General features: G+C 36.1%; 44 protein-coding genes (2 of these 44 cut by a window edge). 14 read left to right on the top strand and 30 right to left on the bottom strand.

Annotated features, from left to right (window positions below):
* The 3 genes from GVN22_RS06140 to GVN22_RS06130 form a co-directional block, all read left to right on the top strand.
* A protein-coding gene (locus GVN22_RS06140) for a S1 RNA-binding domain-containing protein (RefSeq protein WP_166550165.1) crosses the window boundary here: on the top strand, nt 1-663 show its 3' portion. Its footprint begins 183 nt before the window's first position; the window shows 663 of its 846 coding nt (coding positions 184-846); its start codon lies off the left edge, out of view; the stop codon is at nt 661-663.
* 103 nt (nt 664-766) lie between these two features.
* Complete coding sequence (locus GVN22_RS06135) at nt 767-1,252, top strand: helix-turn-helix domain-containing protein (protein ID WP_166550164.1); 486 nt, start codon at nt 767-769, stop codon at nt 1,250-1,252.
* 2,103 nt (nt 1,253-3,355) lie between these two features.
* A complete protein-coding gene (locus GVN22_RS06130) occupies nt 3,356-3,826 on the top strand; it encodes a nucleoside triphosphate pyrophosphohydrolase family protein (protein ID WP_166550163.1) in 471 nt (156 codons plus the stop codon).
* A 422-nt stretch (nt 3,827-4,248) separates the two neighbouring features.
* Here the strand turns inward: GVN22_RS06130 and GVN22_RS06125 are convergent, their stop codons facing one another.
* Together GVN22_RS06125 and gyrA are read right to left on the bottom strand one after the other, a co-directional pair.
* The gene (locus tag GVN22_RS06125) at nt 4,249-5,733 is read right to left on the bottom strand and encodes a hypothetical protein (protein ID WP_166550162.1); all 1,485 of its coding nucleotides are present in this window, start codon (nt 5,731-5,733) and stop codon (nt 4,249-4,251) included.
* Nucleotides 5,734-5,875: 142 nt separating this feature from the next.
* Nucleotides 5,876-8,404 (bottom strand): DNA gyrase subunit A, encoded by a 2,529-nt coding sequence (gyrA, locus tag GVN22_RS06120; protein WP_166550161.1) that lies wholly within the window; start codon nt 8,402-8,404, stop codon nt 5,876-5,878.
* A gap of 1,048 nt (nt 8,405-9,452) precedes the next feature.
* Here gyrA and GVN22_RS06115 point away from each other — a divergent pair.
* A complete protein-coding gene (locus GVN22_RS06115) occupies nt 9,453-9,956 on the top strand; it encodes a ribonuclease domain-containing protein (protein WP_205690802.1) in 504 nt (167 codons plus the stop codon).
* Nucleotides 9,943-10,359, top strand: a complete 417-nt coding sequence (locus GVN22_RS06110) for a barstar family protein (protein ID WP_166550160.1) — start codon at nt 9,943-9,945, stop codon at nt 10,357-10,359. Before GVN22_RS06115 ends, GVN22_RS06110 begins: the two co-directional genes overlap by 14 nt.
* A 297-nt stretch (nt 10,360-10,656) precedes the next feature.
* On the opposite strand, the gene GVN22_RS06105 is transcribed toward GVN22_RS06110, so the two are convergent.
* The 4 genes from GVN22_RS06105 to GVN22_RS06090 all read right to left on the bottom strand — a co-directional run bounded on the left by GVN22_RS06105 (nt 10,657) and on the right by GVN22_RS06090 (nt 14,311).
* Nucleotides 10,657-11,676 carry a LacI family DNA-binding transcriptional regulator gene (locus tag GVN22_RS06105; RefSeq protein WP_166550159.1) on the bottom strand — a complete coding sequence of 340 codons (1,020 nt, stop codon included), beginning with the start codon at nt 11,674-11,676 and terminating at the stop codon, nt 10,657-10,659.
* 57 nt (nt 11,677-11,733) lie between these two features.
* Nucleotides 11,734-12,084, bottom strand: coding sequence for a dihydroneopterin aldolase (folB, locus tag GVN22_RS06100; protein ID WP_166550158.1), 351 nt, complete (start codon nt 12,082-12,084; stop codon nt 11,734-11,736).
* 86 nt (nt 12,085-12,170) lie between these two features.
* Nucleotides 12,171-13,331, bottom strand: coding sequence for a DivIVA domain-containing protein (locus GVN22_RS06095; protein WP_166550157.1), 1,161 nt, complete (start codon nt 13,329-13,331; stop codon nt 12,171-12,173).
* A gap of 80 nt (nt 13,332-13,411) precedes the next feature.
* Nucleotides 13,412-14,311: a WD40 repeat domain-containing protein gene (locus GVN22_RS06090; protein ID WP_166550156.1), complete on the bottom strand. Its 900-nt coding sequence runs from the start codon at nt 14,309-14,311 to the stop codon at nt 13,412-13,414.
* A gap of 150 nt (nt 14,312-14,461) precedes the next feature.
* Between GVN22_RS06090 and GVN22_RS06085 the strand changes: the two genes are divergently transcribed.
* Nucleotides 14,462-15,094: a 4'-phosphopantetheinyl transferase superfamily protein gene (locus tag GVN22_RS06085; RefSeq protein ID WP_166550155.1), complete on the top strand. Its 633-nt coding sequence runs from the start codon at nt 14,462-14,464 to the stop codon at nt 15,092-15,094.
* 173 nt (nt 15,095-15,267) lie between these two features.
* Here GVN22_RS06085 and GVN22_RS06080 read toward each other — a convergent pair whose 3' ends face one another.
* Nucleotides 15,268-16,110, bottom strand: coding sequence for a transglutaminase-like domain-containing protein (locus tag GVN22_RS06080; RefSeq protein WP_205690801.1), 843 nt, complete (start codon nt 16,108-16,110; stop codon nt 15,268-15,270).
* Between the two features lie 570 nt (nt 16,111-16,680).
* Here GVN22_RS06080 and galE point away from each other — a divergent pair.
* Genes galE through rfbA form a run of 3 tightly spaced genes read left to right on the top strand, consistent with a single transcriptional unit; the run spans nt 16,681 to nt 19,656 of the window.
* A complete protein-coding gene (gene galE / locus GVN22_RS06075; protein ID WP_166550240.1) occupies nt 16,681-17,703 on the top strand; it encodes a UDP-glucose 4-epimerase GalE in 1,023 nt (340 codons plus the stop codon).
* Between the two features lie 21 nt (nt 17,704-17,724).
* Nucleotides 17,725-18,780: a dTDP-glucose 4,6-dehydratase gene (gene rfbB, locus GVN22_RS06070; RefSeq protein ID WP_095165376.1), complete on the top strand. Its 1,056-nt coding sequence runs from the start codon at nt 17,725-17,727 to the stop codon at nt 18,778-18,780.
* Between the two features lie 15 nt (nt 18,781-18,795).
* Nucleotides 18,796-19,656, top strand: a complete 861-nt coding sequence (rfbA, locus tag GVN22_RS06065; protein ID WP_166550154.1) for a glucose-1-phosphate thymidylyltransferase RfbA — start codon at nt 18,796-18,798, stop codon at nt 19,654-19,656.
* A gap of 89 nt (nt 19,657-19,745) precedes the next feature.
* Here rfbA and chrA read toward each other — a convergent pair whose 3' ends face one another.
* The 5 genes from chrA to GVN22_RS06040 all read right to left on the bottom strand — a co-directional run bounded on the left by chrA (nt 19,746) and on the right by GVN22_RS06040 (nt 23,907).
* Complete coding sequence (gene chrA, locus GVN22_RS06060; protein ID WP_166550153.1) at nt 19,746-20,918, bottom strand: chromate efflux transporter; 1,173 nt, start codon at nt 20,916-20,918, stop codon at nt 19,746-19,748.
* Nucleotides 20,919-21,087: 169 nt separating this feature from the next.
* Nucleotides 21,088-22,065 carry an isopenicillin N synthase family oxygenase gene (locus tag GVN22_RS06055; protein WP_166550152.1) on the bottom strand — a complete coding sequence of 326 codons (978 nt, stop codon included), beginning with the start codon at nt 22,063-22,065 and terminating at the stop codon, nt 21,088-21,090.
* Nucleotides 22,066-22,157: 92 nt separating this feature from the next.
* Nucleotides 22,158-22,907: a superoxide dismutase gene (locus tag GVN22_RS06050; protein WP_166550151.1), complete on the bottom strand. Its 750-nt coding sequence runs from the start codon at nt 22,905-22,907 to the stop codon at nt 22,158-22,160.
* Nucleotides 22,908-22,969: 62 nt separating this feature from the next.
* The gene (gene recR, locus GVN22_RS06045; RefSeq protein WP_166550150.1) at nt 22,970-23,587 is read right to left on the bottom strand and encodes a recombination mediator RecR; all 618 of its coding nucleotides are present in this window, start codon (nt 23,585-23,587) and stop codon (nt 22,970-22,972) included.
* A 38-nt stretch (nt 23,588-23,625) separates the two neighbouring features.
* Nucleotides 23,626-23,907 carry an ATP-dependent Clp protease adaptor ClpS gene (locus GVN22_RS06040; RefSeq protein WP_166550149.1) on the bottom strand — a complete coding sequence of 94 codons (282 nt, stop codon included), beginning with the start codon at nt 23,905-23,907 and terminating at the stop codon, nt 23,626-23,628.
* A 198-nt stretch (nt 23,908-24,105) separates the two neighbouring features.
* Here GVN22_RS06040 and GVN22_RS06035 point away from each other — a divergent pair, with 198 nt between their 5' ends.
* The gene (locus tag GVN22_RS06035) at nt 24,106-25,551 is read left to right on the top strand and encodes a sodium:solute symporter (RefSeq protein ID WP_166550148.1); all 1,446 of its coding nucleotides are present in this window, start codon (nt 24,106-24,108) and stop codon (nt 25,549-25,551) included.
* A 66-nt stretch (nt 25,552-25,617) separates the two neighbouring features.
* Here the strand turns inward: GVN22_RS06035 and GVN22_RS06030 are convergent, their stop codons facing one another.
* Complete coding sequence (locus tag GVN22_RS06030) at nt 25,618-26,250, bottom strand: outer membrane lipoprotein carrier protein LolA (protein WP_166550147.1); 633 nt, start codon at nt 26,248-26,250, stop codon at nt 25,618-25,620.
* Nucleotides 26,251-26,527: 277 nt separating this feature from the next.
* On the opposite strand from GVN22_RS06030, the gene GVN22_RS06025 reads away from it, so the two are divergent.
* From GVN22_RS06025 to GVN22_RS06015, 3 genes are all read left to right on the top strand, one after another.
* On the top strand, nt 26,528-28,972 hold the full coding sequence (locus GVN22_RS06025) for a hypothetical protein (protein ID WP_166550146.1): 2,445 nt from the start codon (nt 26,528-26,530) through the stop codon (nt 28,970-28,972).
* Nucleotides 28,973-29,233: 261 nt separating this feature from the next.
* Nucleotides 29,234-29,950: a DUF1080 domain-containing protein gene (locus tag GVN22_RS06020; RefSeq protein ID WP_166550145.1), complete on the top strand. Its 717-nt coding sequence runs from the start codon at nt 29,234-29,236 to the stop codon at nt 29,948-29,950.
* A 293-nt stretch (nt 29,951-30,243) separates the two neighbouring features.
* Complete coding sequence (locus GVN22_RS06015; protein ID WP_166550144.1) at nt 30,244-31,119, top strand: YicC/YloC family endoribonuclease; 876 nt, start codon at nt 30,244-30,246, stop codon at nt 31,117-31,119.
* Nucleotides 31,120-31,278: 159 nt separating this feature from the next.
* On the opposite strand, the gene GVN22_RS06010 is transcribed toward GVN22_RS06015, so the two are convergent.
* Nucleotides 31,279-31,908 carry a response regulator transcription factor gene (locus GVN22_RS06010; protein WP_166550143.1) on the bottom strand — a complete coding sequence of 210 codons (630 nt, stop codon included), beginning with the start codon at nt 31,906-31,908 and terminating at the stop codon, nt 31,279-31,281.
* Nucleotides 31,901-34,888 (bottom strand): two-component regulator propeller domain-containing protein, encoded by a 2,988-nt coding sequence (locus tag GVN22_RS06005; RefSeq protein ID WP_166550142.1) that lies wholly within the window; start codon nt 34,886-34,888, stop codon nt 31,901-31,903. Before GVN22_RS06005 ends, GVN22_RS06010 begins: the two co-directional genes overlap by 8 nt.
* A 306-nt stretch (nt 34,889-35,194) precedes the next feature.
* Between GVN22_RS06005 and GVN22_RS06000 the strand changes: the two genes are divergently transcribed.
* Nucleotides 35,195-35,767: a DNA-3-methyladenine glycosylase gene (locus tag GVN22_RS06000; RefSeq protein ID WP_166550141.1), complete on the top strand. Its 573-nt coding sequence runs from the start codon at nt 35,195-35,197 to the stop codon at nt 35,765-35,767.
* A 153-nt stretch (nt 35,768-35,920) separates the two neighbouring features.
* Here the strand turns inward: GVN22_RS06000 and GVN22_RS05995 are convergent, their stop codons facing one another.
* The 15 genes from GVN22_RS05995 to GVN22_RS05925 all read right to left on the bottom strand — a co-directional run.
* Nucleotides 35,921-36,808, bottom strand: a complete 888-nt coding sequence (locus tag GVN22_RS05995; RefSeq protein WP_166550140.1) for an EamA family transporter — start codon at nt 36,806-36,808, stop codon at nt 35,921-35,923.
* 432 nt (nt 36,809-37,240) lie between these two features.
* Complete coding sequence (hemH, locus tag GVN22_RS05990) at nt 37,241-38,314, bottom strand: ferrochelatase (protein ID WP_166550139.1); 1,074 nt, start codon at nt 38,312-38,314, stop codon at nt 37,241-37,243.
* A gap of 142 nt (nt 38,315-38,456) precedes the next feature.
* Nucleotides 38,457-39,611, bottom strand: coding sequence for a DUF4249 domain-containing protein (locus GVN22_RS05985; protein WP_166550138.1), 1,155 nt, complete (start codon nt 39,609-39,611; stop codon nt 38,457-38,459).
* 20 nt (nt 39,612-39,631) lie between these two features.
* The gene (locus GVN22_RS05980) at nt 39,632-42,064 is read right to left on the bottom strand and encodes a TonB-dependent receptor (protein WP_166550137.1); all 2,433 of its coding nucleotides are present in this window, start codon (nt 42,062-42,064) and stop codon (nt 39,632-39,634) included.
* 303 nt (nt 42,065-42,367) lie between these two features.
* Entirely contained in the window at nt 42,368-43,054 is a 687-nt protein-coding gene (locus tag GVN22_RS05975; protein ID WP_166550136.1) for an HAD family hydrolase, read from the bottom strand.
* A 57-nt stretch (nt 43,055-43,111) separates the two neighbouring features.
* The gene (locus GVN22_RS05970; RefSeq protein ID WP_166550135.1) at nt 43,112-44,710 is read right to left on the bottom strand and encodes a serine hydrolase; all 1,599 of its coding nucleotides are present in this window, start codon (nt 44,708-44,710) and stop codon (nt 43,112-43,114) included.
* Nucleotides 44,711-44,863: 153 nt separating this feature from the next.
* Entirely contained in the window at nt 44,864-46,339 is a 1,476-nt protein-coding gene (locus GVN22_RS05965; RefSeq protein ID WP_166550134.1) for a serine hydrolase, read from the bottom strand.
* A gap of 177 nt (nt 46,340-46,516) precedes the next feature.
* Complete coding sequence (locus GVN22_RS05960; RefSeq protein ID WP_166550133.1) at nt 46,517-47,212, bottom strand: LytTR family DNA-binding domain-containing protein; 696 nt, start codon at nt 47,210-47,212, stop codon at nt 46,517-46,519.
* 2 nt (nt 47,213-47,214) lie between these two features.
* Nucleotides 47,215-48,792, bottom strand: coding sequence for a sensor histidine kinase (locus tag GVN22_RS05955; RefSeq protein ID WP_205690800.1), 1,578 nt, complete (start codon nt 48,790-48,792; stop codon nt 47,215-47,217).
* Between the two features lie 633 nt (nt 48,793-49,425).
* Nucleotides 49,426-50,940 carry a PQQ-dependent sugar dehydrogenase gene (locus GVN22_RS05950; RefSeq protein WP_205690799.1) on the bottom strand — a complete coding sequence of 505 codons (1,515 nt, stop codon included), beginning with the start codon at nt 50,938-50,940 and terminating at the stop codon, nt 49,426-49,428.
* Between the two features lie 13 nt (nt 50,941-50,953).
* Nucleotides 50,954-52,069 carry a plastocyanin/azurin family copper-binding protein gene (locus GVN22_RS05945; RefSeq protein WP_166550132.1) on the bottom strand — a complete coding sequence of 372 codons (1,116 nt, stop codon included), beginning with the start codon at nt 52,067-52,069 and terminating at the stop codon, nt 50,954-50,956.
* 153 nt (nt 52,070-52,222) lie between these two features.
* The gene (locus GVN22_RS05940; RefSeq protein ID WP_166550131.1) at nt 52,223-53,332 is read right to left on the bottom strand and encodes a DUF2891 domain-containing protein; all 1,110 of its coding nucleotides are present in this window, start codon (nt 53,330-53,332) and stop codon (nt 52,223-52,225) included.
* A 203-nt stretch (nt 53,333-53,535) separates the two neighbouring features.
* Nucleotides 53,536-54,723 (bottom strand): AraC family transcriptional regulator, encoded by a 1,188-nt coding sequence (locus GVN22_RS05935; protein WP_166550130.1) that lies wholly within the window; start codon nt 54,721-54,723, stop codon nt 53,536-53,538.
* A 534-nt stretch (nt 54,724-55,257) separates the two neighbouring features.
* Nucleotides 55,258-56,898 (bottom strand): sodium/sugar symporter, encoded by a 1,641-nt coding sequence (locus GVN22_RS05930; RefSeq protein ID WP_166550129.1) that lies wholly within the window; start codon nt 56,896-56,898, stop codon nt 55,258-55,260.
* A 199-nt stretch (nt 56,899-57,097) separates the two neighbouring features.
* Nucleotides 57,098-57,671, bottom strand: the 3' portion of a protein-coding gene (locus GVN22_RS05925) for an amidohydrolase family protein (RefSeq protein WP_166550128.1). 707 nt of this gene lie beyond the right edge of the window; 574 of the gene's 1,281 nt are visible here — the last part of the coding sequence; its start codon lies off the right edge, out of view; its stop codon occupies nt 57,098-57,100.

Below are 57,671 nucleotides of genomic sequence, written 5' to 3'. Positions count from 1 at the left end.
GATAGACTTATCGCCACTACTATGAAGCCATTTGCTCAGGTAGGAGAATTTGCTTATTTGACCGTAAAAGACATAAATCAATTGGGTGTATTTCTTGACTGGGGATTAGTAAAAGATTTACTTGTACCTTTTGGCGAACAATCTCATAAGATGGCCGTAGGAAGAAAATATTTGGTCTATATATATGTAGATACCCAAACGGAGAGAATCGTGGCTTCAGCGAAGATTGATCGCTTCTTACCTAGTGATAAAATCTCATTCTCAGAAGGACAGAAGGTTTCAATTCTTCCTTACGAATATACAGACCTCGGAATAAAATGTTTGATTGAAAACAATTCTCAAGGTGTACTTTACAAAAATGAATTGTTTAAAAATGTAAATATGGGCAGTTTACAAAATGCATTCATTAAGAAGGTAAGAGAAGATGGTAAAATCGATTTAACATTGGAAATTATCGGATTCGACAGAATTGAAGAATGTAAAATTACATTATTAAATGAACTTTCAGCTAATAACAACTTCCTAGAATTAAACGATAAGACTGCACCAGAGGTTATTTATGCAAGTTTACAAATGTCAAAAAAGGATTTCAAGAAAGCTGTAGGTGGTTTACTAAAAGAAGGGAAGATTCAGTTCTATAATAATGGTATTTCACTTTTGTAACTATTTAACATTGTAAATACATTTGTAAATCAATATTATCTATCTATATTTGTAACAAATAATGTAAATTTACATTAATCAATATATGATTTACACTAGTAACATGGACTTAAATAAAAAAATAGAGCAAATAATAGTAGACAAAGGAATGTCGCCGAGTTTCTTTGCAGATGCGATTGGAGTGCAAAGAAGTAGCATTTCTCATATACTTTCTGGTAGAAATAAGCCTAGTTTGGACATTATTCAGAAGATTTTAAGGGTTTTTCCTGATATTAACCGAGATTGGCTACTTTTTGACACTGAAACTCCTTATGATAACCACTCCACAAACAGCATTCAACCAGCTGTTTTTCAGCAAGTTACACCTCAATTAAGAGATAGCTCAAACGCACGAGAATCGAGTAAATTTGTAGTGCCTGAGGAAAGGATTATACAACAAAATCTCAGACGTAAGGTAGAGCGCCCAGAAGTGCCATCAAATCCTATTACTCCACCCATTTCGGTGGCTCCAGAACCAACAGGTAAAAAAATTGAACGCATTGTCATTTTCTATACCGACGGAACTTTCATGGAAAGCAAGCCAATGTAAAGACGGGTTTATCCCGTCTTTTTTTTTGTATTTTTACAAGTAGACAAAACTGTTGTTCTGTTAATTTTAACTAGGAAGGTTTGCCTATATGTCTTTATTATAATATTGAAGTTGGCTTCCTACTTACTTTTACCTCTATTCGAATAGTACAATTTAGTAGCTTCTAATTCTCCTACTTTATTGAAAGATTTTACAGCTATTCCGATGTCTATATCCAATGGATTTAACACCATCTTTAGGTCTATTTAGTTGTGCATTATAATGAATATATATTCATTATAATGCTTATATTGAAGCACTGCAAGATAGTCTAATACCTGTTTTACCATGAAACTATCTTAATCTATTTGGCTAGTTCCTTCGAAAAAAGAGGAAAGAAATACATATATTTTATGATTTTGAAGGCTAATTTGTTAGGTATTTCTTTCTATTTTTCAACGAAAAACCTTTCTTTGAAGGTCAAAATCTCCTTCTGAAAATGAATTGTAATGCAACTTTAATAAACATAATGAATGGCATTATGCCTATTTTTTCATCTAATTCACTATGATTTAGTAACCTTTTATACATCCACTATAGGGTAAAAATGGCCTTTTTTTCATGGTTATAGGTTTATAAAACCTGCGCATGTTCTATTAAAATGATGAAATATCCCAGCCTGGAAGGGCAAAAATATGCTTGAATACAATGCTTAAATTTGACAAATTAAAGAAAGGCATACTTGTCACCAATATGGTTTGAATTAGCCCAAAAAGCGGTCTATTCATCAGAATAAGATCTCTCTTTTTGTAAAGAATAATAAAGAATTTGTAGACGATGATGTAATAATTGTCAGCCCAGAAGTCCTTTTCTCATGTATTTTTATCTTATAAAACATCCTAAATAAAGACCTACTGACTTATTCCATTCAACCGGGGGAATCTATAGAAGGCGTCTTTCTCACTAGGAATAAAGCTAGCCCTTCCTTTTACAAATACTTTACTACTTAATTGGTATCCTAATCCAAAACTTATTCCTATAACTTAGGCAAATTATTGTGAATGTACTCATTATAAGTAGGGCTTAGTGCTAAAGTGTACATCAACATCAGAACCCCTCAAAATGATTAGAATTCTATTCTAAATATTCCTATCTCTAGAATTGCCTGCTGGCACAAGAAGTTATGCTCGAAAATGTAGCTTTTAGAAAGGCTATATTTCCCAAAAATATCTGCTTACTACACAATACAACATAGGACTAGCTTCGGCCAATACACTTCTAGCCCTAAGAGTTATGACATGGCTAAAGCCGTTTTCTTCTTTGACTCCAAAATGCTGTAGTGATGTTTCAGAATGAGGTGTATAGAAACTTAATAAAAGAATTGGTAGCAAAAGGTATAGGGAGATTACCTATTTTATTAAAAAGTAAATGACTAAAATTCATACATAAAGGCTATAAAAATCTAAATAATTCATATTTTTATAGCTATAAATCACTCAAAATAGGGCATTACACACGTTTTTTAGGCAGTAGGGGAGGCTATTTTTAGTTATTCAATGCTAGCATTGAGCGATGAAAATAGGGGCTTAAATTCAAAATTTTGAAAAGAGTAGGAGTGATTTCCAAAATTTTTATATAAATATTAGGAGGGAAGGGGTTTATTTTTTTGCTCCGACCCGACTCTCAATTTTATATCTCTCCATCCATAACCCTGTCTTATTGCCACTTCTACTATAGAATCTTTCCCACTCTATACTCTTTGCCTATCCCATTTATTTAGGGTCCTTTTCTACTCTACTTTGATAATTCATTGATATACAATTTATTATCCTCTACTCAAATAGACAATATTTAGTATTATTCCGTGAAACTACCCTGCTTTTTATAAATGTTTCACGTGAATATATAAGTGACTGATACACAATTTATTATACTAAAAGGGGAATATCTTATTTTTCCGAAGAAATCATAAAATTTATAAAGTATCCATATATAAGGTTTAGACTAATACAGATATAATATTTTGAAGAAATAGAATAATTAAGGACTTTTGGTAATGATTGCTTAAATTGCAGTACTAAAGACCCATTTGGGAGACCATATAATTAAAAAAGATAAGTATAAATGGAAAAGTTAGATTCGTTGAACCAGGTTGCAGCATTTCATAAAACTTTCAAAGCGCCGATTTTGGACACACCACAGGTACCATCAGAGGACAGAAGCAAGCTTCGTGTAAGTTTAATCGCTGAGGAGTTAAAAGAATTGGAAGATGGTATTAGAAATAATGATATTGTAGAAATCGCAGATGCTCTTTGCGATATTCAATATGTATTGTCTGGTGCGGTTCTTGAGTTTGGACTTGGAAATAAATTTGTTGAACTGTTCAATGAAGTACAGCGCTCAAATATGAGTAAGGCTTGCCAAACGATTGAAGAAGCTGAAGCAACTGTAAAATTCTATTTTGAAAAAGATGGTACAGAAGCGTTTATTGAACCAGACGGTGAGCAATACTTGGTATATAGAAAATCTGACAATAAGATTCTTAAATCAATCAATTATTCTCCAGCGAACCTCGAAGCCATTCTGAGTAAATAAATCGCACAGAAGCCAAATAAATGCAGTATTTGAAGCCCCTGAGAATCGTTTATATGAAAACATTCTTTAGTTGGGTTCCGAATACTGCATTTTTGTTTAAAGCTAAAAGCCTTCAAATTCGCGTTAAAACGTGTTGTTTAACTCATAAAATAGAGATTTTGTCGGTGTTAAGTATGAGAGGGCTGAAGAGAACAGAGAACATCAAATGACAATACAGTAAAACAGCCTGTACCCCGATAAATTACTGAAATTGATGGATTTACACAAAAAATAAATGTTTCATAATTTATATTATGTTAAATAGAACTTTAAACTAAATAAATCTATTAACTGTACGTCCTACTTTACATTGTGATATAGCATAACAAAAAAGCCTGACGAAAACTCGTCAGGCTTTTTTGTTATGCTAATAAATGATTGAATTACTCACCTAATTCTTTCAATTTATCTTCCATTTTCAATACGCGGTACAATTGTTTCAGGTTTTCTTTAACATCTTCCTCTTTCTTCAAAGAATATGCTTTTTCGAAGTACTTCAATGCTTCTTTGAACTTGTCATCTCTAGTAGCTTCAGCAGCTTTTCCATCTTTCTTGTACTCATCCATACCCATGTCACCTACTTTCTTATTTAAGATAACTGCCTCATTGAAAGCAATTACACCTAAGTTATAGTTCACATCGTAGTTGTTTGGATCTACTTTTAATGCTTTATCGTAATTTGCCAATGCACTTGCTTTAGCAGCTTTTTGTTTTTCTTGTAAAGCAGCAATCTTAGCATTCAACTCAGCAGCATTTCCAGCATTCGCAGACTTTTTAGCTAATTCAGCATTCAAGTTATCAAGCTCCACCTTCTCAGCATCTCTTTGCTTCGTAATCTCAGCAATTTGTTTCTTTGTGTTAACTGCTGATTTTGGATCTTTTTTAATTTTGTCTGTCAAACGCTTAATTTCTGATTCAAATGCATCTACTTTATCTTTTTGAGCAGCTACTTTCTTCTTCACTCCTTCTACATCGAATTCAGCTAATTTTTCTTTAATGTCACGAATTTCACCATTGTATTGTTCAGCCTTGTTATCGAACAAAATAGCCAAGTTTAATACAGTTTGAACATTACTTGGGTCTTTTTCAACTACTGCAGACAATTCAGAGATCGCAGAATCAATTTTCTTGAATGCCAAGTACATATTGATTTTCTCGTTCTTCAAATCTTTATTAGCTGGGTGAAGTGAAATACCCTTCTCCAAAGTCGCTAATGCTTTATCTTCATTTTTCTCATCTTTGTAGATTTGAGCCAAGCTGTAGTAAATACCTGGATCTTTACCTCCTAACGAAATGAATTTTTCAAAGCCAACTTTTGCAGCGTCATTTTCTTTAGCCATTTGACCAATGATACCTGTGTACATTGCCGCAGTAGTATCTTTTGAGCCAATTTCTGATGCCATTTGAAGATCTTTCAACGCACCTGAGTAATCTTTAGCTTGGTATTTAGCGATACCTGCGTTCATAAACGCACCGTATAATTTCATACCTTCGCCCTCTGCTTTACCTTCCTTATTATAAGCAACTGATAAATATTTCTTTGCAGCAGCAGCAGTCGATCCTTCTTTACCGTTTACAACATCCAATGAAATTGCTTTCTTTAAAGATTCAACAGCGATAACGCCAGCATTAGGAACTTGATTCGTTAACTCGGTATCTTGAGAGTTTGCCAAGTCAAGATAAGCTTCAGCTCTTGTCAACCAAGTTTTAGCTTTTAATGAATCTTTTTTAGTAATCGCTTCGTCTACTTTCTTTTTTGCATCTAAGATTGTTTTGCGGTTTGCCTCCAGAAGCAATTTATCTGTTTGGGCATACGATGCTCCTCCAGTTGCGGCAACAGCGAAAAGAGCAAATGTGAGTTTTCTCATTGTTTAGTAAATGGTTTGATTAAAAAATGAAATAGCAGTTAATACTAATGCTATTTTGGCAAAAAGCCAAAGTTGTACTAAGAAAATAAATAGCTAGCGTAAAATCGAATTGCTTCTCTCCTACTCTAGCTATCTAAAATTATTACTCTGCCGAAGCAGTATCGTCTGATTCATTATTTATAACTGCATCAGAATCAACCTCTTGAATCTCTTCTGGATCTTTGACAATTTTAGTAACTGAAGAAATTTCATCAGATTCGTTTTTCAAACGAATTAACTTCACTCCTTGTGTATTTCTTCCCATTACTCTTAAATCTGCCACTGCGATACGAATCAAGATACCTGCTTTTGTGATAATCATTAAATCATCATTGTCAGTAACATCCTTAATCGCTACAAGATTTCCAGTTTTATCTGTAATATTCAAAGCTTTCACACCTTTACCACCACGGTTTGTCAAGCGGTATTCCTCTACATCAGAACGTTTACCAAAGCCTTTTTCAGAAACAACTAATAATTGTTGTGACTCTGGGCTTTCTACGCAAACCATACCGATAACTTTTTCACCTGGATTCTCTTCATCAAGCCATATACCTTTCACACCAGCTGCTGAGCGACCCATAGGGCGTACACGATTTTCTTCAAAGTGCACCGCACGACCAGAGTTTGTCGCAATGATAATATGATTATTACCATTTGTCAACGCTACATCCAACAATCTATCTCCTTCACGAATGGTTACCGCAATGATACCATTTTGACGAGGACGGGAGTACGCTTCAAGAGATGTTTTCTTGATTGTACCATCCTCTGTACACATTACGATAAAGTTGTTATTGATATAGTCGGCATCAGTAATAGACTTCACGTTAATAACCGAGCGAATAGAATCTCCACTCTCGATATTCATCAAGTTTTGCACTGGACGGCCTTTGGCATTTTTCGAACCTTCAGGAACTGCATAAACACGTAACCAGAAACATTTACCTTTTTCAGTAAAGAATAAAAGCCAGTTGTGCATGGTCGCCGTAAACAAATGCTCAGTATAATCGTCATCTTTTGTAGCTACAGCACGAGAGCCTACACCACCACGACTTTGAGCTTTGTACTCAATCAAAGGAGTACGCTTGATATAACCCTGTGCTGAAACTGTGATTAACATTTCATCATCAGCAATCATATCTTCAACAGAGAACTCATCGTCAGTCATGTTGATTTGCGTACGACGCTCATCTCCATAACGTTCTTTTACTTCTGTCAACTCAATTTTGATAATTTCTAACTGTCTTTCTGGACGAGCTAAAATATCTTCTAAGTCTTTGATTTGCTTTTGAATTTCTTCATATTCAGCCATAATCTTATCACGTTCCATACCTGTAAGGCGTTGGAGACGCATCTCAAGAATTGCTTTTGCCTGAATTTCAGAAAGGTTAAATGATTGGATCAATCCAGCCTGTGCTGTATTCGGGTCGCGAGACTCACGAATCAACTTGATAACAGCATCAAGATTGTCTAGTGCAATAATAAAACCTTGTAAAATGTGTGCACGCTTTTGAGCTTCTTTCAAATCGTACTGAGTACGACGAACGATTACTTCGTTGCGGTGTTCTACAAAATAATGAATCAAATCTTTCAAGTTCAATGTCATTGGGCGACCTTTTACCAAGGCAACGTTGTTGACACTAAATGAAGATTGAAGAGCAGTATGTTTGTATAAATTATTCAATACAACGTTTGGAACTGCGTCGCGTTTTAGATCAAAAACTACACGCATCCCTTGACGGTCTGATTCGTCACGAATCTCAGAGATACCTTCAATTCTCTTATCGTTTACCAAATCTGCACACTGTTTAATCAAGGCAGCTTTGTTTACCATATAAGGAATTTCCGAAACGATAATTTGCTCTTTCCCTGTTTTAGAAGTTTCGAAGGTAGCGTTTCCACGAACAACCACACGACCACGACCCGTTTCAAAAGCATTCTTGATACCCTGCACACCATAGATCGTACCACCTGTAGGAAAATCTGGAGCCTTAATATACTCCATCAATTCTGGGATGGTGATATCTCTGTTATCGATGTAAGCAGTAATACCATCCACAACCTCACTCAAATTATGAGGAGCCATGTTGGTAGCCATACCTACGGCGATACCAGAAGTACCATTCAATAAAAGGTTGGGGATTTTTGCTGGAAGTACTGTCGGCTCTTCAAGCGAGTCATCAAAGTTTGGTTGAAAATCAACAGTTTCCTTATTGATATCTCCCAACAACTCTTCAGCAATACGCTTCAAGCGAGCTTCAGTATAACGCATTGCAGCAGGTGAGTCGCCATCAATCGAACCAAAGTTACCTTGTCCGTCTACCAATGGATAGCGCAATGACCACTCCTGAGCCATACGAACCATGGTATCATATACTGATGAGTCGCCATGTGGGTGATACTTACCAAGCACCTCTCCAACAATACGAGCAGATTTCTTATAAGCTTTATTATAATTGACGCCTAGCTCATCCATTCCAAATAGCACACGGCGGTGTACTGGTTTCAAGCCGTCACGGACGTCAGGTAATGCACGGGATACAATTACGGACATTGAATAGTCAATGTACGCTCCCCGCATTTCGTCTTCAATGTTGATGGGGATAATGTTACTAATTTGATCTGACATATTCTTTGATTATGTATTTCGGGAATGAAATTCAATAATTATTTCTGTTTTCACCTCTCATTCCTTATTAATCATGGATAATATTGGAAAGTTTAGTAGATGTTGAGATAAACTAAATGCCAAAAATTAGCCTATATATACAAATTTCGTGAATTTTTCGGGGGTTTGCAAATATCAGACCAGTTAGTATATAACTGGTACATTGATTTTAATTGGTTTCTAATTTTTCTAAAACTGAGCTTAAAATTAGCTTAAGATACCAGAAAGATAATTTATTCAGAGAACAGACCGTCGTAACCAAAAATTAACCATCTAGCATCGTAAAACAAGGTGATTGTGAAACAGATTCTTTCATACATCCATTTTACTCGAATATATTCCTGGTAATTTCAATTAAATACATGCAGGATAAGATTAAAGTTATATGTTTAGGCACAAGGCACAGAGTGTTAAAATTTTTTTATTACCCACAGCCATGCTTTTTTCCAAAACCCACCGCAGAAAGCCGTTACCTGAAAGCCTCGAGCATAATCTTAAATTTTATTTTGCCCACTAACCTTGGTATTAATGCAAAATAAAATTGAATTAAAATGCTTTAGGCTGTAAGCCGTAGGCATTAAGCAAAAATGTATTCATGATTTGTTAGAAATACTTTTTGCTTGTGGCATATAGCTTAAATTATTTCATGAAACAGACTCTCTAATTCTTAGCCTACTGCATAAGTCCTAGAACTTAAAGCGGGTAAAAGTATTTCAATTTTGCCTAAGTAGGCATTTTACAGGCATCAAGAATCATTAAGTTCTAGGACTTATAAAATAGCTTAAAAGTTAAAAACGTTTCTCATGGAATAATGAAAACCTTCCTGTGGCGAACAAGATAATTCTCGTTTATTCAAACTTGCTTTGACGATTGCTTTGGTAATTTTACTTTAGATAAATTTGGTTTTATGTACCACCAATAAATGACTAATTTTTGTAGATTTACATCTATAAAATAGAGATGAAAGAGGATATCCATCATTTCTAAAACAATTAACCAATAAAGCTTTATGTTAAAAACCTCAATTCAACGTTTGCTATTAGTTCTTGCCTTATTAGTAGGATTTAATTGGCAAAGCATAGCAATGTCTTTTTCTGAAGGTATTCACCATGTTGAGAAACAGAATGATTTCAGAAAGAAAAAACACAAAAAGAAAAAAGACGAAAATAGTCAAAATAATACTGACAAGATTAAGTCTAACGGTGAGATTCCAAGTAAAGTTTATGAGGTTTTATCCCATATTAAATCAAATGGCAAACCAATAGATGGTTATGTTGGAGGACGGAAATTTGGGAATTATGAAAAACTACTACCTCAAGAGGATGAAGAAGGTCGAAAGATACAATATCAAGAATGGGACGTAAACCCCAAAGTAGAAGGTAAGAATCGTGGTACCGAAAGAATTGTGACAGGCTCTGATGGAAAAGCTTATTACACCAATGACCATTACAGAAGTTTTCAAGTAATTCAAAATTCTAAACAAACAAGTAAATCAAATCATGGCAAATTTTAAAATATTGAGCGAGCTTTGTGTGATAGTGCCAAATGAGAATCAAGTTGTAGTATATGTAGATGGTGAGGAGAATTTAAGCATTGAGCAATTTTATCATACGATTGCAAAACAGTTACAGTTCCCTTCAGATTTTGGCACCAACCTTGATGCCTTTGACGAAATGCTGAATGATTTATCGTGGCTAGCTCAAAATGAAATTTTTATTGTATTCAGAAATTATGATGATTTCTTGGCGGATGAAAATGACGAGCTAAGAGAAATTCTTTTGACTATAATGGATGACGCTGCAGAGGAATGGAAAAGTGATGCAGGAACAAAATCCCTAAAAATTCTTATCGAGCCTTCTGAGTTGGGAGTTGATGATTTAGAGACTATCGGAATTTCTTATGAAGATGAGGCATAGAATAACCTCTCTCCTACTGAAAATCCTATTGCTCGACAATCGCGTGAGACTTAAATGAACCATCATAAGGTCAATTTTAGGTGTTTTATGCGATTCTCAGGCGCTTCATAGAGCTAAAAAAGGCTATTTTTACCTAAATTTCAGGGTAAAAATAGCCTTTTTTAGTGGTATCAAAAATACCAATTTTACGTAACTATCTAATAATCAATAAATTATAAAATATCTGTTTTTTTGCTCAGAATTGAAGATTTTAGTCAAAAAACAAAAAAACGTACTTTATTCAAGTACGTTTTTTACTTATTTTCTTCCTGAGGATTCTCGAATCACAAGATGTGTTTTTAAAACTCGAACTTGTGGCTTATAAAATTCTTGTCCATCTTCTATTTGGTTAATCAATAACGAAGTTGCAATTCGACCAATTTCTGTAGTTGGTTGTGCAACACTAGAAAGTGTTGGTGTTAAAAAACTACAAATAGGTTCGTCATTAAAACTTACCACAGATACCTCGTCTGGTACAGAAATTCCTTTTGAGCGTAAAGCCATCATGGAGCCGACCGCTAGTCTGTCGCTTACTACAACCAAACCATCTGGTCTATCCGTGAGGTTCATCAATCCATGCGTCAGTGCGATGGCTTTGTCTAAGTTATATTCTCCATGTACGATCAACTCGTCCTTAAAGGGAATGTTCAAATCTTGTAGTGCTTTCCTGTATCCTTCGATTCTTTGATTGCTTACTGTAACACTTTTGGGTCCTGCCAAAAAAGCTATTTCTCTACATCCATTTTGATAAAGATGAATAACTGCTTCATAGGCCGCCCCCACGTTGTCGACCATCACTTTAGAAACATCTATTCCTACAGCATCTCTATCAAAAAACACAATTGGAATACCTTTTCTTATAAGCCGATTAATATGGTCATAATTGGAGGTTTCTTGCGAAAGCGAAATAATAAATCCTTCTACCTGTCCTCTGGATAAAGTTTGTAAGTTTACCAACTCTCTTTCGTAGCTTTCACCCGTTTGAGTCAATAGTAAAGTGTAGCCACGATATAAGGCTTCTGCCTCTATACCTTTTATAACAGATGAGAAAAAATGATAACCTAAATCAGGCACTATAACACCTAATGTCTTAGTTCTACTTTTTACTAAGCTTGTAGCTAAAACATTGGGTTGGTAGTCCCATTCTTTTGCCAGATCAAGTACAGCCTGACGAGTTTCAGGCTTGATATCAGGCATATCTCTCAGCGCACGAGAAACGGTTGCAACTGAAATATTCAAATGCTTGGCGATATCCTTGATTGTTACTTGATGAGCCATAAAAATGAATTACTTTAGAAAAATAAATAAACAAATATAAGCAAGTTTTTACGCAAATCAGCCGATTACGGTAACTTTTGCACGAGTACAAACACCGCCAATTGGTGGGTTAAATTTAGATACTCCCACCTGAACTTCATTTACATTAGGATATATTTTACGGATTTCATCAATAATCAACTGCCCTACATGCTCGAGCAATTTAGATTTTGTTTGCATAACTCCTGCGATAATCCGATATAAATCCTCATAATTAACGGTATCTTTTAATTTATCATTCTGTGCGGCAGAAGAAAAATCAACAGATATCTTCACATCTATCTGATAACGGTTTCCTATTTTACGCTCTTCCTCATAATATCCATGATAGGCAAAAAACTCTAGTCCCTCTAATTCAATTGTTCCCATTTTAATTGATAAATTTAATTTGACCGAAAATATAAAGAGTCAGGCAGTTGTGCTACCTGACTCCATGAAATTTGTTATTTTATTATCTAGAAAGCATCAAAAAAAGAACCTCCCCCATTGGCAATTCCACCAGGATTATCTTTTTTCAATTCCTCCATTACAGACGAAACTGTTGGAAGCCCTTTGCTGTCACCAGACTTTTTTATTTTTTTGATAAACTTGTATGGGTCTTTAGCCTGCGCATTTTCTTCAGTATTTTCATCACTTGAAGCAACAACCTCTGATGTTTCTTCCTGTGGCTCTTCTACAACTTCATTTTCTTCAGCTATGGCTTCAATAGTTGGAACGTTTTCAGGAGTTTCTATTGGTTCTGGTTGTTGTATAAGACTTTCTAACAAAGGATTATCAATAACATCAGCTTCACTTTCTAGGATTGATGATAATGAAGGAAGTTTTTCATCAATTGAAAACTCTGAAGCTTCCTGCTCATCCTGTAAGACTGAAGATACTGTTGGAAGCTCTCCTTCTTCTTCATCAAAAACATCAGGATCAATTTCTTGAGTGATATTCTCAACGACAGCTGGTAATTCCTCTGTTGCGATACTAGCCTCTAGTGATTCTTCCACCTCTGCAATTGGCTCTTCTATAACAGGAGTAATTCCTTCTGCTGGAGTAATTTCTGGATCATTAGAAATAGTGGTACGTTCTTCAAACTTCGAAATTTTATCTAGTGTATCGGTTGCAAACTTTTTCAACTCCAATACCAACAAATCTTTATACTTTTCAAGCGACTTGGTATCTCTCTCAAAAGTTTTCAATTTGGAATCAGCTTCTTCCACTAAAAACGAAGCACGAGCTTCGGCATCTGCTATCGCAATATTTGATTGTCTTTTGGCATCTTCCTCAATCTGTGCAGCTTGGGCTTTTGCTTCTTCTACAATTTTTTCAGCTGAAAGCTTAGCGTCATCAATAATCTTTGAAGCTTCTTGATGTGCTTTTTCATTGATTTCTTTTTGAGCTTCTTCTGCTACCTTAATAGTTTTGAATAAGCTTGATTCTATCTCCTTCACACGAGTAACCTCCTGCTCGGCTCTATCAAGTAATTGTTTAGTCACTCTTACTTCTTCAGCAACTCTTTCCCATTCTTGAGAAAGCGAAAGTAAAAAAGCATCAACTGACTCGGTATCATATCCACGAAAGCTTTTGTCGAAGGTATGTTGTCTGATTTCTAAAGGAGTAATTCTCATATATCTTTTATTTTGTTTGTAGCACGAGCAGTTTGATTTTTCATACTACAGTACTACAAAGGAATAGCTAAATATCTAGTCTAAGTAATTTTCCAAACAGAGACATTTCTATCATCGGAGCCAGAAATCAAAAGCGAAGATTCTTGTAACCAAAGAAGTTTATTAACAGATGTACCATGACTAGCGTGGCGAGCTTTGTCAATTACTTTTTTAAGTTTAAAGTTTTCGCTGTCCCAAACTTTTATTGATTTGTCCATACTACAAGTGGCAAACAAAGGCAAGTTGGGATGAAAACAAATGTCATTTATGGCAAACAAATGAGCGACAATATCCTGTTGAAGTTGATAATTTTCGGAAACATTCCACACTTTTAGATGTGCATCTCGTCCTCCTGTTAAGAGAAATTTATAATCAGGAGAATATTTCACAGTAAATACAGAGTTGGTATGCGCTTCAACTACTAATTTCAAAGAAAAATCGGTTAAATCAAATATTTTAACCGTAAAATCACTGTAGCCAACTGCAATTTCTTGGGTTACTGGGTTAAAATCAATAGTTCTAACGCTTTTATCTGAAGCTTTTATATGCTTTCGAATAGACAATAACTCCATGTCTATTACTACGATAGTCCCGTCTGATAGGCCTACAAAAGCCTGATTATCAAATAATTTTATTACAAAAATAGACGCATTTGAAATCTTCAATGACCCCACTTCCTTTTTATTTAATATATCCAGAACTTGTATTCCGTCAAAGTTTTGACCTATCCACAAATGATTACGTTTTTCATCAAACGCTAGAGCATATACAGACGTCGGAATTTTAGCAAATAATTCTCCAGTATCTGGTTTTTCTACATTCCAACGCACGACCAAGCCATCACCTCCTGATGAAAAAAACTGGCTAAGACTATTTCCCTTCTCGAGAGCATACACACAATCACGATGACCTGAAAAAGTATCAAATTTTTCTACTAACATATACGCAAATTTTCCTCATTTGGTTTAACCAATAAGGTTTTATATTACAAAAGTACTTGTTTTATTACCAACCTCAAAACTCCTATAAAAGGTTTTGAAGAGTTTAAAAAGTTTCTGAAATTTGAACTTCATTTCAATCAAAAGCTATTTATGCCCATTTTTTTTAATCAAAAACTAAGCGAAAGTCAAATTCTTTGTGTCTGGAAAATTGAGGAAGATGTATCTTTTTATACAGCCTATTTAGGTATTTCCGAAAATCAAATAGAAGATTTATCTAACAGTACGCATCCTCAAAAGCAACTAGAATGGCTTGCAAGCAGAACTTGTTTGAAATTTGCATGTCAAGAAATGGACATTGAATTTTTAGGTGTTTTAAAAGATGAGTTTTCAAATCCTTGCCTCGTAAATCATCACGCTAATATTTCAATTACACATGCAGAAAAATTTGCAGCTATTAGCATCGACCTTGAAAAACCTGTGGGCTTAGATACCGAAAAAATTTCTAGCAAACTAGAACGAGTGGCAAAACGCTTTTTGTCTGAAAATGAGATAAGTGTCCTCGATGGTACACCCGAACAAATTGGCGTGTATTGGTGTGCCAAAGAGAGTTTATATAAATGGTACGGTAAAAAGAAAATGAGTTTGAGAGATAACATCTATATCAAACCATTTGTCAATCAGACTGATAAGATTGTTGGAGTTGTAGACTTTGAGGATATTACTGAAGAACTTTTATTAAAGGTTTTTTACTGGGAAGACTATATTTTGACAGTGACTGTATAAATGGAATGAGTGGTAATTGAGTAAATGAATTATGATTTTCACCCTGCCTCTGATATTTAATCATCCCAACCTTTCAGTATCAAAAAAGCGGTCGAAATATGTTTTTCGATCGCTTTTTTGATGCCTTGTTTAAGAACAAACTTAATTATAAAATTGATAGAGACTCGTGTATGCTAGGTAATTAGTTGCATTAAAATTGCATCTAGTTCTTTTACTTTTTCGGTATCGCCAATTTTCTCAAACGCAATTATTAAGTTTCTCAACACTCTTCTAATAATATCAATATTCTCACAAGGTTGATAAAAAATTTCCTCTTGTCCAATATTCAACTGTTGCAAATAGTTATCAATATCCGTTTTACTAAAGACCAACCCCCTATTAAATACATTGATATAAAATTGCACCTTGTCAGTTTTATAGGTTAGTATAAACAAGTTGGGAAGATTTACTCCATAAATTGGCAACTTAAGTTTCTGGGCTACAAGCATATAGATAACACATAACGAGATAGGATTTCCTCTGTGAGAATCTAAGACCACATTAATCATTGAGTTCGAAGCCGAATGAAAATGTTTGGTATTTGCACCAAATTTATGCTTCGAGAAAAATACATGATTTAAGGTTTTTATCTGATCCATTGGGTGCATATCATCTCTTAACTCTGTCCATGCATCCACATATATAGCATTTATCTCAGCTTCTAATTTTTCAAGTGAAAGCTCTGGGTATTGGTAAGTTGCAACGGCCCACATTCCTTTCAAAATATCCTGAGCTCCTGTATTATACCATTCCACAACTCTTTTTTCGAATGAACCAAATTGCAAATCATGAATCAAATCCTCCAATTTTCTTTGAATCACAGGACTCAGAGAGGACTCTTCCCATCTGTCTTCTAAATAAGGTATAATATTCCCTCCCAAAGATTTAATCTTTGACTCTACCATCGTAACCACCTCTGTATCCTCGTCATCCAATAAGGATACTAAGGCCTTCAGTTCTGAATCTCTCAATTCCATAAAATACACATTATAAACCATGAATAAGCTTTTGCTTGCGATACGGTATTTTATCTATACCTAACGATTAAGTTTGGTTGATATTTCTAAAATCGCTCGTCAAAAACTCATAATATTTGATTAACACAATTTAAGCGAATGAGTTCATATCTCCATCTATTTTTATAGAAATATTATTTCCTCTCAAAAACCTTTTCCATGATTAGTACAACCGTTTGTACATCAATCATAAACCTCTTAGTTAGCAATAGAACTTATTTTGCAAATCATTGATTACCATATAGTTATTTGAATTTTAAAAGTAAATCAACTTTAAAGTGACCTTTCTTTCCTTATCTATTTTAGGAGCTTTCAGTAAGTTCTACAAGTGTATATAACGTTTCAAAATCGTACATTTGTAATGAGTAATTTTGATTGAAATAACAGTTTTATCGGCATATTTTACCAAAAAGAAGTCTGTAAAACTTGATAAATATTACCAAATACTCACAATTCAAAAATATAATTTTTTTTAGATTTCGATATTATTAACTTTGTTATCGAAAGCAAATCTTTCTTAATCTTACCATGATGAAAATACTTGTAACTGGAGGAGCTGGATTCATTGGCTCACACACTGTTGTTGAGCTACATCACGCTGGCTATGAATCTATTATCTTCGACAACTTTTCAAATTCTGAAAAAGCGGTACTTGCTGGGCTCGAAACTATTATTGGGAAACCAGTAACATGTTATGAAGCAGACATCAATGACCCTGCTGCTTGGGATAAAGTTTTTACAGAAAATAAAATCGATGGTATTATTCACTTCGCAGCATTCAAGGCAGTAGGCGAATCTGTAAGCGAACCATTAAAGTACTACAGAAACAATGTGGCAGCCACCGTTTTGATGTTAGAAAAAATGGCTGAACACCAAGTTTCAAATTTGGTATTCTCTTCTTCATGTACTGTATACGGTCAGCCAGAAGCATTACCTGTAACTGAGCTATCAAAAGTGCAGCCTGCTAATTCTCCTTATGGCAACACAAAACAGATTTGTGAAGAAATTATCAAAGATACAGTTGCAACCAATAAAGGATTGAAAGCCATATCTCTTAGATATTTCAATCCAATCGGAGCACATGAAAGTACACTAATTGGCGAATTGCCTTTGGGAGTTCCTGCCAATTTGGTACCGTTCATTACTCAAACTGTAGCTGGTTTACGTGGTCAATTATCTGTATTTGGTGATGATTATCCTACTTCAGATGGTACCGCAATTCGTGACTACATCCATGTGGTAGACTTGGCTAAAGCCCATGTTGCTGCTTTGGCACTTCTTTTGAAACAACAAGAAAAGACAACATATTATGATTATTTCAATATCGGTACAGGAACTGGTAGTTCGGTATTGGAAGTAATCACGGCGTTTGAAACAGCCACTGGATTGAAAGTTGATTACGCTATCAAACCAAGAAGAGAAGGTGACGTAACAGCAGTGTATGCTGACTGTAGCAAATCTAACGAAATCTTAGGTTGGAAAGCTGAAAAAACTTTGACAGAGGCACTAGGCGATGCTTGGAAATGGCAACTTGCTGTGGTAAATCGTAAGTAATTTTATTAGAAAAATAATACAATGAAAAAAATTCTCATTACAGGTGGTGCTGGTTTTATCGGCTCTCATGTGGTAAGGTTGTTTGTGACCAAGTACCCAGAATACCAAATCTTCAATCTTGATAAATTGACTTACGCAGGTAATTTGGCAAACTTGACAGATATCGAAAATCAACCAAACTATACTTTTGTAAAAGGCGATTTGGTAGATGCCCCATTTGTTGACGCACTTTTTGCTGAACATAACTTCGATGGTGTTATCCACCTCGCAGCCGAGTCACATGTTGACCGTTCAATTACTGATCCAATGGCTTTTGTTTTGACAAACGTAGTTGGTACCGTAAATCTATTGAACGCTGCCAAAAATACTTGGAAAGGCAATTATGACGGCAAAAGATTTTACCATGTTTCAACAGATGAAGTTTATGGTGAGTTACATAACCCTGAAGATTTCTTTACTGAAACTACAGCTTATGACCCACGTTCGCCATATTCTGCTTCAAAAGCATCTTCAGACCATTTTGTGAGAGCGTACGGAAATACTTACAAAATGCCTGTAGTGATCACTAACTGTTCAAACAATTACGGACCAAATCACTTCCCTGAGAAGTTGATTCCTTTGATGATTCATAATATCCTTAACAACAAACCTCTACCTGTATATGGTAAAGGCGAAAATGTTCGTGACTGGTTGTTTGTAATTGACCACGCTCGTGCCATTGATACGGTATATCACAAAGGCGTACTTGGTGAGACTTACAATATTGGTGGTTTTAACGAATGGAAAAATATTGACCTAGTAAAACTTCTTTGCTCGGTTATGGATAAAAAATTGGGACGTGCAGAAGGTACTTCTGAACAACTCATCACTTATGTAACTGACCGTGCTGGTCATGATTTACGTTATGCCATTGATGCAAACAAAATCATGAAGGAGCTAGGTTGGGAGCCATCACTTCAATTTGAAGAAGGTTTGGAAAAAACCGTAGATTGGTTCTTAGCTAACACAGAATGGTTAGATAACGTAACTTCTGGGAATTACCAAAAGTATTACGAGACCATGTACGAGAATCGTTAATAAACCGATATTGATATGAAAGGTATTATTTTAGCTGGTGGCTCAGGCACCCGACTTCATCCTTTGACTTTGGCAGTTAGTAAGCAGTTAATGCCTGTTTATGACAAGCCTATGATTTATTACCCACTTTCTATTTTGATGTTAGCGGGTATTAAAGAAATTTTGATTATCTCAACGCCACACGATTTACCTAATTTTGAAAAATTATTAGGTGATGGCTCACAAATTGGATGTAAATTCAGCTATGCTGTACAACCTGAACCAAATGGTTTGGCTCAAGCATTTGTGATTGGTGAAGAATTTATTGGAGATGATAAGGTTGCCTTAGTATTAGGTGACAATATCTTCTATGGTTCGGGGTTGAGTAAATTATTGCAAGCCAACAACGACCCAGATGGAGGAGTTGTATATGCCTACCAAGTACATGACCCAGAACGTTATGGTGTAGTAGAATTTGATGGAGACTTTAATGTTCTTTCTATTGAAGAAAAACCAACAGAACCAAAATCAAATTATGCTGTTCCAGGTTTGTATTTCTATGACAATGAGGTAGTTGAGATTGCTAAAAACATAGCACCATCTCCTCGTGGAGAATATGAAATTACAGACGTGAACAAAGTTTATTTGGAAAGGGGTAAATTGAAAGTTGGCGTTTTAAATAGAGGAACAGCTTGGTTAGATACAGGAACCTTTGCTTCGTTGATGCAAGCAGGTCAATTTGTTCAAGTAATTGAAGAACGTCAAGGACTTAAAATTGGTTGTATCGAAGAAGTGGCCTACAGAATGGGCTTTATCGACGCAGAACAATTACGTACTGTAGCTACGCCATTAGTAAAAAGCGGTTACGGAAAATACTTATTAAACTTATTGAAGTAAGGTAGAATTGCCTTGCATTTAATAATATATCATCTGATATTCAAAAAGCGGTCGAAAGTATTTTCGACCGCTTTTTGGTTTAAGAGAGACTAAAGATAAACTATCAAACCAATAGCCAAACCTCCAAGGAAAATATAGAAGCTTGGGATTTTTGTAAATCTTATAATCAAAAGTGTTACTAGAATTGTTCCTATGCCAAGCCAATCTTTCTGCACTAAGATAGGTTCTAAGAAAGAAACAGCTGCACCTAACGTAAGTCCTACAGAAGCTGAATTAATGCCATCTAAAGACGCACGGATAGCTCTAAACTGTTTTAATTGTCCCCAAATTCTGTAAACAAAGAATATTAAAAAAGTCCCTGGAAGAAAAATACCCGCTGCTCCTACTGCACTTCCAAGTAATTGCTGCCCGATGCCATGTCCTTTCATAGCAAGTGTTCCTAAATAAGAAGTAAAGGCAAACACGGGTCCCGGTAAGGCCTGCGAAAGCGCCATACCCGTAAGAAAATCATCGCTACGAATTACTTCTTTAAACTCTACAAATTCGGTGAAAAGCATTGGGGCAAGCACTTGTCCTCCGCCAAACACAAGACTTCCATTTCTATAGAAGTTTTCGAATAATAAAAGAGGCATTGAATCTGTAAAGTGTCCAAGCAAGGCTAAAAACACCAGAAATCCCCAAAACAGATTGAAATTCGCCCAAGGAATTATCATGCGATGCTTATTCTGACGAGGATGATCTTTGTAGTTAAAAGAAGTAATGGTACCGCTTACAATGAGCGCAATAGGACAAACCCATGGAGATTGAAAATAAAAGGCAAACGCCGCCACCAGTATCATTAGCACGTAATTGGACGTATTTTTCAGTACCAATTTTCCTAATAGAATTCCTGAATGGATAATAAATGCAATACCGATAGGTTGGATAAATCGAACAATTTCGCGGTTTTCAAGATAGGTCATTCCGAAGGCTGCCATCGTCATGATGGTAACTGCTGGAGCTATCCATAAAAATAAAGTCAGGTAGGCTAAGTTGGGACCTCCTAATTTATACCCTACTGCAATAAGCGTCTGTGTAGAGCTTGGTCCGGGTAAGAATGAACACAAGGCCTGAATTTCTAGCAGTTCCTCCTCGGTAAGGTACTTCTTTTTATGTACCAGTCGATTAATGAACATAGCGAGATGCACCTGTGGACCACCAAAAGTTGTAAAGGCTAAGACTAGAACGTCTTTTAAGAAATCATAATGCTTAGAAAGTTTCATCAGATGCAAGTAAGAATGCCCCAAAAGTACATTCTTTCCAACGGCGTTTAATAATGTAAAGCGTTTGAGAAAAAGAACCTCCTCATTCTCAAACGCTTTGCTAAATTCTTAAATTTGTTTTGATTAAACAAATCAAAGGCAAATCTAAGTAGGTATAAAGTACTAAAATTTATTTTTTTAATCCCAATTCAATCAGACGCTCATTCAAAAATTCGCCTGCTGTCATATCAACATATAATTTAGGATTCTCAGCATTTACGCAAGATTCTAAACATGTCAGGTTCATTTCTGAACGTGGGTGCATAAAGAACGGTATAGAAAAACGAGAGGTACCTAATTTTTCCTTTGGAGGATTTACCACACGGTGAATCGTAGATTTAAGTTTATGATTCGTCAAACGATCTAGCATATCTCCTACATTCACGATAACATATTCTGGCAATGAGGTAATAGGAATCCAAACACCATCACGACGTAATACCTCAAGCCCTTCTGCAGAAGCACCCATTAATAAGGTAATCAAGTTAATATCACCATGAGCAGCGGCACGAACAGCCCCTTCTGGCACCTCATCAGGATTTGAAATAGGGAAATAATGAATAGCTCTTAGGATAGAGTTACCATGTTTTACCTTATCTTCAAAATAATCTTCTGGTAATTCTAAATAAATTGCGATCGCACGAAGCAAGTTTTTTCCAGCTACTTGAAGCGTGTTATAAGCTTCAACGGTATATTCCTCAAATTCTGGTTGTTCTGTAGGAAATACATTATCAGGATATTCAGCCCAAATTGGGTCTCCGTCATCAATCTTTGGTTGACCAATATGATAAAACTCTTTCAGGTCAGCTACCTTAAAACCTTTTGCTGTTTCTTTCCCTTTCGCTACGTATCCTCTTTGACCAGCAATACCTGGAACTACATATTTAAACTTTAATTCGTCGTCAGAATAAAAGAACTTTTGAACTACTTCATAAAGTTTAGTTGTAAGTTCATCTGTCAAACCATGGTTTTTTATAGCAACAAAACCAATATTATTAAATGCCGAGCCTAAATCCTGAACAAATTTAGCTCTACGCTCCGCATCTCCCGAAAGGAAGTCTGCAAGGTCAAGCGATGGAATTGTGTCGAGAAGTGTTTCTGAATTCATAACTTACATAAGTTTTATGATGAAAAATCCCCATCCTTGATAAAACAAAAATGGGGATACAAAGGTCTCACTAAGTTGGAATTTAACAAAACCTATTTCAAAGCATTTTCAAAATTTTTAGAGACTTCGTCCCAATTTACGACATTCCAGAATGCAGTTACGTAATCAGCACGTTTATTTTGATACTTCAAATAGTACGCATGCTCCCAAACATCAAGTCCTAAGATAGGCTGTCCTTTTTTCTCAGCAACATCCATTAAAGGATTATCTTGATTTGGTGTTGACGAAATTACTAATTTTTTATCTTGAACAATCAACCAAGCCCAGCCTGAACCAAAACGGGTAGTAGCAGCTTTGCCAAATTCTTCTTTGAATTTCTCAAAAGAACCAAATGTTGTTTCAATCGCCTTAGCTAAATCACCTTTAGGAGCGCCTCCGCCCTTCGGAGAAAGTACATTCCAGAAAAATGTGTGATTCCAGTGACCTCCGCCATTGTTACGAATAGCGACAGGTTGTTTGCCAGCATCTTTAATAAGTTCTAACAACGTTAATTTCTCAGCTGGAGTACCTGCTACCGCTTTATTCAAATTATCAACATAAGCTTTGTGATGACGACCGTGGTGAATCTCCATAGTAAGCTTATCGATGTTCGGTTCTAAGCTCTCAGGAGCGTAAGGAAGCGCTGCTAATGAGTACGGAGCTGTTTCAAGAGAAACTTGTTCAAGCGTCAAAGAAGGTAAAAACTGGTTATAGTTAGATTTTCTACCAAAACCCCATGATTTTATTCCTGACAAAGCAAAAGCTGAAGCCAATGCTGATTTTAAAAAGTTCTTACGGTTCATAAGTATATATAAGTTTAAGTATTCTTGTACTCAGTAAAACGGGCAATATGCCACAATCATTGCTATTCGTAAACAATCCGACTGACAATACTACGTCCAAGTGTAATCTCATCGGCATACTCTAAATCTCCTCCAATAGGGATACCTCTTGCGATGGTTGTTATTTTGACACCAAATGGCTTAATTCGTTTAGTCAAATAAAAAGCCGTTGTATCTCCTTCCATTGTAGGACTGAGTCCGAGGATAATTTCTGTAATGGGATTTTCAGTATTTTGAGACGTTGTTATTCTGTTAATCAAAGACTCGATTTTCAAATCTGCAGGACCCACACCTTCGAGTGGAGAGATAATACCTCCCAGCACATGATATAAGCCTCTGTATTGCGACGTATTTTCGATGGCTAATACGTCACGAGCGTCTTCAACTACACAAACTAGTGAAGCTTCACGTTTTTTACTGGCACAAATCCCACATATTTCAGTATCCGAAATATTGTGACATTGTTCGCAATAACGAATCTGAGTACGCATAGCAACAATAGCCTCCGCTAGTTTTAACGTATGCTTTTCATCTCGCTTAAGCAAATGCAAAGCCATACGCAGAGCAGATTTTTTACCTATGCCCGGCAACTTGGCTATTTCGTCGATAGCCTGTTCAATTAATTTGGATGGATAATTCAACGTGGTAAGCAATTAATAAGGACAAGCAACAGTCAATATTACATGACCTCAGCAGAAAGACCTCTGCGACAAATATCATTGCGCATTGGGGCTAATTCATCAAAAGAACCTTTTTTAACAGAACATTTACCTTTGAAGTGAATCAAAATAGTACATTGCTCAGCTTGTTCTGGGGTGTGTCCACAAACGTCAATTAACGTTTCGATAACATAATCAAACGTATTGACATCATCATTGAAGACTACTAAGTCATATTGGTCGGTATCTTTGACATCCTCCAGTACATCTACTTCTTCTTCAAATTGTTCAAATGGGCGCATCTGTGAAATATTTATTATTTTTAACTTATTGGATTATAACGCATTAATAATGAGCTTGGAAATATATTCTAGGCTCTATTAGCAAATTTAACAAAAAATATCAATTTTGCCTTTCATTTTTGATACAAAGGGAGTATTATTTTCTTATTATCAAACACCCAATTAAAGCATTTACTTATCAACTCAACCTTAAAAATTATGAGCACAGGTTTAGCCTTTGGCATATTGGCAGTTTATTTCTTACTTCTAATCGTTGTTGCACACTTTACGTCAAAAGGAGCAGATACTAATACCTTTTTTACGGCAAATAAACAGTCTCCTTGGTGGTTGGTTGCCTTTGGTATGATTGGAACATCTATTTCTGGGGTAACGTTCATTTCTGTACCCGGAGATGTCGGAAAAGTTTCACTTTCTTATTACCAAATCATTTTAGGAAACCTTGTTGGTTACTTTGTTATCGCAACGGTATTGCTTCCTCTCTATTATAAGTTGAATCTTATTTCTATTTACACTTATCTAGAAAAACGTTTTGGTTTTTGGTCTTATAAGACTGGCTCTGCTTTTTTCCTTCTAGCACGAACTTTAGGCTCAGCGGCCCGTTTGTTTTTAGCAGTACAAGTTTTACAATTAGCCATTTTTGACAATTGGCATGTTCCCTTTGCCGTGTCTGCCTTAGTCACAATTGCCTTGATATGGGTATATACCTACAAAGGAGGTGTTAAAACGATTATTGTAACTGATACCTTACAAACGTTCTTTCTTTTGACAGCCTTAGCTCTGACCATTATTTTGATAAATAATCAGCTAGGTTTGAGTTTTTCAGAAATGGTAACGACTATTCAAGAAAGTAAGTATTCAAAAATGTTTTTCTTCGATGATTTCTCTTACAAACATCATTTTGTAAAAGACTTTATCTCTGGTGCCTTCATTGCCATAGTAATGACGGGGCTCGACCAAGATCTTATGCAGAAGAATCTTACATGCAAGAACATTGGCGAGGCACAAAAGAACATGTTTTGGTTTTGCTGTACGTTTGCTGTAGTAACGTTAATGTTTATCGCTCTAGGTGCTTTGTTATATATCTATGCAGATAAGATTGGCTTCGCTATTCCAGCTAAAACGGATCAGTTATATCCAATGTTGGCATTAGGAGGACATTTTGGAACCGTTGCTGCAATCACATTTTTATTAGGAATTACCGCAGCAACTTATGCAAGCTCCGATTCGGCGCTTACTGCTTTGACAACTGCCTTTTGTATCGACTTTATGCATATCGAAAAATATGAAGAGTCACAACGTACCAAAATCAAGCATTATGTACATATTGGGTTTTCGGCATTGTTCTTTGTTGTAATCATGATTTTTTATGCCTATAGTGAGCAGTCTATTATTTCGGCAGTATTTAATATAGCAGGATACACTTACGGCCCATTACTAGGGTTATTCTCATTTGGTCTATTTACGAAGACTCCGATAAAAGACAAGCTAGTTCCTTATCTGTGTATTGCCTCTCCTATTTTGACGTACATCATAGATAGTAACTCACAAGCATGGTTGAATGGCTATCAATTCGGCTTTGAGAAGTTATTAGTTAACGGAGCAATTACCTTTATAGGGTTATGGTTATTAAGAAAGTCTGAATAAGATTTTCTGTCTTTCATAAAAAAAGGCTAACTCAGAATTGAGTTAGCCTTTTTTTATGTCTATTATCTAGCGAAGGTCGTTAATCTCTACACCTGGATATTTAGATTTATCGAATGAAAAGAATTTGTCATCAACATTTGTATTAGGATTAAACTTAATCACACTAAATGTTTGACGCTTCCCGCTCTTATCAATGATTGTCCAACCTCCAACAGATTTATCAGCCTTATTTACTTTGATTTTTACTTTCGAAACTTGACCGCCTTTTTTCTCTGGAGAAAGCTCAACTACTTCGTACGTATTGGCTCCTTCTTTGGACTCTCCCACAAAAGTATATTTATAACCCTTCTTATCGAAAGAATAAACTTTTGCTGGATTCAAGTCATTTTCACTTGGTTCGTATTCGGAGATATTTACTTCGTTAGTCTCCTTAATATAAGTAGCAACGTCTTTGCCGTTATTAAATAGTTCCTGACCCGCAAGTTTCAAACGATACTTTTGGCCTTTTACCGTAATGTCACCTTTTAGCGCTTGCTTACTACCGTCAGCTCCATAAGTAAATGTAGCGCTAAACGACTTCATCGACTTATATTTTTTTTGCATAGCATCAATGATTGCGCCAGCTTTTGAGTCTTGTGCATGAGCACCAGATAGGTTTACAGCTACCGCAAACGTGATAATCGAAATCAACTTTTTCATTATATCTAGTTATGAGTATTATTATACGTATTGACAAAGTTAAGAATAAATGGTTTGAATTTTTGAGGAAAAAAATCAAAAAACGATAAAAATCGACGATTTTTCTTTTAAAAATCCAATAATCATTGCCCCTATAACGTAATTTGTCCAAGAAACTGATATAAAAACTCTCGAAAGTACCAACAAGTTCATTTATCAATGAAGGATTCCTTTTATCTTTGTTTCATAGCAGATAAGATATGTATTCATTAAACCAAGAAAATCTTAATCACAAAACATGCAATTTTCATTCAAAAAATTCCTTCCGCACATTGTAGCGATTGTATTTTTTGCGGTATTGGCAGGGATTTACGCATCACCAGCCCTTAAAGGCAAAGTCATTCAGCAACATGATATTCAAATGGCTCAAGCAGCCGCTCACGAGTCTGTCGAGTTCAGAAAAACGACTGGTGAAACTACATGGTGGACCAACTCAATGTTTGGTGGTATGCCTACTTACATGATTTCGGCACAATACCCTAACAGTATTACAACCAAAATTGGTCAGTATGCCAACAACGCACTCCCTAGCCCTATCAACATGATATTCTTGGAAATGCTTGGGATGTATATTTTCTTGATTATTCTAGGGCTCAACAATTGGCTATCAGTCTTGGGAGCTATTGGATATGCCTTAGGAACTTTTAATATGGTTATTATCCCCGCTGGACATAACTCTAAGGTATTGGCATTGGCTTTTGCTCCTTTGGTATTAGCAGGAACCGTTCTGGTCATGCGTGGTAAATATTGGATTGGTGCGGCACTGACGGCCTTGTTTATGGGATTAGAGCTATATGCCAACCACGTACAGATTACCTATTACCTATTCTTATCGTGGGGAATTCTAATTGTGGCAGAAGCTATCGAAAAAATCAAAGCTGGACAGGTAAAACAACTAGCTATTTCATTAGCGATTCTAGCAGGTTCATTGAGTATTGGTGCTGCAAACCATGCTATGCGTTTGTGGAGTAACCTTGAGTATTCTAAAGAAACAATCAGAGGTAAATCAGAATTGAAATCAAATACACAGTCGAATGGAGGCTTGGATAAAGACTATGCCTTTGACTGGAGTTACGGTATTGGCGAAACAGGGACATTACTTATTCCAAATTTTAGAGGAGGGGCTTCAGGAGGTTCGCTTGGTGGTAACAAATCAGAAACATACAAGGTACTTATTGATAACGGACAACCAGAAGACGTAGCTCTTGGATTTTCAGAAAGAAGTGTAGCTTACTGGGGCGATCAAAGTTTTGTTGGTGGACCTGCATACGCTGGTGCAGTAATCTGCTTCTTGTTCTTACTTGGATGCTTTGTAGTGAGAGGTTCATTAAAATATTGGCTAATCGGCACTACAGTTTTATATATTGTATTGTCATGGGGTAAAAACTTCTTCTTTAATGACTTAATGTTTGACTATTTCCCTATGTTCAATAAGTTTAGAGCGGTGACGATGATTCTTTGTCTTGTACAACTTTCATTAGTTACGATGGCTGTATTAGCAGTTAAACGTATTGTTGAAGAAAAGTTGACATTTGAGCAAATCAAACAAGATTTACTAATCAGCTTTGGTTTGACGGCAGGTTTCTCATTAATCCTCGGATTGCTACCTGATTTGTTTTTCAATTTCCGTTCTCCAAACGACGCTACCTTCCAGTTATCAGGCAATCAGTCTTTCGACACACAAATACTAAACGCTATTGTTAAAGATAGAGCTTCGTTATTGCGTGCTGATGCTTTCCGTACATTTATCTACATTACGATTACTGCTGCGGCAATTTGGGCTTTTGCCAAAGGGAAAATCAAAGAATCGGTTTTATATCCAGTGTTGATTTTATTGGTAACACTTGACTTGTTTACCGTAGATAAACGCTATTTCAACAACGATTCATTTATCGATAAAGCAGCAGTTGAAGAAAATACGGCACCTTCGCCAATTGATGCAGAAATTATGAAAGACAAAGGCATTTACAAAGTAATAGACCTTTCGACAAACTTTGTAGGCGATGCCAAAATGTCGTATTATCACCAATCATTGGGTGGTTATCACGGAGCTAAATTGCGCAGATACCAAGAATTAGTAGAGCATCATCTTTCTAAAAACCCGTTGAATCTTCAGGTTTTGAATATGCTCAATGCGAAGTATGTGGTAGTGCCTGGCGCACAAGGTACTCCAGCGGTACAATTAAATCCAGAGGCTTGTGGAAATGCTTGGTTTGTACAAGAAATCAAAATGGTACCTACTGCTGATGAAGAAATAAATGCACTGACAAATTTTAATCCTAAAAAAACAGCCGTTGTTGATGAAAGATTCAAGCCAGAGTTAGGAAACTTATCGGTTATCAAAGCTGATTCTGTCAATAACAAAATTACCCTTACCAACTATAAGCCAAATCATTTGACTTACAGCTCAAATGCTAGTTCTGAACAATTAGCAGTTTTCTCAGAAATCTTCTATCGCGGTAACCAAGATTGGAAAGCTTACATAGACGGACAATACAAACCACATTTACGTGCAGACTACGTATTGAGAGCATTAGTTGTTCCAGCAGGAAAACACACTATTGAGTTTAAGTTTGAGCCAGAGGTTGTCGCAAAAGGCTCAAAAATAGACTTTATCGCTTCTTTCCTTTTAGTAGGTTTGTTGGGATTGGCTATTTTCTTCGAAGTAAAAAAGAAAAAATAATTTGGTTGTAGGATAAAATTTATCTTACACGAATCCTCAACACTTTTGGGCTTGCAACACTATGTTGCAAGCCCATTTTTTATATAAAATAAAATGGATATATTATTCAGTATTTCCGAAATCAGAAATCCCAAATCCGTAATAGAATCAAAGTTTCCCTCCTCAGCAGGGCATAATATTCGGAATAGAGTATTACATTTGTTTTTGTATATGATTGTACAATTTCCCCAATCAGCCCATTTTCTAAATTCCCTTTATTACATGAAAAAAACTAGTTTAATTACTTGCTTAATGCTTTCAGCATCGGTTTTTAGCCTACAAGCTAAAGAAACTCCAAATACTCTCTCTAAAAAAGAAATCAAATCAGGATGGCGTTTATTGTTTGACGGTAAGTCTACTACAGGTTGGCATACTTGGAAAAGCAAGGAAGTAAAAGCCAACTGGATTGTGTCGGATGGTGCGTTGAAATATGATACTTCAAAAGGAAAAGAAGGTTCTGGCGACTTGGTAAGCAATGAGGAGTTCGAAAACTTTGAATTGAGTGTCGAGTGGAAAATTTCACCAAACGGAAACAGTGGTATTTATATCAATAGCCAAGAAGATGCAAAATATGCTTACGGTTGGTTTACAGGTCCTGAAATCCAAGTAATCGACAACGATGGTCACCCAGATGGTAAAATCAAAAAACACCGTGCAAGCGACCTTTATGATTTGATTCAGTCATCATCAGAACCAGTGAAGGCCGTTGGTGAATGGAATACTGTTAAAATCATCAGTAACAAAGGAAGCCTTCAGGTATTCATGAATGGCGTAAAGGTAGTTGAAACTCGCATGGATGATCAAAACTGGAAAGATTTAATCGCAAACAGTAAATTCAAAAATATGCCAGACTTTGGTAAATTCTTGAAAGGACATATCGTATTACAAGATCACGGCAATGATGTTTGGTACCGTAGTATCAAAATCAAATCTCTTTAGTATTTCGCTTCACAATTGAGTGAATGCTGATTGAGTGATTGAGTGAATTTTTTAGCAGTAAATTTGTATCAGAAGCGGTCGAAAAGTATTTTCGACCGCTTTTTTTCAACCAGTATTATAATAGCCATAATTTCAGCAATCCCAAATCCAGCATTGTTCGGAAACTTTAGCTCTAGACAAACTCACCATTCTCGACTCCGCACTCATCCTTAATTACAAACACCTCCTCTATTTTATTTGGACAAGTCAATTTTTACCTGCAAATTGCATAGAACGTAAAATATTGAATAACTATGTTGAAATCAATGACAGGCTTCGGAAAGGCAGTAGTAGAAGCAAATCATCTTACTGTAACTGCCGAAGTCAAAAGCCTGAACTCTAAATTCACTGATATATATTGCCGTATTCCGAAAACATTTTCTTCAAGAGAAATCGAGATTCGTAATATTCTCACTCAGCAATTAGAAAGAGGTAAAATAGAATTTAATTTACAGGTACAATATACAGATACAACCGCTGGCACTTCTGTCAACAGAGCTTTGGTGCAAGCTTACGTAAAAGACTTGGCTGAAACCGCAGCAATCTTCGGAAGCATCGAAACTACTGAGCTATTGAAAATTGCCTTGACTATGCCCAATGCTTTTAATACTGACGCCGTTTCGGAAGAACAAAGTGAAGCTGAATGGAAAGTTATTGTACAGGCTGTAAATAAGGCTGTGGAAGAATGTAATAAATTTAGATTAAGAGAAGGCGCTATCGTACAAGCCAAATTTATCGAATATGCACAAAGTATTGGTAGTCTCTTAACAGAAGTTGAGGAATTGGACAAAACACGTATTCCTGGGGTAAGAGAACGCCTCCGCAAATCGGTGAGTGATTTATTACAGGATGAGAATTTTGACAAAAATCGCTTCGAACAAGAATTGGTGTATTATGTTGAGAAATACGATATTTCGGAAGAAAAAGTACGTCTACGCACGCACCTTGACTATTTTCAAACAATTGTAAAAGAAGGAAATGGTAAAAAGTTGAATTTTCTATCACAAGAAATTGGTCGTGAAATCAATACGATTGGTTCTAAGGCAAACGATGTAGGTATTCAACGTTTGGTCGTGAATATGAAAGACGAATTAGAGAAAATTAAGGAGCAGACTTCTAATGTTCTTTAAAACAGACTTACGATAAAACTACTATTAAAAAGCGGTCGGAAAATAATTTCCGACCGCTTTTTTGATGAATAGGCTAATAAATCATGATTAAACGCAAAGCTATTTGTCTCCAATACTGAAAAGAGTAATCACTCAATCACAACTCACTCAATATCTCATTTATAACCCATTCGCATTGGCAAATTCTATAAGTTCGGATACCTTTGACACTCCAAGCTTGAAATGAATATTTTTGCGATGTGAGCGCACTGTTTCTTCACTCAAATGTAAAGCCTCCGCAATTTGCCCAGAACTAGCTCCTTTCTTAATCAGTCGAATTATTTCAACTTCACGTGGCGTAAGCAAAAATTTCTTAACAAAATAATCTGTCTGATGGAGGTTTGTTTTCTCCAAATTCAATTTTGGGTCGAAGTATTTTTCCCCAGACAAAACTTTATCAATAGCCACAATGAGTTCTTCCTTCGTGGAATGTTTAAGCATATAACCGTCCACTTTGAGTTTTTGGGCTTGTTCCACAAATTTTCCTTCGTTGTACATCGTAAGAAAAATAACACTGACTTCTGAAAAATTGGACTTAATCAATTTTGCTAACTCTAGCCCGTCAATGCTAGGCAAATTTATATCGAGTAAAACTAGGGCTGGATTTCTTTCTAAAATTGCATTCATCACATGTTTTCCATCGGTAACAAGTGCCAAGAAATGATATGTATCTCTTAGCATAGAGATAATTCCCTCACCAAATAAAACATGGTCGTCGGCTATTAACAAAGAGGCATTAGTATCATTCATAGGGTATTTCTAATATAAAGGTGGTGCCAAGATTACTTGTATCTATATGCCAATGGGCATGAAGGTTATCAACACGAGTTTGAATATTTTTGAAACCAATTCCCCAAGAAGAATCCTCTTTGTTGATACCAATTCCGTTATCCTCTATGGACAGATAAATCATTTGTTCATGAAAAAGAAGTTGCATCGTAGCCTCATTAGCTTTTGAATGTTTTAAGATGTTGTTAAAAACTTCAAGAACAATTCGATAAATATGAATTCTTGATTCTTCTGGCAAATATTTTTCTTTTCCAAAATGAATAAATGTAAATTTTATATCCGTCGATTTCTGAATTCGTTCCACCGCATTTTCCAAGGCAGGGATTAAACCATCCTTCATCAAATCGGGTGGTAACAAATTCCATGAAATTAGTCTTAAATCCTGAATGGCTTGATTAACAAGCTGAATCATTTCGTGACTTACTCCTTCGTTTGAAAGTCTACCTCTTAAAATCGACAAGCTTCCTCCCAAATCATCGTGTAAATCTTGGGCTAAGCGCTTCCGTTCGGATTCTTGTGTTTTAAGAATAGTATCAAGCTCTCGTTTTTGCACCAATAACTTACGATTTAGCCAATAAGAAGCTCCTAAGTATCCACCCAAAATCAAAAGTATCACAATGGCAAGATAAAATGGGATTGTTCGCCAAAAAGGTGAATTGATTACAATCACTAATTCTTTGATAGGAAATCGCTCATTGTCTATGTTTTTTACTTTTATCTTCAATTTGTATTCACCATAAGGTAAATGGGTATATCTTATCGACTGCTGGGAACCAACATTCAACCAATTTTTATCAAATCCTTCCAGTTGAATAAAATACGTATTACTAATTTGATTTTGATAATCGATACCTACGTAGGATAATGTTATGGTATTTTCATCATAATTGAGCACAATTTTATCCTGTTCACCAATATGTCCTTTTTCAACGGCTAAAGGTTTATCGTTGACAGCCATATCAGTCAAATAGATATTAATCAAGGAATGTGTAGAAGGTAAAATGGCAGGATTAAAATAGGTAAGTCCATGGGTAGAGCCAAAATAGAAAGTTCCATTTGAGGTCATAAGACTCGCATTACGATTATATTCTCGAAACTCCTCTTGCGTAATAGCCTTAAATTTCTCTTTAGATAGGTCAAATTGCGCAACACCTTTATTGGTACTCAACCAGAGATAGTTCTTAAAAGGCATAGTGGCATATACAACATTATTGATTAATCCATTTCGGTTGGTAAATGCATGAAGTATCTGAAGTTTTTTTGCATCAAATTTGACCAGACCTTTATTCGATGAAACCCAAAGGACATCAGTTTTAGGCTGTTTATAAAACTCCATTACATTCAGACCTGGCAAAAATAACTTGGGCAAAAGCACAGGCTTTTCGGCTTTGGTCGAATACACCGCCATGCCTTTTTCACGCCAACCCACATAAAGCCTTTGTGCCATTGAGTCGTAATAGAGACTTCCAGAACCTGGTTCTCTATCCCTCGAAAAAGCGGTTATTTGTTTGTTCTTCAACAGAAATAAACCGCTCATGGTACTTAACAGGATTTGATTATCCTTATAATTGCACAATTCAAGAACATAATTTGCATTGACATAATTATTGGAATCAGCATGATTAGAGATAGGAATAAATTTCTTTCGTTGTTTATCGAAATATGCCATTCCTAAAAAAGTAGCTACCCAAACGATTCCATTAGCATCTATTAAAATATCATTAACATCATTGTCTGGTAAACCGTCCTTTGTCGTAAATTTCTGAAGTGAAAGTGGCTCTTCAAGCCCTCTGTTTCTTTTGGGATTCATTTTGATATACCAAAGTCCTTCATCAATAGATCCGACCCAAAGGTTATGTTCCTCGTCTTCAGCAATCCCTCGAATAGATGCACCATTAAATTCTCCAAAATCACAGGGATTACTGTCAAAAGTATTAATTTGAAAATGTTCTGGTAAAATAACATCTATCCCAACTGGAGCTGGATTTGCCCAAAGTATCTGCTGGTTATCCAATATGGCCGTAGAAATTTCCCAGTTGGATAAACTACGAGTATTATTCATTTGATGAATGTAGTACCGACTGACACGCTCTTTCAGTTTATCAAAAATCACCAATCCATAATTTCCGCTAATTACAAGCTTTTTTGTATCAGAACTTTCTTTAATATCATACGTAGTCGGTTTAATACCTCGAAGGTTGGGCAGTTGAAAGGATTTTACTTGCTTTGAAAGCATTGAGTATTTCCAAAGTTGTGATGCTGAAACACCCCAGATATTACCTTCTCTATCTACCTCAAAGCTCGTTATATTACTAGGGTTAGGAAGTATTTTTGGAGAGAGAATAGTTTCTTCTCTAGTCTGATAATTATATCCAACGACTCCTTTGGGCAACAAAATCCAAACAATAGGCAGAACAGGGTCCTTTTTCACTTTTCCTGAAAGGTAATCTGCTTTGTAAATAAAGTCTCTCCAAATTTTCCTTTTCTGAAAGCTTTTATAATTCAAAGCTACAACTCCCTCTTCTTCATTGATATACCATATTTCTTGTTTATTAGCATAAAAAACAGTCGTAATAGTCGAACGCTTTGAGCTATTACTATAAAATCGCGTGAAATTATTTAACTTTCTATTATAGCGATTCAAGCAATCGCCAGAACCAATCCATAAGTCGCCATTGGCATCTTCAACAATCCCACGCAAGTTGCCTCCACCTATGGTAGTGCTATCCTCATCTATAAATTGATAAACTTTTATATTAGTACCATCGTAACGATTTAGTCCTTCCTGACTAGCCAACCAAACAAATCCCCGAGAATCTTTAAAAATGGTATTTATAGAGCCTTGAGAAAGCCCATTTTTAATGGTAAGATGTCGATACCCCTCTTGTCCTATACAAGGAAGACTTAATAATAACCAAACTAAGAAGACTGAACCTTTCATAGATATTTTAGTTAATCGAATAGGCTAGTTACTAATAAAAGATAAGCATTAAAATACTTAATTATGGGTAGATGGAGAAATATATGAGCATTTTATGTCTGCTCGCCCTTTCAAAGCTTCCACAAGAGGCTTTATTAGTATTAATGGTACGCTTTAGACTGTAAGCCATAGGCAAAAAGCTTAAATTCTTTTATAAAAAACATTTAACTTTTAGCTTAGGGCGTATGGCGTATGGCTTACAGCCTATTGCTGGTAAAATTAATTAAATTTTGCCCACTAACTTATTTGTCCATAAACCATTAAAATATGAATGTAGAAAACTTGTTAACCTTAGATACCCTTCAACTTTCCAAATCGCTATTGGGATGGAGCTTGAGACTTGATTCAGAAGATGGACGCTATGAAGGAATAATTGTTGAAACTGAAGCCTATTTACAAGGCGACCCTGCCTGTCACGCCTATAGAACAAAGACTAATCGAAACGCTGCTATGTTTGGAAAGCCAGGCACTATATACGTTTATCAGATTTATGGTATGCACTATTGTTTCAATATATCAGGAAATGATGAAGGTATAGGCGAAGCAGTATTAATTCGTGCTCTCGAACCTACTCAAGGTATAGAATTAATGAAAATTAGGCGAAATACAGCATCTATTAAAAACCTCTGCTCAGGTCCAGCCAAGTTAGTTCAGGCTTTTGGCATTCGAATGGACATGAATTTTTGGAATGTCCAAACAGATGCACTCAGCTTGATTCCTCCTCAAAGTCCAATAGCCGACGATAAGATTTTCACCACCACTCGCATTGGCATAACACAAGGTGCAGATTTACCTTATAGATTTTATATAAAAGGAAGTACATTTATCAGTAAGAAATAAATAATTGAGAGAGTGATTTTTAAAAGCTACATTTTACCCGTAGAGACGCAATACTTTGCGTCTAAAGAGGTGTCATTTTGAAATAAAGTATCAAAAAAGGCGGTCGAAATTAATTACTCGACCGCCTTTTTAAAATTCAGAAAAACGCTTATTTCAGAAAAATCCTTGATGATTGATGAGAAAGATGGCGACTAGCGCCAGCAACAAACCCAGATAATTAAGTTTGCTAAGTTTTTCTTTAAAGAAAACAATTCCCACCAAAGATGATACCATGATGACACTGATATTATACAAAGGCAGCACATAAGCTCCATTGTTATCGTAATCACTAAGTGCTTTTAGTAAAAAGTAAAAAGACAAAAAATTAGGGATACCTAATGGAAATGCAGCCAATACACTTTTAAAGTTAATATTCTCATTCAATTGGATTTTACGATAAATCAATACTAAAGCACCAAAAACCATTGAGCCAATCAAAATCGTAAGGGTATATGGAATGCGCTGTTCGTCTGTCTTGATAAACTCTGCCGACAGAAAGTTAAAAGTTGTATTTGTGATACCATACATGACAAATACCGCCAGAGGTAATAACCAATTACGGCTAGTGTCTGTACCTTTTGCCTCCTCTTTTTTAAAAGTACTTAAACCTACCGCACCAATTGCCAATGCCAAGCCTGCATAATTGAGCGCATCAAAACTGCCAGATTTTGTAATAAACAACAAGCTAAAAATAACAGGAATAACCAAAGAGATATTATTCGCCAAAGAAGTAGCTGTCATACCCATTTTTTGCGTTGAGATGCCAGACAGAATAAATGTCACGACAAATCCTATTCCTAATAACAAAGCATATTGTGAGCCTGTATTGAAAAAATTGAATTCGAAATGCTGTTGGGCTGGCATCATCAATAGTCCAGTAAGAAAACAAACGGGATAATTTAAAATAATTGCCTGAAATGTATTTACCTTAAAATTGGGATGAAGTCTAAAATTGACCAGTAACAATACGGAAAAAAGTACGCTAAGTATTAGAGATAGCATGGTTAGTTTGTTAAGTTGATTTTGTGTTTAAGATATGCGTCTTGAGCTTTTTTAAGTCCTTGTCCATGAGTAGGAGGATTCAAAATAGCTACTATAAAAGTCTTTATATCTTTTTTAGTTTTAAGTATATTATCATTTTTCATAACATTTTATGAGTTTTTTCTCTTAAAGAGTAAACAAATATAACCTCACAACATTTTCACAAGAGAGGCTCCTCGATTTTAAACATTTGTATATGACTTAAACCCTTAATTTTATACTCAATCATATAAGTTTATTTACGACTATTTCTCACGAAATGCCCAACCTGAAAAACAAATTTACAGGAATTCCTGAACACATTTAACAAGGTGTAAAAAATTACCCGTCTTGTCTGCATCAATATGAGTAAGACAAGACGGGTAAAGTAATATAACCAAATATGTATTAAACCTAAGAATTTTTGGTAACTAAATCCTTCAATAACTCTACCCAAATTGGAGAATTATTTAGGCTTTCTACGAGTTGCCAATGCTCTCCGCCTAACTCTTCAAAAACTTCTTTATACTCTTCTCCCACCTCAATGGTTGTTTCGAGACAGTCAGACACAAACGCTGGTGAAAATGCTAGCACGCTTTTCTTGCCTTCTTTAGCTAGTTTCTTAATGGTATCTTCGGTATAGGGTTGTATCCATGGGTCTCTACCTAAACGAGACTGGAAAGTTGTAAGGTAAGTCCCTTCTTTTAAACCTAATTCTTTTACCATCAGTCGTGTTGTCTCATGACATTGTGCTCTGTAGCAATACTGATTAAAAGAATGAATTGTATCGCAACATGAACCAAAATTACAAGTCTTGCCTGTGCAATCCCCTTTACGAATCTGACGTTCTGGCACACCATGATAACTAAAAATAAAGTAGTCATATTCATGTGAAGCCATGTAGTTACGTGCAGCTGTGGTAAAATGCTCGATAAACTTCGGATGGTCGTAGTAGGTATTAACAAACTTGATTTCAGGAATGATTTGCCACTGCGAAACAATCTTCATCACTTTTTCGTACACCGAACCTGTTGTGGCAGAAGCATATTGTGGAAAAAACGGAATCACAATGATTTTTTGGTAGCCCGAATTTCTGAACTGTTCTAACACAACATCCAAACTTGGACTTTGGTAACGCATGGCTAATTTTACTTCAAACTCCTCTCCTAGTTCTTTTTGGAGCATTGCCTCCACATCTTCTCCATAAAACTTTAAAGGCGAGCCTCTATCTTCCCATAGTTCTTGGTAAGTTTTGGCTGACTTTGGAGAGCGAAATGGTGCGATAATCAAATTGACCAACATCCAACGAAAAGCTACTGGAATATCAATAACCCTACCATCCATCAGAAATTCACGAAGATATTTTCTCACATCTGGTGTATTGGGCGAATCGGGGGTTCCAAGATTGACAATTAGAACACCAGTTTTCATATTTTTTTGAGAAGTGGTCACAGAAGTTTGCGTGTTTTGAGTTTTTACTATTTCCATCTGAGTTAAATTGCCCATACAGGCATCCTATTAGTGTGGGATAACAAACCTACGATACAAAGTTCGAAAAGGTTTCTTAAATTTTAACTTAACTCTTCTGCTTTTGTTTAAGAATTTATGAAAGTTAGAAAATGACTTGCTTTTAATCTATCCAACCTTCTGGTTTAAATGGTGTACGATATAGCCCTTCTAAACATGGTACTCGATCCTGACAATTTGGTGCGCCTGGCGGACAAGAATATACTTCGCCTACCCCAAAATTCACAAGAGGTCTTTCATCAGCGGGCACTCCTGTTTGACGATCTATATAAAAAACTCGTTTTTTAACGGCATAAACATCAAAAATGCCAAGGATTTTCTCCGTCGGGTCAGTTTTAGATTTTATATTTAAACTGAAGCGAGTTTCGGCAGGTACATCAAATAAGGTACCAGTATTCTGAGTTTGATTACTTAAGCTTTGATAATAATCGTAGGCATCTTTGGTAATAGAGCGCTGTTCGAGTCTTAAGTAGTATTTTGAATAATTATCGAAAGGCACTCTAGCGACTTTTTTTCCAGTCAATCGTTGACCATTCATTAGGGCGTCAGACATAATATTGAGCTCATTACTAAAAGTCAAATTCCAACACGGGGCACTACAGATATAATTCCAAACTTCATCTGTCGGAATACGAGGAGGGTCACAATTGGTTGTTGCAAAGTTATATTTTGCCCCGCTATAACAAGTCACACAAAACTCAGCTCTTTCATAATGTTTCCAAAACCATTGATAATAATCTCCTGCCGCTGGGTCATCTTGAAAATCTGCATATATATTAAATCCTGCTCTTCGTGGATCGGCTTTACTGTAAACGTCATTGATTTCAAATCTTGTAATTAAATTCTCAATCTCTGGAGCCTTGCGCATTTTTTCAGGTGAGGACTCATACTCTTTTCCATTCGACAAGCGAAAATGTAAAGTATAGGTTTCCCCAACAACTCCCTTGAATGTATCAGGCGATGAATAAACGCCCTTCGCAGAGGTTACACCTGATTCTACATAATTAATCGTCGAACCAGAGGCTGTTGTTAGCCATACCTTCGCACCTGTGATTGGTGTAAAACCGCTCGTTCCGTCGATTCGGTCGGCAGACCAGTAGAGCTTAACCTTTTGTGCCTCAGTAAGGTCAGATAAGGAAGCTTCTACGGTAATAAATTTCAAATAAGCTGCTTGCTCAAAATCACTGACAGGATTGATACAAGCTACTAGATTGAATAATACAAAAATGATGATATATAAATACGAAAAACGCTTCATAACAATAGCTGGAATAAGTTTTATAAGAACTTGAAATTATAGGTCAACGAAACAAATGGTGCACCAAACACACTTAGCTCATACGGGCGTACGCCATAGGCAACAGGCTTGAAAAATACCGAATAGGCGTTTTGTCGTGCATAAATATTATACACGGTAAATGTCCAACTACCTTCCCAACGTTTTTCTTTTAGAGATGGGTTGGTAATCGTCCACGAAAAGTCTAAACGGTGATAATCAGAAATACGAGAATTGTTACGAGCAATATATACGGGATACCTTTGATTATCAATTTGGAACAAACCTACAGGCGATGAAACAGGGCGACCTGTTTGATAAGCAAATGTAAAGGAGAAGCTATGGTGTTTTGACGGCTGAATATTGACCAACATATTAAAATTATGAGGTTTATCATAATTCGAAGGAAACCAATCGCCACTACTAATCTGCTGAACACTTGGAAAATCGCCTAGCATTTGTTGCAAACTTCTTGCGTAAGTATAGCTCAACCAACCGTTTACCTCGCCTCTTCTTTTAGTCAGCATTAACTCTAAACCGTAGGCCTTTCCTTTTCCAGATATTATTTGAGTTTCGAGGTTTTTATTTAATTGCAAATTTGCGCCTGAAACATAATCCAAAATATGTTGTGCATTTCGGTAATACCCTTCAGCTGAAAGCTCCCAAATATCATCTTTAAATGAGTGGAAACCACCAATCGTATAAAAATCGCTGAACTGCGGCTTTACGTATTCGTCTGCCAATTTCCAACGAGCAGTAGGTAAAGGAGTGGTATTATTGGAAATAAGTTGGAAAAACTGTTGCATTCTGTTATAACCCAACTTCAAAGTATTTTTCTCGTCGATAGAATATTTCATCGTCAATCTAGGCTCGAAACCGCCGTAAGATTTCATTACTTCTCCACTTCCGTAGGTTCTAGTACTAACGATTGTGTTTAAAGATTTGGGTTCGGTGGTCAAATAAGTATTTACGGTTCCTGCTCCCAAAGCCAAATAATGGGCATATCGCAAGCCTGCCTGAATGGTCAATTTGTTATTAAACTTGTACTCATCATCGACAAATATCCCAAATTCCATTCCTTGTTCTTTAGGTATTTCTACCGCGGCAATACGTGATTTCACGTCCTTATTCAAACTTCCTGGCTGAATATCGTAACGAATACCACTGATACCGAAGTTAATCTTCTGTTTTTCATCGGGCAAATAATCCCATTGAGCCTTCAGGTTATTGTAAAAAACCTGATTGCGCAAGTCAATGTTATTCACTGAGTCAGGAGCATAAGTTCGAGTTTTGTACAAACTGGTAACTCCCACAATCTCCATACTTAATTTTGGACCAAAATAATGACTCCAATGAATAGAAGCATTTTGATGTCCATAGTCAAACTGAGTTTTCGAGGCAATAACATTCTCAAGACTAAAAAGCGAGTCTACCTGATAATAATCCTTACTCAAATAGGCTGACAATGTAATCGTATTATTCTTATTAGGACGATAAAATACCTTTGAGGCAAAATCATAAAAATTTGCCTTTGTACCTTTCATATTATCTGGAGCTAACCACTTAAATAAGAAGTCGTTGAAGGAAACTCTACCAGCTACCAACACAGAGAGTTTTTCTTTTACAATAGGTATTTCAGCCATCGCTCGGTTGGAGACTAAACCTATACCACCAGATAATTTAAATTTCTCAGTACTCGGCTCTGTCACCTTGATATCCAATACTGCTGCACTACGCCCACCAAATCTGGCAGGGATACCTCCTTTATAAAGTTCTAACTCACGAATTGCGTCGGATGCAAATACCGAAAACAAACCAAACAAGTGGGTAGGGTTGAAAATGGGCATATCGTCAATGTAAATCAAATTCTGATCTACATTGCCTCCACGAATATTAACACCATTTGATCCTTCTCCAACTGAGGAAACCCCAGGAAGCGTTTGGATTGAGCGAATAATATCAATTTCACCCATCATGGCAGGAAGTTTTTTGATACCCTTAATATTGAGAAGGGTTACTCCGAGCGAAGGGGTTTGAATATCCTTTCGAATAGCTTGACTCGACACAATTACCTCCTCTAAGGTTTTGCTGATTTCATCAAGTTGGATGGAGAGTTGGACATTTTTGGTGAGTACCACCCGTGTTCTAAAGGGTTTGTAACCTACTGCACTTACTTTGACTACATATTCGCCATTGGGCAAATACAGTTTAAATACCCCTAAAGAATCGCTTATAAACCCAGATTTTTTGAAATCAAGCGAGACACTTGCGTTAGCGATAGGCTCTCCCGTGCGTGAATCGGTTACTTTCCCGCCGATTTCGAGGAGGTTAGTCAAAGTCTTATTTTGGGCATAACAGGAGTTTGAACTTTCTACGGCTACCAATAGCAATAGAATTTTCAGCAATAATGCTGTTTTACGTAGTTGTTGAATCATGTAAATAAGTGTTTGAGGAAAGACAATCGTCTCATTGTTGGTAAAAACGGCAAGATAAGTAATTTTCCTCATTTGCTGCCCTGATTCTATACCAACGGTAACAGTGCTACGATAAGGCAGGCGATTTTATCTACTAGCAGAATAATGGAAGGATGAGCATTTCATTAAAATAAAATTTATGTAGTCGCAACCCTTGAGGTTGCCATTTTGAATGCGGCAACTGCAAGAGTTGCGACTACATAAAAAATACTAATAACATTAATTGTGCTTCAAATTTCGAAATTTGAAGGGTTTAGCCATTCCTTATAAAACAGCCAGTACTTCATTGGCATGAGCGAACTGATAAAAATTTTCGTGTTCGACCTTATGCTCGACCGTTTCATGTGCCCAAGTGGTGTGATAAGGCACATGTACGCCTATTCCTCCCAATTTTAGTACTGGCAAAACATCTGACTTCAAAGAATTTCCTATCATCATAAACTCCTCAGGTGCTATGTCCAAATGTCGAATCAATTTTTGATAGTCAGCCTCTTGTTTGTCAGACATGATTTCTATATGGTGGAAATATTTTTCCAAACCCGATTTCTTGAGTTTTCGTTCTTGGTCAAGCAAATCTCCCTTGGTGGCCACGACCAAGCGATATTTCCCTTGAAGTTGTTGTAATACTTCTTCTACTCCATCAAGAAGCTCAATAGGTTTTTCAAGCATTTCTTTTCCCAATTCCAAAATCTTTTGAATAGCCTCTATCGATAAGGTTTTACCCGAAATATGCAGCGCGGCTTCTATCATACTCAAAATGTAGCCTTTTACTCCGTAACCATAAAGCGATAGATTGGCAATTTCGATTTTGAGCAATTCCCTAGAAATGGTGTGTTGTGGATGATAATCTTCCATCATTTCACAAAATTTCTTTTCCACTTCTTGAAAATAGGGTTCATTCACCCATAAGGTATCGTCAGCATCAAAAGCAATAACTTTTAGTTTATTCATTTCTTAGAAAATAAAAATGGATGGTTTTTCTAACAAATATACAAGAGAGGTTGTACTTTATAATTTTTTCAAAGAAAACCGTGGCTTTGAGGCTACCCTCATATCCAACGTTATATCATATTTGCCTGTTTCTTTTATTTTGATGTTGTATCCATCATAACATAGGTTTTTGTCATCGTTATTGAGCGCCAAGCTATTATTCCAATCGTTGTTTAATCGAAATCTTAATTCTCCCGCATTTAATGGATAGTTTTTGAGATAAAATAGATTGGGATTACCCTTTTTAGTTTGCATCACAATATCTTTTCCATCCCAACCGCTTGTTGTCGCCGTTCCAATAATTCCCCAAGGAAAAGTATCTGATATTTTTTCTGCGGTTTTAACGCCTCTTAAATTAGTAACAGTAAGGGCTTTTATTTTGCCAAATTGGTCAGTTTTGAAGTTAAAAGTAAAACTATCAACCAATTTGTATAAAGTTTTTGTCACTGGAATCAGCGGAACTCGTGGAAGTATACTTCCATTAAATACCACCGTTCCATCTACTATTCTTACGTAAAAAGTCCCTTCTTTTGAAGAGTATATCCCTTCTATTTGGTGCAAATCGTTTTGAGTTACTTTACCTACCTCGATTTTCTTTTGCGACTTACCATATACAATACCTGTTATTTCTTCTGCGATTTTGTCTACTGGCACCATCTCTGAATTGGCTAATATGATGATAGCAATTTCTTGCTCACGGTCTCTGATAAATCTACATCTGTAACCAGGACCAAGTCCGCCGTGACCAAACAATATTTTATCAGAGTTTTGAATCCTGTACACCTCTTGTCCAAGTCCATAATGCTCTTCTAAATAAGGATTACACATATATTTGACCAAATTAGTGTCAATGATTTTACCTGTATAAAATGCCTCACTAAATTTGTACAAATCCTCTACGGTCGAATACATGGCTCCTGCAGCATAAGGATGATCGGACTTAAAACGTAATGCTTCATTAGAATTTTCACCAACTATAAATTCATAACCGAGTGCTTTATTTTCATCTTTCAAATCATTGAAATGAAAACCGCTATGCGTCATTTGAAAAGGCTTCAGAATCATCTCGGCAATAACTTCTTCATAAGGCTGTCCCGTTACCTTTTGAATGATATATCCTAGCAGATAAAAATTCGTATTACAATAACTCCATTTGGTATCAACCGAAAAGTCGAGTGGTTTGGTCAAAAGTTGTTTTAACAGTTCTTCCTTGTTGTTTGACTCTTCAGTTTCGGGAATTCCTGAGGTATGCGACACCATATTTCTAATCGTAATACTATCTCCTTTGGTATAACTCGGAAAATACTTTGAAAGCTTATCTTCCAACGAGAGCTTACCCTGTTCTTGGAGTTTTAGAATAACAATGGTTGTAAAAACTTTCGTCGTAGAGTAAATCCTATATTTGCTATTATTGGTATTCTTTTCTTTTTTGACCGCATTCCGATAACCATAGCTTTTTTCAAAAATGACTTTTCCTTTTTCTGCCACTAATACCGAGCCGCTAAACTGGTTGATTTTTTCGTAAGAACTCAATAAATCGTCTATCACAGCATTTTTTTGAGCCAAAACAGCACTTTGACTTATCACAAAAAGTAACGCAACTAATATCTGTTTCATAAGATGATTGGTTTAAAAAGATTTAGGTTTGGGCAATAGTCTATCCTACCGCCGAAATACATTTCGGCATGGTTCAATAAAAGAATGCGATTGGATTTTACTGTGACTTTAGGTAGAAATCTACCAATAGGTTTTCAAGGGTTATCCTTTCTATTAATCAATTTTAAAAGTCAGGTTATTGTCTGCTGTTTTATCAGTATTCAAGGCATTTGTGGGAGTCAATAGCCAACTGTTTTGATTAATCACAAACTTAAAAGCATAAGTTCTACCTCTTTCAAATTGTGATTTGGGCAACTCAAGTTCATAGACATTTTTGCCTTTTGAAAGCATTTGGTAAGCTTTATTGTTCGGATTCCAATCGTTAAATGAACCAGCAACCGATATACTTTTTATTAATTTTGGGTCTAGCTTCTTGTTGTGTTGATAACTGAAAACCACTTTGTCATCAGTTAATTTATAACCATAATCTATTTTTTCGGACGATTTGGCTTCTAAATCTTGTACCATTTCGGCTACTGTCTCGTATAAATTCCCAAAGGTGTTTTCGCCAGTAATATTTACGATAATACATATCCCTATTTGTAATTCGGGGTAAACCATGAATAGCGTGTTTGTTCCAAATGCACCACCGTGTTTATAACAATACTTCCCATTTTCGGACACTCCGATTTCGTCCCAAAAATAGCCATTCCAAGATTGATCGCTATCGGAAAGGTTGCGCTGTGATTCTTGCACTATTTTGTTTTTTGTATCTAACTCAAAGGACAAAAACTTGATTAAATCGTTCATCGTTGAATTTCTGTATCCACCAGCGGCCCATAAATTAGTGTAGCTATTGGGCATTAATAAATGATTGCTGCTGTATCCATTGGCAATGTTGCTATCTACTTTCAAATTACGCTTGGTAGCATTCATTTTTGTTACAGCAAAAAAGTATTCGTTTAAAAGCGTTTCAAAGTTTTTATGATACACTTTCTCTAAAATAAGCGCCGACAATTCGAGGCTTGTATTGCTGTATTTATGCTTTTTGCCAGGGATAGTATCTAATTGTATCGTTTTGAGGTCTTCCAAAAATTGTTTTTTGCTATAACTTTCATCCATTTTCTTAATGCGAAAACAAGTACTATCATCATTAATCTTTCTAATCTGACTGTTATCGGGAATTTCTCTATCAAAAGCAGTTTTAAACGAAACCAAATCTATGATTCTTACAGGAATACCTTGAAAAGCTAAATTTGGATATGACCCATCGAGGTATTTTCTGATGTCATCGTCAAGCTTGACTTTCTTTTCCAAAACAGCTTTTGCCATTAAATGCCCAGTCATCACTTTTGTCACAGAGGCGACATCAAAACTTGTTTGGTTATCAGCTTTATTACCTATCCCTTTATCGAGTTCCCCGTAATGTTTTGTATAAACTTTTCCGTCTTTTATGAGCCCGATAGACACTGAATAGGCTTTTGACTTTCTGAGCAAATTATCGGCATTATTGTCTAAAATCGTGTAAACTCCATTATTTAAACTATTTTGTTGCTGGGCAAACAGCGTAGTGCTTAAAAATGTAAATAAAAAAAGAAAGGGTGAAGAATATAGCCTTGCCCACTGAAGCATTATGATTATTGGTTTCATAAATTGAAATGTTTAAAATGTTTTAGGTTTGTTTCTAATTTGTATTGATTGAAAATGAGAAGAATAAAGAGGTTTATTTAATTTCTTTAAAATGTAATACCTCAAATTCAGGCAATAGCATTCCATCCACTGAATTTGAGATTCAAATGCTTACAATTGACCATCAAATAGAGAAATTTATCTCAATTTAGCCTTGGCTTCAGCCCAAGCCTCCTCGTAACTGGCACCAATGGCAATTTCTTTGGATTTGATTTCTACAGCGTTTTTGGCTATTTTTTCTATTTTATCGAGCGCAATCAAATACGAACGATGTATACGTAGGAATAAGTTTGTGGGTAACAACTCAGACATTTCATTGAGGGTCATTCTTACAACCAATCTTCTTTCTGTCAAAATCACATTGAGATAATTTCCCTCGGCTTCGATATAATGGATTTCGTCAAGAAAAACTTTTTCTTCATGATATCCCGTCTTCAGAAATATGGATTCGGGAGCAGTTTTAGCAGATTTCTGAATGACTTCACTAGCTTTGTTACAAGCTTTCAAGAATCTTGGAAAAGAGAAAGGCTTTAAAAGATAATCTAACGCATCTACTTCAAAGCCCTGAACAGCATACTCTGAATAAGCAGTGGTAAATACCACAAAAGGTTTAGAGGTTAAACTAGAAAGCAGCTCCAAGCCCGTAATATCGGGCATTCGTATATCCAAAAATATCAAATCCACCTGATTGGTTCTCAAATAATCTAAGGCTTCAAAAGCATTGGTAAACATCGCTTTTAGTTCTAAAAACGGCACTTTTTCTGCATGAATTTGAATTACCTCTAGGGCTTTGGGTTCGTCGTCGATGGCGATAGCTTGGATAGCTTGGTTCATACTTATTGGGTTTGGAACGGTAAATAATTGATTTGCAAAGAAACAAAATATTCATGCGAATTCGACTGAATATCTAACCTATGGCGATTAGGATAAATCATCTGTAGGCGTTTTTTCAAATTATCCAGCCCAATACCTGAAGCTTTTTCAGTATCCAAGCCTTGTCGAACATGCATCGAATTATGAACCTTGCAATACAAATAGGTATCATCAAAAGTAATCGTAATATATATCCACGAGGGATTTCTCAGACTTACCCCATGCTTAAAAGCATTTTCGACTAGGGGATTAATCAACATAGGCGCTATCCAAATTTCTTTTTCTTGAGGCTGGATAATGACTTTTATATCTATCGAGAAATTTTGGTCCAGACGGAGTTTTTGTAAGCTAATATAGTTTTCAAGGTATTCTATTTCTTTGACTAATGAAATCTTATCTTGGTTGTTGTCATGCAACATAAACCGCATCATATCCCCCAGTTTTTGAATTCCGGTAGAAGTATCCTCCGCCTTTTCACGTAATGCTACGGCATACAAAGTATTGAGAGCATTAAACAAAAAGTGAGGATTGACTTGTGCTTTCAAAGAAGCTAGCTCTGTGGATTTATGAACAATCTGGTTGGTGAGTGTCGTTCGGGTATAATCAATATATGAACGAATCACCGCGGAGATATACCCTATTCCAGCAGCCAAGGTAAATACGGCCTCCAAGTCAAAGATATCACGAGGAATATGTTTATAAATAACTGCGTAAGATACCATGCAAAACACCACATAGGCTAATCCTCCAAATATAAACACCAAAACTCCCTTGGCAGTCTTAATTGATTGTGGAATCAGCACAAAAGGAAACAGCCCATAGTACGCCAACCCGTGAAACAAGATAGCTCCAAAAGCAATGGAAGCCCAGTATGCTGGTTGTGGAGGATGTATCACTACATTGCCAATAGAACCAACTGATACCCAGAATATCCCTGTTAGCACCCAAATGGCCGCCACACATACATAGGCACCAACATTGGCTTGGTCGGTTTTTTCAATGGCTTTCTTTTCCAAATGATATACCAATAACATTCCCAGCTCGTAGGCAAGTAACACAAAACACGCATTGAGAAAACTATTGAAGACAAACCATTTTCGATAGATAGATTCAGTCGCAAAGCCCGAAACATGATCTAACTCCTCCTTCTCTATGCGCCAGTTGAGCTTAAAAAAATGGTATGACCAAACACTGAGAAATGTAAGTAACAATACGCCTGCCAACATTAAAATGACCGTTGTATTAAACTCTTTTTTCACAATTTTAGGAACGGTAAAAAAGTGTAACAACGTCCAAGCTCCAAAAAATAGTACCGCCGCAATAATCGTTGGCAAGTTGATATACTTAATGGTATCATACTCTCGAACAGCATCCCAGAAGGATGTATAATCCATCAGTATGTATTCGTAGTTTTGTACTTTACCAATTTCATTATCAAAATATTTTATGACCCTCGAAAGGTGTACAACATTGTATAGTACCGTAAATAGTAGTGCCAATGACCACTCTGTAATTCGTAATTTTTTCTGGATAGGATTCATGGTTTAGCCGTTTTTTCTTCAAACTTATATAATCTCATCTAAGCAATGCGACTAATGGGATGAAACTTCGTAAAAATGGGGTAAAATATGCTTTTAGCGCTTTACTAAAAGTATTAGCTGGTCGTATGAATAGGTAATCGATAAAATTCAACGTAAAATATCAACGTATAATCTTAATCAGTATGGGCTGAAAAAGTATCTCTCAGCAGATTTAATTACGGTCATTGTGATTAAAAAAAATAGACCTTTCAATCCGAATTTCAACCAAAAAATATATTCAGTACCAAATTTGAAAACTAAATACAATTCATCTGCTTTATCGCTTTCAAAATTCAGTTTAAAAATAGCGTTGCCACTTTAGCCACTTTCTTTACTTTGGAGATGGGCAAAAGAATAAAAAAATGTAGACAGCAGAAATTCGGCAATAAACGCATTTTTTATTCTTTAAAATAAATAAAAATGAAGCTCGCAAAGCTGACTAAATTTGGTGTGCAAATTTCATAGTCAGTTTCACGAGCTTCACGTTTCGATTCTAGCTTTATTTACCAAACCTTAAAAGCTTGAAGTGCAACAATTTAAACTTTTTTAAAAGGATAAAACCATTGTTTTTAATCGTAAATAATACTGCTTTTTTTATTTAAGTTGGTTCAGTGAGTAACAAACCAAATTATTCAATACTCTTTTAGACTTATTAGCATTAATTATTTCTCCTAGACGCATTTCGTAGACATATCCTGCTTTCATATCGTCTAATACCACATGTACCTTGGTTTTATCATCCGACAGAGAAATACTTTTTACTCCTATCTCTTTCACATCAAATTGCTTGGAACCATAGGCTTGGTGGTATTCATAATAAAAGCGTTTAAACTTAAAATTGGCTACATTTTGTGCACTTTCGGCATCGAGTGGCATCGAGAAGGTCAAATCAAAACCATCCTTTGTCAGGTTCATTGCCATAAGGTCTAAGTGTTTTTCTCCCTTCCATTTAATCCTTTGAATACCCCTAGCTCCTACCCAACCATGGTCGTTTTGACCAACCCACAAAGCACCGTCTGGGGCAAATGCTAAACGATTATTACCAATACGCATCTTGGCTCCTACGTTCAAAGGAATACAGGCTCCTTGCATTTTACCATTCACTTCTTCAAGCAAAAGGCGAATCATATATTTATGATCCATATCTCCAATCAACATTTGACCTCCAAATTGACCAAACTTTCCATTGGTATTGTCCAATACAGGTTGTGTGGGTGAATTAGCAAAATAACCATGTGGAAATTGTACTATTTCTTTAGTTCGCATACTATCCAATTGTACTACAGGAAGCGAAATAGGTACAACTCTTGGGAAATCCTTCTTCCAAATGAGCCCAGCAGGATGCCCATAAAACTTGCCTTCTTCTACATGAAATAGCTTACTAGTGCCCAACCAATCGCCTTGATTATCGGATACTAACAATCTACCTTGCGCATCAAATCCAAGTCCGTTTGGCGAACGGAAACCTACCGCATAAGGATGTAACTTGCCCTGCTTATCTAGTCGCATAATCCACCCACGATAATCCACACAGGCATACATACGACCTGGTCTTGACAATGAATCATAAGTACCTCGAATTTCAGGACGAATGCCTGCGCCATTCGAAGCAAGATTGAGAGCAATATATAGGTTCCCTTGTTTATCCTTGACAGGACCAAAAGCAAACTCATGGTAATTACCTGACAAGCCAAAATCATCGGTTACTTTCTGGTATAAATCTGCCTCGCCATCTCCATCAGTATCTTTAATTCTGGTTAACTCAGGTCTTTGCATAACCAGAATTTCGTTATTACTCACCACCATCAAACCCAAAGGGTCGTGAAGTCCCTCTGCGAAGCGTTTCCAAGTACGAGTCTTCGGATTATAAATCATAATTTCTCCTCTGTGGAAGCCCGCCACAAAACGACCATCTGGCAAAAAGCCAATAGAACCCGTTTCGGCAATCAATCCATCAGGCAGAGGAATATCTTCAACTTCATAATACATCGCCGCAGAATCTTTGGGCATTGATGTGTTTTGTGCAATGCCAGAAATATTTCCGAAGCTCATCAACAGACCAACCGCAGCATACTTCCATAGCTTTTGCTTCAACTCTTTCCTTTTCATGAAATAGGGCATTTTAGTTTCGTTTGATGATAATACTAAAGGTTTTAACTGTCTTTGGAATAGCAATAACCCCATTTTTAAGTTGACCTTTTTTTACTGTATAACTTACTGACTTTTGTTCAGGAAGATTAAAATACAAGGTTTGTGTTCTTTCTCCCAACACAAATACCCTTGTGATTGTCTGAGCACTCTCATTCCATACAAGCGTTTCAGCTACCTTTATACCATCCAAGGTGTATTCAAAGGTGGGTAAGCGCTTTTTGAGTTTGTACCCTTTGAAATCTACCTTCGGCAATGACTTTTTTGTACCAATCGTAAAAGGAAATTGCTTTTCACGCCAATAAATTTCACCTTCCACTTTTGTAAGCTTACTTCCATTACCTTTCCATTGTTCGGCATTATCTACAAATCCTCCTGTCCAGATGTAACGCAGGTAACACTTGCCCGCATCCCAACAATAGGACTCCGTTGGAGTTAGCGCCACTGCAATTGCTGCTGGACTAGCCTCTGGCATAAACGTACGATAGAGCATTGGGAACTCGATGGGATATGGATGGGGTGAGCTAGGCATTCCATGACCATGGTGGGCATGCTCATTGCCTGTGCCTGAGCGCTGAGATTCAGGAATATTGGTATCCTTTTCGAAAGGCGGAATATAGGATTGTCCCACATAAATAACACCAAACATCACATAGCCATGTCCCGGGTAAGTACATACATAAGGATATTGACCAGCTTTATCAAGCACAAACGAAATAGTTTCCATGTTGCCAGGTTCTACAATTTTTGTACTGGCTATCACCAATGGAGAAGTTGGAACATAATTCATTTTGGCACCACGTTCTGCTAGCTTGGCGGCTTCTTCGACCACTTTTAATCGAGAGCTTGGTTTGGTCAATACAAAATTATGTGCCATATCATCATGATTGTCCAAAATAAGCGTAACACGCGTGTTTGGCTTCAGTATCAACCGTGGGGTATCGAATTGCAAACCGCCGAGTACTTTTATCGTTATAGTGGTATCTGACAATACTTGGGCTTCAGTCGCTAATGGAATGCTAGCCAAAAGTATCATTCCTGAAAGCACGTGTTTCAAGCGGTAAAATACTTGTTTCAATTTGAGAGTCATTGAATACTTTGTTTTTGAGAAAAACGGGTAAAGTCGTTTATTGAATTAGACAAAAGTTGTCAAAAAAATTTTCTGCCTAATTCAATAAAGACAGCAATCTGTAAAATTTACCTACATTAACATATTAGAATTTCTATATAAAATCTCTAAATCTTACTGATTCAAAGCATACATGGCAAAGGAACCTAACCAGTGATCACCTCCATAATTACCGTTAGCAATGTTAGGTAGTGTCTTTTGTAAGAACATAACAGCAGTTTCTTGAAATTGTTTTTTGCGAGGATCAGAGGCAGGTAACTGTTTGGCAATACCTTGTAAACACCACGCCTTACTCAAAGACAAACCATCCAAATGTACAATTGAATAATCTGAGCGGTCACTTACAACAGGTAATTGTAACACATTTTTCAAACCTTCAGGAGTATAAAATTGGTTAAACCAAGTACTAAATTCTTTATTGGGTAATACTCTGCGCATCAAATCTGCAATTTCTAAACTAGGAGATAGAAAATCCGTTCCATCTGGTTCGAGAATGGCAGCAACTGCCTTATTTTTTAAATAGTAATCCTTACTACGCTGTACCAGCAAACTTTCAAACTCTGTATTTTTCGTAGCTCGTGCCCAATCCAAGGCAAATACCATCCCAAAAGCAGTGTTTGGATGCACACCTGTACGATTGGGATAGGTCTGCTTTGGTAAATAGTCTTTCCAACGTTGTACGATAATCTGAGTCAATGGCTGTAAATTTTTGTGCCACTTCTTCGCTAAAGGACTATCCCAAGCCAATAATTCCTCATCGAGTTTTAGTAACCAAGCCCAGCCGTAGGTTCTTTCAAATCCCTTTGCAAGTTTATATTTGGTAAAATAATCTGCTTCAGTTTGTAAATTTTCAGGAAGAAAACTATGCTCTAGTACTTTTATAATTTGGGCAGTTTCAGGTAGATTGGGATACGATTTCAGAATTTTCACCAACATCCAATGCCCATGTACAGACGAATGCCAGTCCAAACAGCCATAAAACGATGGATGCAATTGCTTGGGACTCAAAACTACTTCTTCTGAAGTTTCAATAGTGTGATTAGGTTTATTCGGAAATTCGGTTTCGATACAATGTAGCGGCAACTGCGCCAAGAAAGACACTCCTGCTTGTGTTAGTTCTACCTTTTTACCATCCTTTGATAAATTGATATAAGGATTTTGCTGTGCGAAACCAGACAAGCTGCCTGCAAGTAACAAGCCAAGTAATATTTTTTTAGTGTTCATTATAAAAAGTTTTAGAAATGCTAGAAGTGTTTTTTACAAAAATGTAGAAGAATACATTGGCATTTATCTTGCTTTGGGCTGTAATTATCCGAAAGCCAGTATAGTACAAAAGCATATTTTCATTAGCAATTTAATACAAATAAAGGTCAGGACATTGCAGCATTACAACGTCCTGACCTTTATATCAAATTTTCAAATTCTGTTTACTGGTTAGCAATAGCCATTTTTATATTTTTTTGAAATTCGGAAGGCGTTAATCCTGTATGCTTTTTAAATACGGTAAAAAATGTACTTTTTGCATTAAAACCACAGTCTTTCGAAATTCCTTCGATACTATAGTTTTGATATTCATCATCGCTCAATCGACGTTTTACCTCTTCTATTCTAAGTGAATTAATATAGTCACTAAAATTCATTCCATAATGTACTCGCATCATATTCGAAATTTGATAGGCGGGTAAATTAGTCTCGTAGGCAACATCATTCAATGAATATTTGGCCCTTAAATATGGCTTATGAAGATTAATATAGGTCTCAAAGTTATTGATAACTTCAGGCTCAATTTCAACTGTTTCTAACACGTGAGGTTCACTTTCATTGACAGAATAATCAAATACTTCTTCATAAACTGACCACATTTTTCCAATTTCACGTCGATTAATCCAGATAAAACCACAAAGGGTGTAAAAAAACACACTGTGTATAATGATCACTTGCGTAAAGATGCCTTTGAAAGCTGATACCCCCAGATTATTTATAATAACGCCAAAATAAGCTATTTTAAGTATAAATAAAGCTGTCACCATAACTGCAACAAAGATACTCCATTTAAAATGCCCCAAAGGAGTATTCGGGTTCTGCTTAAATCTTTGTGCAATTATACGCCATATAAGCAGTCCATACCCCATAAATAACACCCCTAACAGAAAATCACGAACATCATTACCTAGTAACCCTTCATGCCCTACAAATAAATTGGCAGGATTTTCTTTGATTGATTTCAAAATATCCACTTTTTGTTCAAAAGGTAGTATATAATAGGGTACCAATTCTAGGAAAATAAGCACAACAGGGATTCCATGTGCTAAGTCTTGACGCTTTAATTTTAGGGTAGGATCGTTGATTTGTCGTACATATAGATAGGTTAATGATGGCAAAATAAAATAGATTGGCATGGCTACTCTAAAAATAGCTGCCTGAAATTCGTTAGATAAAGGACCATAAAGAATGGTATTGGCTAGCCCATTGACTGACCAAATGAAGAAAATTGCCCCTAGTATATTTTTTCCTTGGTGTGTAAACTTCGTTATTACCCAATATCCTAAAAGGCATCCAATCAAAAATGAAAATAATCCTAATCCAAAAACAAACGTTTCGAACAGATGACCCATGAGAGTTGAAATGGTTTAAAAGTAAGGTTCGAGCTATACAATAACTATTTTCAGGTAGAATGAATTGCTATTGTAGACCCTAAGGGATGCTTTGTAATTTAAAGATACCACAAAAGTTAAAAATATTTATGGATGTTCAAAATTATTAGGACGATTCTGTGATTTCTTGACAAAAGTGAATAAAACAAAAAAGTTTGAAGATAACATGATCTTCAAACTTTAAACTTTACATCCTTACTTTATATTTATCTTTAACTTGAAGCCTTTCATATTTTCAACTTGGAAGACTTAAGTATTTTTACTTATTAAAAATATACATCAAAACGAAAATCAATATTTTTACCAAAACTCACATTTCAAAACAGTTTCTTTCAGCGGTAAATTTCCTTTTTGATGTTGAACAAATTTACAAATTGGAATCACTCAAATACTAAAAAAATGGTTCAAAAAGGTTCAGAATATTAAATTCTGAACCTTTTTGAACCATTTTTCAGCATAAACTGCTACTTTTTCTTTGCTCACAACCATTATTTACTACCAAAAGGCAGTATATAGCGCTACTAAAATTCCTGAAATAAGAATTGATGAGACTACAAATGACTGACTAACTCTAAACATTTTAGACTCAATTTCGAGACCTTGTGGGTTATCTTTACTAGCAGGGTCGGTCAATGTCACCAAAATCATCAATGCCACTAAGAGTAGAAATACCCATAATGTTCTATCCAAAAATGGCATTGGCTCAACAGTCATTCCCAAGAACATCTCTGCCAAAGCTGGAATTGATTTAAAAGCAACCGATAATGGTAATGCTAAAAATGCTGCCACAATTGCTGCTTTTGATGTAGTTCTTTTCCAGAATAACCCCAAGAAAAACAGTGCAAAAGCCCCAGGTGTGATGTAGTTTGAATATTCTTGAATAAATTGATAAGCTTGCTCCAATCTACGTAACTGAGGAGTGATACATAGCGCAATAATAAATGACACTAAAACTGCCAAACGTCCTACTTTCACAGTTCTATCCTCAGATGCATCCTTGTTATAGAATTTTTTATAGATGTCTAAACTGAAAATAGTAGCGATACTGTTACATTTTCCTGCTAAAGAAGCCACAATAGCCGCAGTTAAGGCTGCAAAAGCTAACCCTTTCATACCAGCAGGCAAGAGATTCATCAAAGTCGGATATGCATGATCTGGTTTCACTTGTCCGCTCACATCGAGCATTTCTTGCTGAAATTCACCATTTTGGAACAAAACATACGCCGCAATTCCAGGAATAACAACTATCAGTGGCATTAACAGCTTCATAAATGCCGCAAAAATAATACCTCCACGAGCTGTATTAAGGTCTGCACCCAGCGTACGTTGAATAATATACTGATTACAGCCCCAATAGTTGAAGTTATTAATCCACATACCACCTATCAAGATAGATAACCCTGGCAATTCATAATAATGTGGGTCACCTTTTGAGAAAATCATGTGAAAATGACTATCTGCTTGTTTTTGCAAAATACCCAAAGCATCAACTACTCCGTTGCCATTGAATTTTTCAGAAACCATATTCAACGCTAAGTAAGTGGTGGCCAAACCGCCAAGCACTAACACAACTACCTGAATTACATCGGTATAACCAATTACCTTCATACCTCCTAAGGTGATAAAAACGGCAAATACAGCAAGCCCAAACATACAATAGTAAAAAGGAATCCCAGAGATGGTTTCGACAGCCAATGCCCCTAAGTACAAGATTGATGTTAAATTGACAAAAACATAAAGTAACAGCCAAAAAACAGCCATTATCGTAGCAACAGTGTCATTATACCTTGTGGAAAGAAATTGGGGCATGGTATAAATCTTATTTTTCAGATAAACTGGAATAAAAAATATTGCCACCAAAATTAAAGTTGCAGCTGACATCCATTCATACGAAGAAATAGCTAGTCCAATGGCGAAACCAGAACCAGACATACCAATAAAATGTTCTGCGGAGATGTTCGATGCAATTAGTGAAGCGCCTATCGCCCACCAAGTTAGGGAGCCTTCAGCAAGAAAAAAATCTTTGGTTTTGGAAGAAGTGCCTTGCTTTTTTTTGAAAACCCAAATGCCGTAGCTAATTACTACAATAAAATAGACAAAAAATACTAAATAATCTGCGGTTTGCAGTTGTTTCATGATTGTTATAGTTAATTGGGGATTAAAGATAGAATTATTCTTATGTAAAATATGAAATTTTACACCATTTTCCAATTAAAGACAACAAGTACCCTCTTATAATCAAAAATGTGTCATTCTTTTGATAAATTTTATCTCAGAATGACACATTTAATTTATAATTAGTTAATTTAAAACAAATTACAACACTTTATCTCAACTACTTTTGTAGATATACTTTTCCTTCTTTCATCACAAACTTTATTTTCTTTTCTAAAACTGTAATATCTTGTTCTGGATTTCCTTCAACAGCAACAATATCTGCCCATTTTCCTTGAGCAATCGAGCCAAGTTTGGCCTTCACTCCTATCAAGTCTGCTGCGTTAATTGTGGCAGCTTGAATAGCTTGAGCTGGCGACAACCCAAATTTTACCATGTAAAAGAACTGTTTTCCATTATTACCATGTGGATACACTCCAGCGTCGGTTCCATAGGCGATCTTCACACCAGCTTTGGCGGCTTTCTGAAAACTTTCTCTTTGAGTTTTTCCAACCGTTCTTTCTTTTTCAATGAGTTTTTCAGGATAACCTAATTTGGCAAATTCTGAGAGAATATAATCATCGTTATAAATGTCAGCGACCAAATAAGTCCCTTTTTGTTTCATCAACTCAATTGCCTCCTCATCCAAGAAACTTCCATGTTCAATGGATGCTACTCCTGCCTTAATGGCCATTTTGATTCCTGTGGTTCCATGCGCATGCGCAGCCACTTTTTTATCCCACATAGCTGCCTCC

Source organism: Cellulophaga sp. BC115SP (assembly GCF_009905545.1).
GTDB lineage: Bacteria > Bacteroidota > Bacteroidia > Cytophagales > Spirosomataceae > Flectobacillus > Flectobacillus rivi.
The sequence above is the reverse complement of the archived record's forward strand: the minus strand, read 5'-3'. Positions and strand labels throughout refer to the sequence as shown.

Excerpts from the sequence above, each read along its gene's own strand:
- chrA (WP_166550153.1), bottom strand. The coding sequence starts at position 20,918 with ATGAAACTTTCTAAGCATTATGATTTCTTAAAAGACGTTCTAGTCTTA.
- GVN22_RS05955 (WP_205690800.1), bottom strand. The coding sequence starts at position 48,792 with ATGAATCCTATCCAGAAAAAATTACGAATTACAGAGTGGTCATTGGCA.
- GVN22_RS06105 (WP_166550159.1), bottom strand. The coding sequence starts at position 11,676 with ATGGCTCATCAAGTAACAATCAAGGATATCGCCAAGCATTTGAATATT.
- GVN22_RS06000 (WP_166550141.1), top strand. The coding sequence starts at position 35,195 with ATGAATGTAGAAAACTTGTTAACCTTAGATACCCTTCAACTTTCCAAA.
- GVN22_RS06030 (WP_166550147.1), bottom strand. The coding sequence starts at position 26,250 with ATGAAAAAGTTGATTTCGATTATCACGTTTGCGGTAGCTGTAAACCTA.
- GVN22_RS05950 (WP_205690799.1), bottom strand. The coding sequence starts at position 50,940 with ATGAAAAGGAAAGAGTTGAAGCAAAAGCTATGGAAGTATGCTGCGGTT.
- GVN22_RS06025 (WP_166550146.1), top strand. The coding sequence starts at position 26,528 with ATGCAATTTTCATTCAAAAAATTCCTTCCGCACATTGTAGCGATTGTA.
- GVN22_RS06080 (WP_205690801.1), bottom strand. The coding sequence starts at position 16,110 with ATGGAATTGAGAGATTCAGAACTGAAGGCCTTAGTATCCTTATTGGAT.
- GVN22_RS05935 (WP_166550130.1), bottom strand. The coding sequence starts at position 54,723 with ATGGGTCATCTGTTCGAAACGTTTGTTTTTGGATTAGGATTATTTTCA.
- GVN22_RS06110 (WP_166550160.1), top strand. The coding sequence starts at position 9,943 with ATGGCAAATTTTAAAATATTGAGCGAGCTTTGTGTGATAGTGCCAAAT.
- GVN22_RS06050 (WP_166550151.1), bottom strand. The coding sequence starts at position 22,907 with ATGAACCGTAAGAACTTTTTAAAATCAGCATTGGCTTCAGCTTTTGCT.
- GVN22_RS05995 (WP_166550140.1), bottom strand. The coding sequence starts at position 36,808 with ATGCTATCTCTAATACTTAGCGTACTTTTTTCCGTATTGTTACTGGTC.
- GVN22_RS06005 (WP_166550142.1), bottom strand. The coding sequence starts at position 34,888 with ATGAAAGGTTCAGTCTTCTTAGTTTGGTTATTATTAAGTCTTCCTTGT.
- GVN22_RS06035 (WP_166550148.1), top strand. The coding sequence starts at position 24,106 with ATGAGCACAGGTTTAGCCTTTGGCATATTGGCAGTTTATTTCTTACTT.
- GVN22_RS06085 (WP_166550155.1), top strand. The coding sequence starts at position 14,462 with ATGCCCATTTTTTTTAATCAAAAACTAAGCGAAAGTCAAATTCTTTGT.
- GVN22_RS06095 (WP_166550157.1), bottom strand. The coding sequence starts at position 13,331 with ATGAGAATTACTCCTTTAGAAATCAGACAACATACCTTCGACAAAAGC.
- GVN22_RS06130 (WP_166550163.1), top strand. The coding sequence starts at position 3,356 with ATGGAAAAGTTAGATTCGTTGAACCAGGTTGCAGCATTTCATAAAACT.
- GVN22_RS06020 (WP_166550145.1), top strand. The coding sequence starts at position 29,234 with ATGAAAAAAACTAGTTTAATTACTTGCTTAATGCTTTCAGCATCGGTT.
- GVN22_RS05970 (WP_166550135.1), bottom strand. The coding sequence starts at position 44,710 with ATGAAACAGATATTAGTTGCGTTACTTTTTGTGATAAGTCAAAGTGCT.
- GVN22_RS05980 (WP_166550137.1), bottom strand. The coding sequence starts at position 42,064 with ATGATTCAACAACTACGTAAAACAGCATTATTGCTGAAAATTCTATTG.
- hemH (WP_166550139.1), bottom strand. The coding sequence starts at position 38,314 with ATGGAAATAGTAAAAACTCAAAACACGCAAACTTCTGTGACCACTTCT.
- GVN22_RS05960 (WP_166550133.1), bottom strand. The coding sequence starts at position 47,212 with ATGAACCAAGCTATCCAAGCTATCGCCATCGACGACGAACCCAAAGCC.
- GVN22_RS05975 (WP_166550136.1), bottom strand. The coding sequence starts at position 43,054 with ATGAATAAACTAAAAGTTATTGCTTTTGATGCTGACGATACCTTATGG.
- GVN22_RS06090 (WP_166550156.1), bottom strand. The coding sequence starts at position 14,311 with ATGTTAGTAGAAAAATTTGATACTTTTTCAGGTCATCGTGATTGTGTG.
- GVN22_RS06115 (WP_205690802.1), top strand. The coding sequence starts at position 9,453 with ATGTTAAAAACCTCAATTCAACGTTTGCTATTAGTTCTTGCCTTATTA.
- GVN22_RS06125 (WP_166550162.1), bottom strand. The coding sequence starts at position 5,733 with ATGAGAAAACTCACATTTGCTCTTTTCGCTGTTGCCGCAACTGGAGGA.
- rfbA (WP_166550154.1), top strand. The coding sequence starts at position 18,796 with ATGAAAGGTATTATTTTAGCTGGTGGCTCAGGCACCCGACTTCATCCT.
- GVN22_RS06135 (WP_166550164.1), top strand. The coding sequence starts at position 767 with ATGGACTTAAATAAAAAAATAGAGCAAATAATAGTAGACAAAGGAATG.
- GVN22_RS06040 (WP_166550149.1), bottom strand. The coding sequence starts at position 23,907 with ATGCGCCCATTTGAACAATTTGAAGAAGAAGTAGATGTACTGGAGGAT.
- rfbB (WP_095165376.1), top strand. The coding sequence starts at position 17,725 with ATGAAAAAAATTCTCATTACAGGTGGTGCTGGTTTTATCGGCTCTCAT.
- folB (WP_166550158.1), bottom strand. The coding sequence starts at position 12,084 with ATGGGAACAATTGAATTAGAGGGACTAGAGTTTTTTGCCTATCATGGA.
- GVN22_RS06015 (WP_166550144.1), top strand. The coding sequence starts at position 30,244 with ATGTTGAAATCAATGACAGGCTTCGGAAAGGCAGTAGTAGAAGCAAAT.
- GVN22_RS05930 (WP_166550129.1), bottom strand. The coding sequence starts at position 56,898 with ATGAAACAACTGCAAACCGCAGATTATTTAGTATTTTTTGTCTATTTT.
- galE (WP_166550240.1), top strand. The coding sequence starts at position 16,681 with ATGAAAATACTTGTAACTGGAGGAGCTGGATTCATTGGCTCACACACT.
- GVN22_RS06055 (WP_166550152.1), bottom strand. The coding sequence starts at position 22,065 with ATGAATTCAGAAACACTTCTCGACACAATTCCATCGCTTGACCTTGCA.
- GVN22_RS05965 (WP_166550134.1), bottom strand. The coding sequence starts at position 46,339 with ATGAAACCAATAATCATAATGCTTCAGTGGGCAAGGCTATATTCTTCA.
- GVN22_RS05945 (WP_166550132.1), bottom strand. The coding sequence starts at position 52,069 with ATGACTCTCAAATTGAAACAAGTATTTTACCGCTTGAAACACGTGCTT.
- GVN22_RS05985 (WP_166550138.1), bottom strand. The coding sequence starts at position 39,611 with ATGAAGCGTTTTTCGTATTTATATATCATCATTTTTGTATTATTCAAT.
- gyrA (WP_166550161.1), bottom strand. The coding sequence starts at position 8,404 with ATGTCAGATCAAATTAGTAACATTATCCCCATCAACATTGAAGACGAA.
- GVN22_RS05940 (WP_166550131.1), bottom strand. The coding sequence starts at position 53,332 with ATGAACACTAAAAAAATATTACTTGGCTTGTTACTTGCAGGCAGCTTG.
- GVN22_RS06010 (WP_166550143.1), bottom strand. The coding sequence starts at position 31,908 with ATGAATGATACTAATGCCTCTTTGTTAATAGCCGACGACCATGTTTTA.